54 protein-coding genes and 1 other annotated feature (2 of these 55 running past the window's edge) are annotated in these 57,671 nt (G+C 30.6%); of the genes, 18 read left to right on the top strand and 36 right to left on the bottom strand.

The features are described from left to right. Window positions 1-245: the 3' end of an amino acid ABC transporter permease gene (locus tag BV55_RS0106815; protein ID WP_029452076.1), read on the top strand. 412 nt of this gene lie to the left of the window's left edge; only the last 245 of its 657 coding nucleotides appear in the window; its start codon lies beyond the left edge, outside the window; it ends in the stop codon at window positions 243-245. Continuing rightward, the gene (locus BV55_RS0106810; RefSeq protein WP_029452075.1) at window positions 232-954 is read left to right on the top strand and encodes an amino acid ABC transporter ATP-binding protein; all 723 of its coding nucleotides are present in this window, start codon (window positions 232-234) and stop codon (window positions 952-954) included. The genes BV55_RS0106815 and BV55_RS0106810 overlap by 14 nt, the downstream gene beginning before the upstream one ends. Before the next feature lie 58 nt (window positions 955-1,012). On the opposite strand, the gene tyrS is transcribed toward BV55_RS0106810, so the two are convergent. Beyond that, window positions 1,013-2,212 carry a tyrosine--tRNA ligase gene (gene tyrS, locus BV55_RS0106805; RefSeq protein ID WP_029452073.1) on the bottom strand — a complete coding sequence of 400 codons (1,200 nt, stop codon included), beginning with the start codon at window positions 2,210-2,212 and terminating at the stop codon, window positions 1,013-1,015. A 158-nt stretch (window positions 2,213-2,370) separates the two neighbouring features. Then, window positions 2,371-2,629, bottom strand: a binding site (T-box leader). Between the two features lie 76 nt (window positions 2,630-2,705). Beyond that, the gene (locus BV55_RS0106800) at window positions 2,706-3,353 is read right to left on the bottom strand and encodes a PHP domain-containing protein (protein WP_029452072.1); all 648 of its coding nucleotides are present in this window, start codon (window positions 3,351-3,353) and stop codon (window positions 2,706-2,708) included. A 312-nt stretch (window positions 3,354-3,665) separates the two neighbouring features. On the opposite strand from BV55_RS0106800, the gene BV55_RS0106795 reads away from it, so the two are divergent. From BV55_RS0106795 to BV55_RS0106780, 4 genes are read left to right on the top strand one after another with little or no spacing between them, the layout of a single operon-like run. After that, complete coding sequence (locus tag BV55_RS0106795) at window positions 3,666-4,709, top strand: ABC transporter substrate-binding protein (protein WP_029452071.1); 1,044 nt, start codon at window positions 3,666-3,668, stop codon at window positions 4,707-4,709. After that, entirely contained in the window at window positions 4,709-6,400 is a 1,692-nt protein-coding gene (locus BV55_RS0106790; protein ID WP_029452070.1) for an ABC transporter permease, read from the top strand. The genes BV55_RS0106795 and BV55_RS0106790 overlap by 1 nt, the downstream gene beginning before the upstream one ends. Beyond that, window positions 6,372-7,385, top strand: a complete 1,014-nt coding sequence (locus BV55_RS0106785) for an ABC transporter ATP-binding protein (protein WP_051652429.1) — start codon at window positions 6,372-6,374, stop codon at window positions 7,383-7,385. The genes BV55_RS0106790 and BV55_RS0106785 overlap by 29 nt, the downstream gene beginning before the upstream one ends. 48 nt (window positions 7,386-7,433) lie before the next feature. Further along, window positions 7,434-8,471 (top strand): oxidoreductase, encoded by a 1,038-nt coding sequence (locus BV55_RS0106780; protein WP_029452068.1) that lies wholly within the window; start codon window positions 7,434-7,436, stop codon window positions 8,469-8,471. A 301-nt stretch (window positions 8,472-8,772) separates the two neighbouring features. Here the strand turns inward: BV55_RS0106780 and BV55_RS0106775 are convergent, their stop codons facing one another. Next, window positions 8,773-9,930 (bottom strand): L,D-transpeptidase, encoded by a 1,158-nt coding sequence (locus BV55_RS0106775; RefSeq protein WP_029452067.1) that lies wholly within the window; start codon window positions 9,928-9,930, stop codon window positions 8,773-8,775. A 314-nt stretch (window positions 9,931-10,244) separates the two neighbouring features. Here BV55_RS0106775 and BV55_RS0106770 point away from each other — a divergent pair, with 314 nt between their 5' ends. Beyond that, a complete protein-coding gene (locus BV55_RS0106770; RefSeq protein ID WP_029452066.1) occupies window positions 10,245-12,464 on the top strand; it encodes a methyl-accepting chemotaxis protein in 2,220 nt (739 codons plus the stop codon). Window positions 12,465-12,566: 102 nt separating this feature from the next. Here BV55_RS0106770 and dut read toward each other — a convergent pair whose 3' ends face one another. Continuing rightward, window positions 12,567-13,004 (bottom strand): dUTP diphosphatase, encoded by a 438-nt coding sequence (gene dut / locus BV55_RS0106765; protein ID WP_029452065.1) that lies wholly within the window; start codon window positions 13,002-13,004, stop codon window positions 12,567-12,569. Window positions 13,005-13,071: 67 nt separating this feature from the next. After that, the gene (locus BV55_RS0106760; protein WP_029452064.1) at window positions 13,072-13,470 is read right to left on the bottom strand and encodes a hypothetical protein; all 399 of its coding nucleotides are present in this window, start codon (window positions 13,468-13,470) and stop codon (window positions 13,072-13,074) included. Window positions 13,471-14,043: 573 nt separating this feature from the next. Between BV55_RS0106760 and recQ the strand changes: the two genes are divergently transcribed. Continuing rightward, complete coding sequence (recQ, locus tag BV55_RS0106755) at window positions 14,044-16,182, top strand: DNA helicase RecQ (protein WP_029452063.1); 2,139 nt, start codon at window positions 14,044-14,046, stop codon at window positions 16,180-16,182. Between the two features lie 142 nt (window positions 16,183-16,324). Here the strand turns inward: recQ and BV55_RS15560 are convergent, their stop codons facing one another. Both BV55_RS15560 and BV55_RS0106745 read right to left on the bottom strand, forming a co-directional pair. Further along, complete coding sequence (locus tag BV55_RS15560; protein ID WP_157469623.1) at window positions 16,325-16,468, bottom strand: hypothetical protein; 144 nt, start codon at window positions 16,466-16,468, stop codon at window positions 16,325-16,327. A gap of 57 nt (window positions 16,469-16,525) precedes the next feature. Next, complete coding sequence (locus BV55_RS0106745) at window positions 16,526-17,827, bottom strand: tetratricopeptide repeat protein (RefSeq protein ID WP_029452062.1); 1,302 nt, start codon at window positions 17,825-17,827, stop codon at window positions 16,526-16,528. A 257-nt stretch (window positions 17,828-18,084) separates the two neighbouring features. Here BV55_RS0106745 and BV55_RS0106740 point away from each other — a divergent pair, with 257 nt between their 5' ends. Further along, window positions 18,085-19,395 (top strand): IS30 family transposase, encoded by a 1,311-nt coding sequence (locus tag BV55_RS0106740; protein ID WP_029452061.1) that lies wholly within the window; start codon window positions 18,085-18,087, stop codon window positions 19,393-19,395. A 485-nt stretch (window positions 19,396-19,880) separates the two neighbouring features. Here BV55_RS0106740 and BV55_RS15555 read toward each other — a convergent pair whose 3' ends face one another. The 8 genes from BV55_RS15555 to BV55_RS0106700 all read right to left on the bottom strand — a co-directional run bounded on the left by BV55_RS15555 (window position 19,881) and on the right by BV55_RS0106700 (window position 26,882). Beyond that, window positions 19,881-20,030, bottom strand: a complete 150-nt coding sequence (locus BV55_RS15555; protein ID WP_157469621.1) for a hypothetical protein — start codon at window positions 20,028-20,030, stop codon at window positions 19,881-19,883. Window positions 20,031-20,087: 57 nt separating this feature from the next. Further along, window positions 20,088-21,389 (bottom strand): helix-turn-helix transcriptional regulator, encoded by a 1,302-nt coding sequence (locus BV55_RS0106730; RefSeq protein ID WP_029452060.1) that lies wholly within the window; start codon window positions 21,387-21,389, stop codon window positions 20,088-20,090. 343 nt (window positions 21,390-21,732) lie between these two features. Next, the gene (locus BV55_RS0106725; protein ID WP_029452059.1) at window positions 21,733-22,845 is read right to left on the bottom strand and encodes a metal ABC transporter permease; all 1,113 of its coding nucleotides are present in this window, start codon (window positions 22,843-22,845) and stop codon (window positions 21,733-21,735) included. After that, window positions 22,846-23,811 (bottom strand): metal ABC transporter permease, encoded by a 966-nt coding sequence (locus tag BV55_RS0106720; RefSeq protein WP_029452058.1) that lies wholly within the window; start codon window positions 23,809-23,811, stop codon window positions 22,846-22,848. A gap of 9 nt (window positions 23,812-23,820) precedes the next feature. Beyond that, window positions 23,821-24,573, bottom strand: coding sequence for a metal ABC transporter ATP-binding protein (locus BV55_RS0106715; RefSeq protein WP_029452057.1), 753 nt, complete (start codon window positions 24,571-24,573; stop codon window positions 23,821-23,823). Window positions 24,574-24,655: 82 nt separating this feature from the next. Beyond that, on the bottom strand, window positions 24,656-25,597 hold the full coding sequence (locus tag BV55_RS0106710) for a metal ABC transporter solute-binding protein, Zn/Mn family (RefSeq protein WP_029452056.1): 942 nt from the start codon (window positions 25,595-25,597) through the stop codon (window positions 24,656-24,658). Window positions 25,598-25,611: 14 nt separating this feature from the next. Then, window positions 25,612-26,247, bottom strand: a complete 636-nt coding sequence (locus tag BV55_RS0106705; protein ID WP_029452055.1) for a metal-dependent transcriptional regulator — start codon at window positions 26,245-26,247, stop codon at window positions 25,612-25,614. A gap of 452 nt (window positions 26,248-26,699) precedes the next feature. Further along, on the bottom strand, window positions 26,700-26,882 hold the full coding sequence (locus BV55_RS0106700) for a hypothetical protein (RefSeq protein WP_029452054.1): 183 nt from the start codon (window positions 26,880-26,882) through the stop codon (window positions 26,700-26,702). A 235-nt stretch (window positions 26,883-27,117) separates the two neighbouring features. On the opposite strand from BV55_RS0106700, the gene BV55_RS0106695 reads away from it, so the two are divergent. Further along, entirely contained in the window at window positions 27,118-27,561 is a 444-nt protein-coding gene (locus tag BV55_RS0106695) for a hypothetical protein (protein WP_029452053.1), read from the top strand. 78 nt (window positions 27,562-27,639) lie between these two features. On the opposite strand, the gene BV55_RS15550 is transcribed toward BV55_RS0106695, so the two are convergent. Then, window positions 27,640-27,798: a hypothetical protein gene (locus tag BV55_RS15550; protein ID WP_157469619.1), complete on the bottom strand. Its 159-nt coding sequence runs from the start codon at window positions 27,796-27,798 to the stop codon at window positions 27,640-27,642. A gap of 226 nt (window positions 27,799-28,024) precedes the next feature. Here BV55_RS15550 and BV55_RS0106685 point away from each other — a divergent pair, with 226 nt between their 5' ends. Together BV55_RS0106685 and BV55_RS0106680 are read left to right on the top strand one after the other, a co-directional pair. Next, the gene (locus BV55_RS0106685) at window positions 28,025-28,978 is read left to right on the top strand and encodes a 2-hydroxyacid dehydrogenase (RefSeq protein WP_029452052.1); all 954 of its coding nucleotides are present in this window, start codon (window positions 28,025-28,027) and stop codon (window positions 28,976-28,978) included. A gap of 159 nt (window positions 28,979-29,137) precedes the next feature. Continuing rightward, window positions 29,138-30,700 carry an FAD-dependent oxidoreductase gene (locus tag BV55_RS0106680; RefSeq protein ID WP_029452051.1) on the top strand — a complete coding sequence of 521 codons (1,563 nt, stop codon included), beginning with the start codon at window positions 29,138-29,140 and terminating at the stop codon, window positions 30,698-30,700. A gap of 93 nt (window positions 30,701-30,793) precedes the next feature. On the opposite strand, the gene BV55_RS0106675 is transcribed toward BV55_RS0106680, so the two are convergent. The 5 genes from BV55_RS0106675 to BV55_RS0106655 form a co-directional block, all read right to left on the bottom strand. Then, window positions 30,794-31,576 (bottom strand): Cof-type HAD-IIB family hydrolase, encoded by a 783-nt coding sequence (locus tag BV55_RS0106675; RefSeq protein WP_029452049.1) that lies wholly within the window; start codon window positions 31,574-31,576, stop codon window positions 30,794-30,796. A 136-nt stretch (window positions 31,577-31,712) separates the two neighbouring features. Then, window positions 31,713-34,094, bottom strand: coding sequence for an HAD-IC family P-type ATPase (locus BV55_RS0106670; protein WP_051652538.1), 2,382 nt, complete (start codon window positions 34,092-34,094; stop codon window positions 31,713-31,715). 343 nt (window positions 34,095-34,437) lie between these two features. Continuing rightward, window positions 34,438-34,890 carry a YtxH domain-containing protein gene (locus tag BV55_RS0106665; RefSeq protein ID WP_029452046.1) on the bottom strand — a complete coding sequence of 151 codons (453 nt, stop codon included), beginning with the start codon at window positions 34,888-34,890 and terminating at the stop codon, window positions 34,438-34,440. 56 nt (window positions 34,891-34,946) lie between these two features. Next, the gene (locus BV55_RS0106660) at window positions 34,947-35,201 is read right to left on the bottom strand and encodes a GlsB/YeaQ/YmgE family stress response membrane protein (protein ID WP_029452044.1); all 255 of its coding nucleotides are present in this window, start codon (window positions 35,199-35,201) and stop codon (window positions 34,947-34,949) included. A 321-nt stretch (window positions 35,202-35,522) separates the two neighbouring features. Further along, window positions 35,523-36,131: a histidine phosphatase family protein gene (locus BV55_RS0106655; RefSeq protein WP_051652428.1), complete on the bottom strand. Its 609-nt coding sequence runs from the start codon at window positions 36,129-36,131 to the stop codon at window positions 35,523-35,525. 246 nt (window positions 36,132-36,377) lie between these two features. Here BV55_RS0106655 and gltS point away from each other — a divergent pair, with 246 nt between their 5' ends. Further along, on the top strand, window positions 36,378-37,562 hold the full coding sequence (gltS, locus tag BV55_RS0106650; RefSeq protein ID WP_029452041.1) for a sodium/glutamate symporter: 1,185 nt from the start codon (window positions 36,378-36,380) through the stop codon (window positions 37,560-37,562). Between the two features lie 36 nt (window positions 37,563-37,598). Here the strand turns inward: gltS and BV55_RS0106645 are convergent, their stop codons facing one another. Then, complete coding sequence (locus BV55_RS0106645) at window positions 37,599-38,408, bottom strand: ABC transporter permease (protein WP_029452040.1); 810 nt, start codon at window positions 38,406-38,408, stop codon at window positions 37,599-37,601. Beyond that, window positions 38,405-39,298, bottom strand: a complete 894-nt coding sequence (locus BV55_RS0106640; RefSeq protein ID WP_029452039.1) for an ABC transporter ATP-binding protein — start codon at window positions 39,296-39,298, stop codon at window positions 38,405-38,407. Before BV55_RS0106640 ends, BV55_RS0106645 begins: the two co-directional genes overlap by 4 nt. A 472-nt stretch (window positions 39,299-39,770) precedes the next feature. Here BV55_RS0106640 and BV55_RS0106635 point away from each other — a divergent pair, with 472 nt between their 5' ends. The 3 genes from BV55_RS0106635 to BV55_RS0106625 all read left to right on the top strand — a co-directional run bounded on the left by BV55_RS0106635 (window position 39,771) and on the right by BV55_RS0106625 (window position 43,752). After that, window positions 39,771-41,996, top strand: a complete 2,226-nt coding sequence (locus tag BV55_RS0106635) for a ribonucleoside-diphosphate reductase subunit alpha (protein ID WP_029452038.1) — start codon at window positions 39,771-39,773, stop codon at window positions 41,994-41,996. Window positions 41,997-42,207: 211 nt separating this feature from the next. Further along, window positions 42,208-43,242 (top strand): ribonucleotide-diphosphate reductase subunit beta, encoded by a 1,035-nt coding sequence (locus BV55_RS0106630; protein ID WP_029452037.1) that lies wholly within the window; start codon window positions 42,208-42,210, stop codon window positions 43,240-43,242. Between the two features lie 153 nt (window positions 43,243-43,395). Then, a complete protein-coding gene (locus BV55_RS0106625; RefSeq protein WP_029452036.1) occupies window positions 43,396-43,752 on the top strand; it encodes a YmaF family protein in 357 nt (118 codons plus the stop codon). A 235-nt stretch (window positions 43,753-43,987) separates the two neighbouring features. Here BV55_RS0106625 and BV55_RS0106620 read toward each other — a convergent pair whose 3' ends face one another. The 7 genes from BV55_RS0106620 to BV55_RS0106590 form a co-directional block, all read right to left on the bottom strand. Beyond that, window positions 43,988-45,442 (bottom strand): Mur ligase family protein, encoded by a 1,455-nt coding sequence (locus tag BV55_RS0106620; protein ID WP_051652426.1) that lies wholly within the window; start codon window positions 45,440-45,442, stop codon window positions 43,988-43,990. A gap of 184 nt (window positions 45,443-45,626) precedes the next feature. Beyond that, window positions 45,627-45,833, bottom strand: coding sequence for a DUF1657 domain-containing protein (locus BV55_RS0106615; protein WP_029452034.1), 207 nt, complete (start codon window positions 45,831-45,833; stop codon window positions 45,627-45,629). A gap of 111 nt (window positions 45,834-45,944) precedes the next feature. Continuing rightward, complete coding sequence (gene spoVAE / locus BV55_RS0106610) at window positions 45,945-46,298, bottom strand: stage V sporulation protein AE (RefSeq protein ID WP_029452033.1); 354 nt, start codon at window positions 46,296-46,298, stop codon at window positions 45,945-45,947. A 20-nt stretch (window positions 46,299-46,318) separates the two neighbouring features. Then, entirely contained in the window at window positions 46,319-47,320 is a 1,002-nt protein-coding gene (spoVAD, locus tag BV55_RS0106605; RefSeq protein WP_029452032.1) for a stage V sporulation protein AD, read from the bottom strand. Next, window positions 47,321-47,800, bottom strand: coding sequence for a stage V sporulation protein AC (gene spoVAC, locus BV55_RS0106600; protein WP_029452031.1), 480 nt, complete (start codon window positions 47,798-47,800; stop codon window positions 47,321-47,323). A gap of 11 nt (window positions 47,801-47,811) precedes the next feature. Beyond that, window positions 47,812-48,672: a DUF421 domain-containing protein gene (locus BV55_RS0106595; RefSeq protein WP_029452030.1), complete on the bottom strand. Its 861-nt coding sequence runs from the start codon at window positions 48,670-48,672 to the stop codon at window positions 47,812-47,814. Between the two features lie 13 nt (window positions 48,673-48,685). Next, window positions 48,686-48,892: a DUF1657 domain-containing protein gene (locus tag BV55_RS0106590; RefSeq protein ID WP_029452029.1), complete on the bottom strand. Its 207-nt coding sequence runs from the start codon at window positions 48,890-48,892 to the stop codon at window positions 48,686-48,688. A gap of 254 nt (window positions 48,893-49,146) precedes the next feature. On the opposite strand from BV55_RS0106590, the gene BV55_RS0106585 reads away from it, so the two are divergent. Then, complete coding sequence (locus BV55_RS0106585; RefSeq protein WP_029452028.1) at window positions 49,147-49,857, top strand: DUF421 domain-containing protein; 711 nt, start codon at window positions 49,147-49,149, stop codon at window positions 49,855-49,857. 15 nt (window positions 49,858-49,872) lie between these two features. After that, window positions 49,873-50,238, top strand: a complete 366-nt coding sequence (locus BV55_RS0106580; RefSeq protein WP_029452027.1) for a DUF4363 family protein — start codon at window positions 49,873-49,875, stop codon at window positions 50,236-50,238. 361 nt (window positions 50,239-50,599) lie between these two features. Here BV55_RS0106580 and hydA read toward each other — a convergent pair whose 3' ends face one another. The 6 genes from hydA to opp4C all read right to left on the bottom strand — a co-directional run. Beyond that, window positions 50,600-52,030, bottom strand: a complete 1,431-nt coding sequence (hydA, locus tag BV55_RS0106575) for a dihydropyrimidinase (RefSeq protein ID WP_051652425.1) — start codon at window positions 52,028-52,030, stop codon at window positions 50,600-50,602. Window positions 52,031-52,119: 89 nt separating this feature from the next. Next, a complete protein-coding gene (locus BV55_RS0106570; RefSeq protein ID WP_029452025.1) occupies window positions 52,120-52,833 on the bottom strand; it encodes an isochorismatase family protein in 714 nt (237 codons plus the stop codon). A 289-nt stretch (window positions 52,834-53,122) separates the two neighbouring features. Beyond that, window positions 53,123-54,538 carry a sigma-54 interaction domain-containing protein gene (locus BV55_RS0106565; RefSeq protein ID WP_051652424.1) on the bottom strand — a complete coding sequence of 472 codons (1,416 nt, stop codon included), beginning with the start codon at window positions 54,536-54,538 and terminating at the stop codon, window positions 53,123-53,125. A gap of 549 nt (window positions 54,539-55,087) precedes the next feature. Next, window positions 55,088-55,570, bottom strand: a complete 483-nt coding sequence (locus BV55_RS0106560; protein ID WP_029452023.1) for a helix-turn-helix domain-containing protein — start codon at window positions 55,568-55,570, stop codon at window positions 55,088-55,090. Window positions 55,571-55,789: 219 nt separating this feature from the next. Beyond that, window positions 55,790-56,461 (bottom strand): hypothetical protein, encoded by a 672-nt coding sequence (locus BV55_RS0106555; protein ID WP_029452022.1) that lies wholly within the window; start codon window positions 56,459-56,461, stop codon window positions 55,790-55,792. A 602-nt stretch (window positions 56,462-57,063) separates the two neighbouring features. Next, window positions 57,064-57,671, bottom strand: partial view of an oligopeptide ABC transporter permease gene (gene opp4C, locus BV55_RS0106550; protein ID WP_029452020.1) — the 3' portion only. The gene runs 232 nt beyond the window's last position; 608 of the gene's 840 nt are visible here — the last part of the coding sequence; its start codon lies beyond the right edge, outside the window; it ends in the stop codon at window positions 57,064-57,066.

The raw sequence follows: 57,671 nt of genomic DNA, 5'->3' as shown, positions 1-57,671 counted from the left end.
AAGCTTTTAAGAATATCTTGCCTGCCTTAGGTAATGAATTTATTGTAGTTGTAAAGGAATCTTCAATAGTTTCCGTTATAGGAATTCATGAACTTATGTATAATGCAAATACTGTTAGGGGTACAACCTTCCAACCATTTGAGCCTCTAATAGTTGCAGCTTTATTTTATTTTGTAATTACATTCACCCTTTCAAAATTACTTGGAATAGCTGAAAGGAGGATGAAAATAAGTGATACAAATTAAAGATTTAACTAAAGACTTTGGTGATAATAAAGTTTTAAAAGGTGTTAATGAAGAGATTAAAAAAGGTGAGGTAGTGGTTGTTATAGGCCCTTCCGGATCTGGAAAGAGTACTTTTTTAAGATGCCTTAACCTTTTAGAAATTCCTACCTCTGGACAGATAATATTTGAGGGTGAGAATATTACAGACAAGAAAGTAGATATAAATAAATTAAGAGAAAAAATGGGTATGGTATTCCAACAGTTTAACCTATTCCCACATAAAACAATTTTAGACAACATAACCTTAGCTCCTGTAAAGGTTAAAGGTAAATCAAAGGAAGAAGCTGAATCTATAGCTTTTAAATTACTTGATAAAATAGGACTTAGAGAAAAGGCGAAAAGTTATCCTTCTCAGTTATCAGGTGGACAAAAACAAAGAATAGCTATAGCTCGTGCTCTTGCAATGGAGCCTACTGTTATGCTTTTTGATGAACCCACTTCAGCACTTGACCCTGAAATGGTTGGGGAAGTTTTAGCTGTTATGAAGGATCTAGCAAAAGAAGGCATGACCATGGTTGTTGTTACCCATGAAATGGGCTTTGCAAAAGAAGTTGGAGATAGAGTTTTATTTATGGATGATGGAAATATTGTAGAAGAAGGCAAGCCTTTAGATATATTTTCAAATCCTAAAAACTCTAGAACAAAAGATTTCCTAAGTAAGGTACTTTAAATAAAGATAACCAGTAAATACTCTAATATATTTACTGGTTATCTTTTATTTTGAGTTATTATAACTTAATCTTAGCAAACTTTTTCTTTCCTACTTGTATTATATCCTCATCCTTTAATTTTACATCATTAAAGTCGTTAACCTTTTCTCCATTTATCCTAACTCCACCTTGAGTTATAAGCCTTCTAGCTTCACTGTTAGATGATGCAAGCTTTGCATACACTATAACTTCTATAAAGTTCATAGTATCAGTTATTTTTACAGGTTCTAGATCTTCTGGCATTTGATTTTTCTGAAACACATGTACAAAGTGATGTTCAGCTTTTAAGGAATCCTCTTCACTATGATATAATCTTACTATTTCTTTAGCTAAACTCATTTTTACATCTCTTGGGTTTACGCTGTCTGACGCAAGATTAGCCTTCATTTCATTTATCTTATCTGGATGTATATCTGTTGCAAGTTCAAAGTACTTTATTATAAGATCATCTGGAATTTCCATAGTCTTTGTGTACATAAGCTCTGGACTATCATAAATTCCAATGTAGTTTCCAAGACTTTTACTCATTTTTTCCTTACCATCAAGTCCTTCTAATATAGGCATAAATAAAGCAATTTGGCACTCCTTGCCGTATTCCTTTTGCATAGTTCTACCCATTAATATGTTAAACCTTTGATCTGTTCCACCAAGTTCTATGTCTGCATTTATTGCTATAGAATCGTAAGCTTGCATTAAAGGATAGAAAAACTCATGGATCCCTATACTTATTTCATTTTTAAATCTATTTTTAAAGTCTTCTCTCTCAAGCATCCTCGCTACACTGTATTTTGCCGAAAGCTCTATAACATCTCTAAAATTAAGCTTTTCAAGCCACTCACTATTAAATCTTAAGTCTGTCTTTTCTTTATCTAATATTTTAAAAATTTGCTTTTCATAAGTTCTTGCATTTTCCATAACCTGCTCTTTTGTAAGTTGTTTTCTCGCCTTTGACTTACCTGTTGGATCTCCTATCATTCCAGTAAAATCACCTATGATTATTACCGCTCTATGACCTAAATCTTGAAGTTGCTTTATCTTTCTTAAAACCACTGCATGACCTATATGAATATCAGGAGCACTTGGATCAAGTCCGAGCTTTACTACAAGAGGTCTATTTTCTTTTTCTGCTTTTACAAGCTTCTCTTTTAATTCCTCTTCATTTATAATTTCTGCTGCACCTTTTTTAATAATCTTTAATTGTTCATCTACACTTATCATAATAATTCTCCTCTCTAATTTTGCATGGTATGCTATAGGTGTTTTGGCTACTTATAAGCCTATAATAATCTTTAATGCTAATTGAAAACTTTTCTCTAAAATAAAAATTATCATCTATAATCTTTTAAATAAAAAAACCCCCGTCCCTATAGCTAAGCTATAAGGACGAGAGTGTATAATCTCGCGGTACCACCTTAATTTATTTATATGTCACCATATAAACCTTTTCGAGTACAATATAATACTCTATCCCTATAACGTGGGAAGGATCCGTCAACAGCCTACTTACTTAAATAAATTAAGCTTTAAGTGTGATACTCCAAGACGTATTCAGCATACTATTCTTCTCTCCTTTACACCAAACAGGAGCTCTCTTTGGAAGATTAATATCTTACTCTTTCTTTTCATAGTATTTAAAATGAATTGTTTCATTAAATTCACCTTATGGTATCAGATATAAAATAAAATGTCAATATTATAAAATAATTATTACTTACGCTGTCTTTAAAGTATCATAAACATTTATAGTTTCAAATCCCTTATCCTTTTTTCTAACTGGGCAAAAGTTCCCTTGTTTAATTGCTTCTATAAAATCTTTTTCATCTCTTATATTGTCAGCAAATTTTGTAGCATATGTACCTATTTTATTTACCACATGAGCGTCACTAGCCCCAAAGCATCCCAGATTTAATTCTGTGGCTAAGGCGTAGGCATAAAGATTTGCAAAGGGATATGTACTCCCATTGAAGGCTTCTACCCCTGTAAGTGTGGACTTTACATCTCTTATGTGATCTCCAAGTCCTCTATTATTATTTCTATAAGGATGTGCACTTATGGTAACTCCATTAACCTTATTTACCATTTCTATAAGCTCTTTTGCGTGAATCATTGTTTCTGGCAACTTTTCAAGTCCAAATACTAGGATATCCCCTTCAAAGGTTAAAATTTCTGCCCCTACAATAACCAAAACTCCATCTTTATAAAATGAAGGTGCTATATCTCTTCTCAATCCGTTGCTTTCGTGATCTGTTATGCAAACTCCATTAAGACCTATTTCCTTTGCTCTTTTTGTTATCTCATCAAGACTCATGTTGCTATCATCTGAATATATATTTTCATGCATATGTGTATCTATAATCATCTAAAACCCCTTACATACATTTACTAAAGTTATTAAAATCAATTTATCATAGCCTATCTAACTATTAATTTTAGTAACTTACAATGAATAATATATAAGGGTTTTCACCCTCTTTCTTTTATATAGTGGTTTAATGTATCTTTTGTTATATTTATATTCTAATACAAAAGCTTAAGTTTTATTATTTTAATTACAAATGATAGATACCTTACCTATAGTATTTATCTATACTGATGAAATAAATGTAGAATCGTGTTAAAATTTAATTAAATTTGCAAACTAAAATTTTTCTCTTTGAAAGGAGTATTTATTATGAAAAGATCTTCTAATATTCTTGCGCTTTTATTGTCTGGTGTTTTAACCTTAGGTCTTTTTGGTTGTGGTAAAAAGCCTTCTTCAGATGTTCCAAATACTGATGAAACTAAGAAGGAGTCTACGTTAAATATAGTAGCTACCTCAGAGGATTATAAACCACTGTTTGAAAAATTTACCAAGGAAACTGGAACAAAGGTTGAATTTTTATCCATGTCTTCTGGAGAGGTAATCTCGAAAGTAAAGGCTGAAAATGGAAAACCTATGGCTGATGTTTGGTTTGGTGGAGGAATAGATGCATTCATGCAAGCTAAGGATGATAATTTACTTAAAAAATGTGAGTTTGAAGGATCAAATGACCTTTCTCCTAATTTTAAAGATGAAGATAACTATTGGTTTAGCAAGGGCTTAACTGTGGTTGGCTTTATTGTGAATAATGATGTATTAAAAGAAAAGAATCTTCCAGAGCCAAAATCTTGGAAAGACTTAACTAATCCTGTCTATAAAGATGAAATACTTATGTCGAATCCTGCAATTTCTGGTACTAACTACGCTGTACTTAATTCATTAATACAAACTTTAGGTGAAGAAGCTGGCTGGAAGTACTTTGAAGAATTAAATAAAAACATACCTTATTACTCAAAAAGAGGTAAGGATCCAAATGTCAAAACAGTTGCTGGTGAAGTTGCAATAGGTATAACTTATATAGACAAGTCCCTTGAAAATTTAGAAAAAGAAAAAAATGCTAAGTTAATTTATCCTGAAGATGGAATTCCATGGGTTCCAGAAGGAGTTGCAGTATTTAAAAATGCTAAAAACCCTGAGGCTGCAAAGGAATTTATGACTTGGGTGTTTAAAGATGAAAACTTAAAAGAAATAGCAAAGATAGATAATAAAGACACTGTAAAAATAATAAAACCAAATCTCCAAGGTGTTGAATTAACCTTCCCAGAGGATAAGCTACTAAAACAAGACATTTCTTTATTCGGAAAACAAAGAAAAGAAATGTTAGAAAAATGGAGTGCCCTTGTAGGGGACAAATAATGAAAAGTTTAAAATCCAGGGTATCTAACAATAGATTAGATACCCATTTTTATAATATAATCGATAAAATGCTTATCCTTCTAATATTTCTTTTAGTATTTACATTTATACTTTATCCTATACTTGCAGTTATATATAAAAGCTTTTTCCCAAATGGAAGCTTTTCTTTAGAGCTTTATAACGACATATTAGTTAACAACAAAAAACTTCTTAAAAATAGTTTGTTTGTAGCTAGCTTATCTACTGTCTTTTCTACCTTAATAGCTTTATGTATATCGATTTATACAAGCTTTTCTAAACATAAAATTAAAAACTTAGTTATGTTTGTATTAATATTATCCATGATATCTCCTCCCTTTATTTCTTCTTTAGCATACATTCAGCTTTTTGGGAAAAGGGGATTTATAACTCATACATTATTAAAATTAACCCTTAACCCTTATGGATGGAAGGGAATTGTTATAATGCAAAGCTTGTCTATGGCATCTTTAAGTTCCTTAATGCTAATAGGAAGTATAAATTCTATAGATAAAAATCTTTTAAATGCCTCTAGAGATCTAGGGTCTGATAGTAATTTTGCTTTAATAAACATATTACTACCACTTATGAGACCTTCACTAATAGTATGTGCATTATTATCCTTTGTAAAATCTTTGTCGGATTTTGGGACTCCTATGGTGATTGGAGGATCTTTTAATGTGCTAGCTACTGAAATTTATATGAGGATAATAGCATATTCCGCCTTAGAATACGCATCAGCTCTTAATGTTCTTATTTTAGTTCCTTCTTTGCTACTTTTTATAGCCTATAGATTTTATATGAAAAGATCTTCTAACCTGACTAAAGCTTCTGGAAGATCAAGCTATGAAGATTTAGATATAAAGATTAAAGGTATTCCCTATTACTTTATAACCTTAGTAACTTTTATGTTTTTAATAATGACCTTGCTTCAATATACTAGTATATTTTTATCTAGTATATCTAAGTTTAGCTATGGTAAGTTTCAGTGGACTTTGGATCATATAAAATATTTAAGGGTGTATAATAGTTCAAGCTTTATAAGGAGTATTGTTTATTCTCTTATAGCAGGTATCTTTGGAACACTTCTTGGTATATTAATAGCTTATTATGTAGAAAGAAGAAATATTATAGGTACAAAGTCTTTAGATTTTATATCAACCCTACCTTATATAATACCAGGTACCTTTTTTGGAATAGGCTATATTTTGGCCTTTAATAATTATCCCTTAGAGCTTACAGGTACCGCTGCAATAGTTGTTCTAAATTGTATCTTTAAGCAGTTACCTATGACCACAAAAACTAGTAGTTCTTCACTATCTTTGATTAATCCTGATATAGAAAGGTCGGCAAAGGATTTAGGTGCTAGTAACTTTCATGTGCTAAAAGATGTGATCTTTCCTAATATGAAATCTGCCTTTGCTATAGGTTTTATGAATAATTTTACTAGTACCATGACCACCATAGGAGCCATAATATTTCTAATATATCCAGGTCAAAAGGTGGCTACTGTAGACTTATTTGATGCAATTAACAGTGGAAATATGGGAGTTGCTTCCGTAATATCTAGCATAATAATTCTTATAACCTTAAGCATAAATATAGTAGTTTCAAAATTCATTTTAGGAAGGAGTGTGGTTAAAAGTGTATCTTCAATTAAAGGGGCTAACTAAAGAATTTGATAAGAAAAAAGCAGTAGATAACTTGTCTTTAACCATTGAAAAGGGTGAAATTTTATGTCTTTTAGGTCCATCTGGCTGTGGTAAAACTACTACCTTAAAGATGATAGGAGGATTTTTAAAACCAGACTTTGGAAGTATTATAATTGAAGATGAAGATATAACAAAACTTCCACCAGAATTAAGGCCTGTGTCCACAGTATTTCAGTCCTATGCCCTCTTCCCTCATCTAACGGTTATTGAAAATATTATATACGGTCTTAAATTTAAGGGCTACAAGAGAAAAGATGCACTAAAAAAAGGTAATGAATATTTAGATCTAGTAGGTCTTTTAGAATATAAAACCCGTAAGATACATGAGTTAAGTGGTGGTCAACAACAAAGAGTTGCATTAGCTCGTTCCTTAATAGTAAATCCAAAAGTGTTATTGTTAGATGAACCCTTAAGCAATTTAGATGCAAAGCTCAGGATACGTATGCGTGAAGAAATAAAAGAGATTCAAAAAAAGTTCGATACTACCATGGTATTTGTAACCCATGATCAAGAAGAGGCATTAAATATAGCTGACAAAATAGCTGTAATGAATGAAGGGCTCCTTCAACAAATAGGTACCCCTGAAGAAATATATAACAATCCTAAAAATGATTTTGTATTAAATTTCATAGGTACAGCCAACATTATTTATGAAAATGGTATAAAAAGGTTTATAAGGCCAGAAAATATAAGAATAATAAAAAGTATCAGTGGTAGTCAAAGCTCTACAAATAATGTAAATTCACCAAAAATATTAGATTCTGTACAATCTATAGAAGCTGTAATTTTAAACAAGACCTTTTCTGGCTCATTTTATATGTACACAGTTAAAACTAAAGACAACACCTTTGAAGTAAAATCAGATACCCTCACATCTTATAACATAGGAGAAAGAGTTTATATAGAAATGCTAGAAATTGGTAGCACCCCAGAGGTGCTACCATAATGTGGGTGCACCTCTGGGGTGCATCCAAAATAAGGGAGGTCATTTTATATGAAACTTAATATGGCTATTTTAGGCTTTGGTAAGAGTGCTACTAGATATCACCTACCTTATATACTGCTTAGAAAAGATATAAATGTTAAATGGATTTATAATAGAAATAGGAAATTTGAACTTGAAAAACACTACGAGAATCACAATATAAGTTTTACTGATAATATATCTGATGTGTTGAATGATGACGAGGTTAAACTCGTAACTATTTGTACTCCACCTAGCACACATTATAATCTTGCAAATCTTTGCCTTTTAAATAATAAAAATGTATTAGTAGAAAAGCCTTTTGCAACAACACTTAGTGAAACAAAGAAGTTACTTGATTTAGCTAATTCTAAAGGACTTACTATAATGCCTTACCAAAATAGACGATTTGATTCTGACTTTTTGGTGTTAAAAAGTGTTATAGACCATGGTAATTTAGGGGATATTATAGAACTAGAATCACATATTGATTATTATAGACCTGAAGATACTAGTAATAATCTAGACTATTACAATGGAGCTGTTTTTAGTTTAGGTGTGCATATATTAGACCAAGCTATTTCCTTATTCGGTAGACCAGAAAAGGTATTTTATGATGTTAAATCCATAAGGAATACAGCTAATGCTGATGACTATTATGAAATACAATTATTTTATAATAGTTTCAAGGTTAAGTTAAAAACTAGTCATTTAGTAAAGCTTCCTTATTCTAGATTCACTATCCATGGTAAAAAAGGAAGCTTTATAAAAAGGTCAATAGATAGACAAGAGGAATTCCTAAAAAAAGGTATCATGCCTGAAACGGAAGGCTTTGGATTGGATACACCAAGTGATTATGCGATTATGAATTATATTAGCACCACTGGAGAAGAAATAACTAAGTTTATTGAAACTCCAAGTGGAGATTATGGAAGAGTCTATGATAACATTTACTCAGCCATTATGCACCATGAACCCAAACTAGTTAAGGATGATGAATTGCTAACAGTTATAGAAATTTTAGAAAAAGCTTTTAAGGGCCATAACCCAAAGATTATAACCCTGTGAATATTGAAGCATTTAAGTATTTAAATCATCATCAAGTGATTCTTAGACTCAGGTGGAGTTTGCTTATAAGGAATACATCTCTCCATCTGAGTCTTAGAAGAACTTATCCAGGGGCGTAGCAGCCGTCATCCCCCACCTTGAAGAGGATAGGGGTGTTACGGATGGTAGCATCGGATAACCGTATCCTGTAAACAGACTTCTAAGCTTCAGAGGGTCTTTTTACTGCGCTGCAGCTTAGAAGTTCTTACTTGTAGTCATGAGATAAACATAACATTAGCTTTCGCATCTTTTCATTAATAGTTTACTTAACAATAACCTTTGATCCAATAGGTACATTATCATATATCCATTTAGATTCCTCAACTTTTAATCTTATGCAACCATGAGAGGCTGGTTTCCCTAAAGTAGTATCTACTATATTTTTCTGTTCTTTATCAAAGGGTAGGGAGTGAAAAAGATAGTTTCCCTTAAATCCTACCCAGTATTTCCCCCCTTGATCATACTTATCCGTATAAAACCAATCTCCCTTGTTTTGTACGGTAAAGGTTCCTTTAGGTGTTTCTTTTCCATTTATTCCTGTAGAGCATAAAAATTCTTTAGTAAGTGACCATTTATTTTTACTACCCTTATATATGTAGGTCTTTTGCTCTTTTATATTTACAAGAATTAGATAATTAGTACCACTTGCTATATCAAAGGAATTTATATTCTGCTTTTCGGAAATTTTCTGTTTCTTAAATACAGCTTGAACTTGCTCCTTCTCTTTTAGTAAAAGATATTTATCTTTTTCATCTTCATACTCTTTAACTTTAGCTAGCAATTCTTTATCCTCTTTAAATAAGCTTAGGTTATCTTCAATTAATAATATAGCCTTAGAGTAATATTTATCCTTTGCCAATTTATCAGCTTTATCTAAGGTGTCTTCTTTTATTGCTAAGTAGCACTTTCTTTTCATATCTAAAGCCTCTAAATATTCAAAGGAAAATGAGCTTACTTCATTAAGACTTTTCATAGCATCCACATAATCTTTATCATTAAATAAATTACTTGCCCTTTCAAAACTATCTTTTGAACTAGAAAATACGGGAAGGGATTCTTGTATTTCTTTAACCTTATAATTAACTACATCATATCTTTCAATTTCCTTTAATATATATAATACATATTCTTCGGACTTAGCCTTATCATTTTCATTAGCCTCTAATTCTTCTATATAATTCAAGAAATAAGTATTTAAGTCTTTTCCAATTTTAATCTTTTTTATAATGTTGAAGTTCCCTTTATTTAAAATAATTGAGTTAGCCTTTATATAATCTCCATTATCAAAGCATTCCTTAAATGTTGATAAATCCTTACTATAAAGTTTTAAGCAAAGAGCAGCATATGACAAAATAATTAAAGTTAAAAGTATAATAATTAAATTTCTAATTAATCTTCTTTTATTAAAATATTTAAGCATCTGTTCTCTCCTTTCTTAACTTTGTTACCCCCCTTTAATAGTTCTTTAAATTATTGACATAACTATAAAAATATATTCACCCATGATATACCATTAAATGGGTGCACCTCTGGGGTGCTTACATTAACTGGAATCATGTCGGATATGATTCCAAATTATCCAGTACTATTTTGTATTGTTATACGAAAATATAATTATATGTACGCCTACTTAGTATAATCTGTTATAATTTTCATGTGCTTAAAATATAACAATGATGTCAAATTTCACAGAATCATTTTAAGTATTATTGATTAATCATAGGAGGACAGATCATGAAGAACACACGTAAAAACCATAGTATATTTAAAAGCTTTTCTTCTAGTATAAAAAATAAAAATTATTTTAAAAAAGACAAACTTCATACACTAACAAGCTCTAAAAATAATAAACTCAATACATTAGCAGACTCCAAAAAGGACAAGCCTAAAAACTCAATTTTGAAACCCTTGAAACCCTTAAAGGCACTAAATTCCAACACTTTGTATAGAAAGCTTGTAACATCTACTTTAATTGTGTTGTTTATAAGTTTATTATCTTATACGGTGGTAGTGCATCTTTTAACTCGTTACCAAACTGTAGAAGATTTTAAATCCTCTACTAATCAAATATTGGATCAAACTACTAATTATATAAATCTTATTACTAAAAACATTGAAACCGTCTCAATGCAACTCTTTTTAGATAAAGATTTCACTAACGCTCTTACTAAAACTTATGATACACCCTTTGAAAAATTTAATATTAAAAATGAGCTTGAATCAAAAATGAAAAATATAACTTCTAATTCTAATGACTCTCAAATAAATAGCATTTATCTTATAAGGGAAGATGACCTTTCTTTAAGTTCTGGTGGAACTTCTATTACACTAGATAAAAGTAAGAAAGCTTTAAATGAATCTTGGTATAAGTCTATTATAAATGCCACAGGTAAATCCTTATGGATTCCTTCTCATGTAGATAACTTAGGGAGTGAGTCAAAGCCTGTGTTGAGCCAGGCAAGAGTTATTAAAGATCTTGCCTCTAATACTAATGTTGGAGTACTAAAGATAAATTTGGACTCCGATGCATTTAATTCTTCTCTAGAAAATATTAAGCTAGGTAAAAGTGGTTATATATTCATAGTAGACAAGGATGGCTACATAATCTCTCATAAAAACAAGGAGCTTATTGGAACTAAAATGGAGGGTGACCACATAAATAAAATTTTAAGTGAAGATAGTGGTTCTTCAAACTTTAAAGATAACAATGTGAAAATGTTCAGTGTGTACTCAACAATAAAATCCACTGGATGGAAGGTAGTTGCAGCCATACCTAGTAGAGAACTATCTAAGACCTCTGAAATTATAGGATATTATAGTTTAGGATTACTAGTACTATTTTTATTTATAGGATTTATGATTTCCATGAAAAATGCAAAAAATATAGTGAATCCTCTAAATGAAATAATTGAAGTTACTAAAGAAATTTCAAAGGGTAATTTAGATGCAACATGTACTGATTATGATATTAATGAAATGAATGAGCTTTCTTATAACTTTAATAATATGATAGATAATCTAAAAAACCTATTTACTACCACTTCAAACCTTGCTTATGAAACAGATATCTCAGCTAAAAACCTTCTTAATATTTCAAATGAGATCAATCTTAATTCAAAAGATATAGGTGCTGCTTCATCTCAAATAGCTATTGGTTCTTCTAATCAAAGCGATACTTCCATGATTTGCGTCGATATCTCTAATAGCTTTAATTATGAAATAAGTAATACTGTAAAAATTCTTAGTGAAGCTAACAATGCCACAAAAATATCTAGTACTTATATAGAAGAAAGCAAAAGTATAATAGCAACCCTAAATGAAACTTCAAAGAAGAATTCATCTTCTATGAAAAAGGTAAGTAACACTATAGAGGTTTTAAATTCTAATGCTAAAGATATATTAATTATCCTAAATAAAATCACTGACATTTCATCACAAACCAATCTTCTTGCTCTAAATGCATCCATTGAAGCTGCTAGAGCTGGAGAAGCTGGTAGAGGATTTTCGGTAGTTGCTGAAGAGGTAAGAAAATTGGCAGAGGAATCTCAAAACGCTTCAAAGGATATTAAATCCATAATGGATAATATAGATAGGTCCATTAGAGAGTCTTTAAGTATTTCTAAGGAAACAGAAGGAGCCTTTAAAGAAGAATTAAATCAAGTTGAAAAAACTATCAATACCTTTGTGGAAATCAAAAAGTCTATTGAAAACATAACAGAGGCTATGGATAACGCAACTGATTCCATAAAGCTCATTGATAAAGGCAAGGATATTTTAAATAAATATATAAATGAGATTTCTGAAATATCCTCAGAAAATACCGCCTCTACAGAAGAGGTTACAGCTTCCATAGAAGCCCAAACAACTTCTAATGAAGATCTTTATAATTTAGCTAAAGTTCTTAGCAAAAATGCCGAAGACTTAAAATTCTCCCTATCAAATATAGTTAAATAGAACCAAAATATGGGAGCACCTCTGGGGTGCTGACAGTAAGTGTCAGTACCCCAGAGGTGCTCCCAATATATTCCATTCAATATATTCCATTAAGTTATAACTTTATGAAAGTCCGCTTGACCCAAAGCCACCTTGTCCTCTTTCACTTTCGGTGGTTAATTCAGTTACTTCTTCCACATTCACTAAGATGGTTGGCTTTATTACCATTTGAGCTATTTTCATAGCCTTTTCTACCTTAAATACTTCTTTGCCATGATTAATTAAGATTATTGCTATTTCTCCTCTATATCCTTCATCAATAGTTCCTGGGGTGTTTAGTACTGTAATCCCATTTTTTAAAGCAAGTCCACTTCTTGGCCTGATTTGTGCTTCTGTATTTTCAGGAAGTTCTATTATTATCCCAGTATGTATTAACTTAGATTCACCAGGTTTTATCTCCATCTCTTCTACAGAAAATAAGTCTAATCCAGCATCACCTTTATGAGCTGACACTGGAAGTCTTGCTTCTTTGTGTATTAATTTAACCTTTAAATTGTACATCTATAAATACCTCTTTCAATTTTAAGCATGCTACACTATTATTTTTTTAAATTATTTTTTAGATATGTTAATTAACCTTTTTTAACTGGATTTCTTCACTTTTATCTTCCCAGTTTATTGTAAGTGTTAAATTATCTTCATCAATATTTTCATGAAAATACTGTTCTAATTTTTTGGTATTTTTAAATATTACGCTAAAAGCCTTTAAACTTTCAGAGTAATCTGAGCTTCCACTAAAATCATAACCCGATAAATTTTCCGAATTAAATTTTATACTTTTAGGTATGGTGTTATTATCTTTATATTGTATTAATAACTTATTATCCATCTCTTTATTAAGCTCTAAACTGCCTATAAAGTTTTCACTTTTTCCTTCATACCTAATTTTATTTGCGTTTGCAGCAACACATCCTGATAGAACAAAAATACTTAAAAACATAAAAATAATGCCTACTGTCCTTTTCAAAATAACACCTCCTTAAAAATTTTTTCCTATAATTATAGCATATCATATCTGGCAATTAAATTGTACAAAAAGTTCATTAAAAATTCAATTTTCACAAAAAACTTTTAAATGAATTATGCTACAAATAAATAAAGCTTTGTCATAATAAAAGTCTAGATCCTATCATCTGAATCTTTATGATTTTTTATTATTTTTATAAATTCATATCTTTCCATTATTAAACTACGGTTTCTAATCCTAAGCTTTTTTAAAATACTAACTGTGTTAAAATATATGTATTGATGTATTTATATACTGATATATTAAATATGATAAGCTTATGACTTAAACCCTTTCTTTAAAATAAATTTAAACACCTAAATAAATTTTACTTAACTTTGTTGATTATCTTTATTAAAATCTGTCAATAATTAAAAGAGTTTCATTGTGATTATTAAATTACCTAAACAATATTTCTCTTAATATAAGTTAGCGCTTGATTGGTTCATAAAGAATGTGGTGATAAATGCCTATAAGTTCCTATTAATATAAGTTATTGCTTAAGCTAAATATAAATTAAAATGAGGCGTGTAAATGTATAAAAATGAAACATTAAATTTATTAAAAACCTACTTTGGTTATGAAAATTTTAAAAAGGGCCAAGGCGAGGCCATAGATAGTATCATAAATGGGAAAGATAGCTTTGTTGTTATGCCTACAGGCGCTGGTAAGTCTTTATGTTATCAGATACCTGCCTTAGTTTTAGATGGAATAACCTTGGTTATATCCCCTTTGATTTCACTTATGAAAGACCAAGTTGATGGACTCAATAGTTTAGGCATTGGGGCTACCTACATAAATAGCACCCTGTCTAAAGCCCAGGTAGAAGAAAGAGTTTTAGATATATCTAAAGACAAGTATAAATTAGTTTATCTAGCACCAGAAGGCCTTGATAATATTAATTACCTTTTTAGAAATATAAACATAAAAATACCCTTAATTGCTGTAGATGAAGCCCACTGTGTATCAAAATGGGGTCATGACTTTAGACCAAGCTATAGAAATGTTAATAGTTTCATAAGTACAATTAATCCAAGACCTACAGTACTTGCATGTACAGCTACTGCAACAGACGTAGTTCAAAAAGATGTAATAGGCTTATTAGATTTACATGATCCTAATATGTTTTTTACCGGTTTTGATAGACCTAATTTAAACTTCAAAGTATTCAGGGGTGAAAATAAGGAAACCTTTATTTTAAACTATCTATCTAATAAAAGAGATGAAAGTGGAATAATCTACACATCTACAAGAAAAGAAACAGAGCAATTATATAATTTACTGAATAAAAATGGATACAAGACAGGTATGTATCATGCTGGTTTATCTGAAAATATTAGAAAAGAAATGCAAGAAAGCTTTATGTATGAAAACTTAAATTTAATGATAGCCACCAATGCCTTTGGTATGGGTATAGATAAATCTAATGTACGTTTTGTAATACATTATTCTATTCCTAAAAACTTAGAAGCCTATTACCAAGAAGCTGGTCGTGCTGGTCGTGACGGTGAACCTAGTGAGTGTGTACTTTTATTTAACAACAAAGATATCCAAACTCAAAAGTACTTTATAGACACCTCTCCTATGGATGAGGATAAAAAGTTTCAAGATTATAATAACCTTAGAACAATGGTTGACTACTCTTACACTCAAAAGTGTCTTAGACAATTTATATTAGAATACTTTGGTGAAAAGGATGTCCCTGATAGTTGCAATAATTGTAGCAGTTGTACTAATGAAATTGAATTAAAGGATATAACTACAGAAGCTCAAATGATTTTTTCTTGTGTATATAGAGCAGGCGAACGTTATGGAGTTAATCTTATTATAGATATATTAAAAGGATCTCAAAATCAAAAAGTATTAAGATTTGGTTTAGATAAACTATCTACCTATGGACTTATGAAAAAATATGACAGGAAGTTTTTAGATGAAGTTATAAATAAGTTAATAGCTGATGGATACCTTCTTATGACTAGTGAGCAATATCCATTATTAAAATTAACCGCTAAATCAAAACTAGCATTAAAAAATAAAGAAAATATATTCATTCAAATAGTAAAATTAGAAAAGTCTATACAAAAGGATGATACACTATTTGAGTTATTAAGAGCTTTAAGAAAATCTATATCAGTAGAGCTTAGTATTCCGCCTTATGTAGTGTTCCCAGACTTTACCTTAAAGGAATTAAGTTCAAAGCTCCCATTAACCCAAGCTGAATTTGGGGAAATTAAAGGTGTTGGTAAGAGCAAGCTTGAAAAGTATGGTGATAGGTTCTTAAATTTAATAAAAGAATATGTGGAAGAAAATCAAATAGTTCGAGATAATACAACCGTTTCATCACAAATAACTTCTAACACTGTAATCATAAAAGATAAGGCTAAAAGTCATCACGAAAGTTACAATCTATATAAAGAAGGACTTAACTTAAATGATATTGCAGCTACAAGAAACTTAAGCTCTGTAACTATTCAAAAACATATTATGGATTGCTTTTTAGAAGGCATGGACGTGGACCTAGATGATTTTATACCAAAGGACAGCGAAGGATATATATTAGAAGCCATAAATAAAGTAGGTGCTGAAAAATTAAAACCAATTAAGGATGAACTCTCCCCTGACATAAATTATATGGCTATAAAAGCAGTTATTTTAAAGCATAAAATGGCTTAACCCTCTAGTTAATGTACAGGCTGTTTTAAAATAAATAATTTTAAAAACAATCTTAGCCCTACACCTAAATCTGCCCACTATTATATTAAATTCAACAAAAGACCCGATAATTAAATATCAGGTCTTTTTTATTATGCTAAACTTAAATGTTTATGTTATATTCTATTGCTGCCATTTCAGGTTCTGGCTGCTCCCCAGCTCTAGTAACTGGTATAATAGCGCTCGTTGTAATTATAACTCCTAGAATCATGGTCATAACAGATTTAATTAATACATTTTTTTTCATAATATTACCTCCCATAACATATTATCTTATATTAATAAAGAAGCTTCTATCACCATATTACAATATTTTTGCAATTAAGTCAATACTTTCATTGATCATATCCATATATTCACCAATAACTTCATAATTCTTCAAACTAATCTCAAGCTTTATAAGCCCACTTAAACCGTGTATCCTTTCTTTTGTGTTATTATTAATTTCAGCATGATATAAAATATTATTATATGTCTCTTTTAACTTATTATAGTCCTTTTGTGCTTTATAAATATATTCTAGATATTTATAACCTTTATTTAAATATTTATAATCATTATATTCATTACATAAGCTTAATCCATGATCAATTATATCTATAGCTTCACTGTACTCTTTTAAATATGTATATACGATGGATTTATCTATAATAGTATGAGATAAACAAGGCCTATCGTGTATGATTCTTAATTCTTCAGATTTATTAAAATAAGTTTTACTTGACTCATAATCCTTATTTTTAAATAATGCTATACCTAAGTTATTATATATATTCCCTAAGATAATATTATCCTCTATATTTAAATTATCTTTTAAATCCCTATATATCTCTATGGATTTATTATAATCATCTATATCTTCATAACAAAGCGCTTCAATTATTCTTATTTTTATAAATATATTCTTTTCATCCTTAATATCTTTTCTTTCTTTAGCTTCTTTTATATACTGTAATGCTTTGTATACATTTTTCATATTAGAATACACTAAGGACATGTTATATAAGATTTTGTTATAGATTTTGTAATCATTCATGATATGAGATAATTCAATAGACTTATTAAAATAATATATGGCTTCATTATATTGTAATAACCTTAGTTTACATATACCCATATTATTTAAAATCAAAATCTTATATTCCATGATATTTTTTTGATCTATTATTTCCATGGCCTTATCATAATTTATAAACGCCTCAACAGCCTTAGCTTCATTTAAAAGTTTATCTCCAATCTTTTTATATACCATAATCATTACATTGTATATTTCATACTTGTTACAAATCCTTAAAATATCTAAATATTCTTCCATAGTAGAAAATTTCTCTAATGACAATTTACAATACATTTCAGCATCCTCTTTAATGGTCCTTGAAAGATATTCTTCGTCAAAGCTTAAATCCATATCTATAGATTTAATTTTTGCGTATTCTATTATATTTTGCATAAAACAAATAGCTGTAGCTTTACTGAAATGACGTTTTTCTTTTTCCACCATGCAAATAAACTCTCTTGTGACACCTTCAATAACTAGATCCTTTTGAGTTAAATTTAGCTTAGTTCTTAAGTTTTTAAGCTTTTGTCCTTGACTTAGAAGTTTCAATGATATCATCCTTCCACCAATGAAGTTTTAGAATATAGATATCTTATAATACCCTCATCCATTATAATACATATTATCATATTACATCATATTATTCAAAATATTATTCAAATAGTTCTATATTTATCAAGTGATTCTTAGACTCACGTAAATTGAAAAGTTAAGTTCCGTTTTTATTGATAAACAGAAGTTAGTATTACAAAGTGTTTGATATAATTAATTTGATATTTGTCCTAAGCATATTAGGAGGATTAATTATGTCAAATAAAGAGTTATGCAAAGGAAAACACCTTATAATAGAAGATCGCCTTATAATTGAGTATGGTTTAGATCAAAATTATACATTAAAAGAAATTGCTGAAAGAGTTAAGAAAGACCCAACTACTATCTCCAAAGAGATTAGAAGAAATAGATTTCTTAGAGTAAGTAAGAGAAAAGAAAATGATGTGCAACCATGCCAACATCGGAGAAGTTGCACTAAGACAAACTTGTGTAATAATAGGTGTGGTAAGCAATGTAAGAAGTGTAGCTTTATAAATTGTTATCGAACTTGCAATGAATATTCCACTAAGAAATGTACCAAGATTAACCGTTACCCATATGTTTGTAATGGTTGCAGCACAGTAACTACGTGTATGGCTGAAAAAAGCTACTATAAAGCTAAAGTTGCAGATTCAAAGTATAGAGATTTATTAACATCATCTAGAGAAGGTTTGAATATAACCTCAGAGGATTTGAAAAAGATAGATGATATAATTTCACCACTTATTTCTAAAGGACAATCACTATCCCATATTTTGACCCATCATAAGAATGAAATAAACTGCTGTGAAAGAACTTTATATTATTATTTTGATAAAAATGCTTTTACTGCTAGAAGCATTGATTTGCCTAGGAAAGTTAAATATAAACCTAGAAAAAAACATAAACAACCTGTGACTAAAGAATCTACAGATAGAGTTGGAAGAACATTTGATGACTTTGTTAAATTTGTTGAAGATAATCCTAATATTCCTGTAGTAGAGATGGATACTGTCCACGGCACACGAAGTGGTAAAGTTCTTCTAACATTTCTTTTTAGGAATTGCTCATTAATGCTAGCTTTCATTATTGAAAGCTGTAGCCAGGTAGATGTAAAGGAAGTTATAGATAAGCTATATGCGTTATTAGGACATGAAGTATTTAATAAATGCTTTCCTGTTATTTTAACAGACAACGGCTCAGAATTTAAAAAACCTGAAGCTTTAGAATTAGATGCTGAAGGAAATCAAAGAACTAAGATATTCTACTGCAATCCTATGGCTTCTTATCAGAAGCCACATGTGGAAAAAAACCATGAATACATAAGGTATGTAATACCTAAAGGAATATCATTTAATAATCGTACTCAAGAAGATATAACCTTAATGATAAATCATATTAATAGTACAGCAAGAGCTAGTTTAAATGGGAATACACCATTTAAACTGGCCCAAATGTTATTAGATAACTCACTGTTAGAGAAACTGTCATTAAAACATATCTCAGCAGATGAAGTACATCTAAAACCTGCACTTTTTAAAAAATAAGATATCAAAAATTTAGGGCAATTATCAGCGGAACTTAATCATGCAAAAATAAAGCAAACGGAAGTTAGTTTTGCAAGCCAATTCCGTAGGCTTAATAAGCATACTTAAAAACCCCTAAAAAATGATTATCTTATATAAATTATAGCCTATTTTAGGTATTTTAACTACTAAATTTAACTCAAAAAACTGACTTAACCCTTGCAGTTCCAATTGCTTATGCTAAAACGGAAGTTAGTTTTTCATTCAACCATTCTTAGACTCAGGTGGAGTTTGCTTATAAGGAATACATCTCTCCATCTGAGTCTTAGAAGAACTTATCCAGAGGCGTAGCAGCCGTCATCCCCCACCTTGAAGAGGATAGGGGTGTTACGGATGGTAGCCATCGGATAAACTAAATTTTATCTTATAACTAAGCTTTACTTTAAAAGAGACTATTAAGATGATTGTTATATCATTTTAATAGCCTCTTTTTTATTATGCTAAGTTTAAATATTTATGTTATATTCTATTGCTGCCATTTCAGGATCTGGTGGTTCTCCTCCACCCGGTCCCCCAAATGGTTTTAAAACGCTAGTTGTAATTATAGTTCCTAGAACCATAGTTAGAATAAATTTAACTACTAGATTCTTTTTCAACAAAACACCTCCCATAACATATTATCTTATATTAATAAAGAAGCTTCTATTACTATATTACAATTTATTTGAAATTAAGTCAATGCTTTCATTAAGTCTATCCATATATCCACCAATAACTTCATAATTCTTCAAACTAATCTCTAATTTTATAAGGCTACTCAATCCATAGATCTCTTCTTTTATATTATTATTAATTTTAGCATGATGTAAAACATTGTTATATGTCTCTTTTAACTTATTATAATCCTTTTGTGCTTTATAAATATCTTCTAAATATTTATATCCTTTATTTAAATATTCATAGTCATTATACTCATTACATAAATTTAGACCCTTATTAAGGGTATCTATAGCATCATTATATTGCTCTAAGTTTATATATATAATAGATTCATGTATAAATGTCCGTGCTAAATGAGATCTATCATATACACTTCTTAGTTCCTTAGATCTACCAAAGTAAGCCTTACTTTCTTCATATTCTTTATTTTCAAATAAAGCTATAGCTAAATTATTATATATGTTACCTAATATAACCTTATCCTCTATATTAAAGTTATCCGTTAAATTCCTGTATATTTCTATACATTTACTATAATTACCTATATCTTTATAACAAATTGCTTCAATTATTAATACTTTTATAAATATATCTCTTGAATTATTGATATTTATTATATCTTTAGATTCTTTTATATACTTTAATGACTTACTTATATCTTCCATACTAAAACATGCTAATAACCTATTATATAAAGCTTTATTATAAATCTTATAGTCATTCGTACTATGGCATAGCTCAATAGACTTATTAAAATAATATATGGCTTCATTATATTGTAATAACCTTAGTTTACATATACCCATATTATTTAAAATCAAAATCTTATATTCCATGATATTTTTTTGATCTATTATTTCCATGGCCTTATCATAATTTATAAACGCCTCAACAGCCTTAGCTTCATTTAAAAGTTTATCTCCAATCTTTTTATATACCATAATCATCACATTGGATATTTCATACTTATTACAAATACTTAAAATATCTAAATATTCTTCCATAGTAGAAGATTCCTCTAGTGACAATTTACAATACATTTCAGCATCTTCTTTAATGGTCCTTGAAAGATATTCTTCGTCAAAGCTTAAATCCATATCTATAGATTTAATTTTTGCGTATTCTATTATATTTTGCATAAAACAAATAGCTGTGGCTTTACTAAAATGCCGTTTTTCTTTTTCCACCATGCTAATAAATTCTCTTGTAACTCCTTCAATAACTAAATCCTTTTGAGTTAATTTTAGCTTAGTTCTCAAGTTTTTAAGCTTTTGTCCTTGACTTGGAATTTCCAATGATATCATCCTTCCAACAATGAAATATAAATATACAGTTATATATATTTTACAATACTATTTGTGTAAAATATTAAATTTAATACATTTAACCCGTGGTAATATATTCCTATGTCAAAGACCTTCATACCTGGATAATTTTATCATTGAAAGTCCTTATTGTATTATTTGCATCCATTTATTAATGTTATACTCTTTAAATTAATATTATACTTTCTAAAATAACATTATAGATGTTGATACATTATAATACAATTTACCCTATTATTAAAGTTGTGTAATGCGAAAATAGGACTATTTTTATAAATAATCCTATTTTCATATAATAAATATATTAAGTCTTTTAAGCAATTTCTTTATAACTCATTATAGCATAAGATCTTCCCTCATCTGTTAATTTAATTATATCATCTTCTATAAATATCTTATCTTGCTCTTTAAGTCCCTTTATTATTGATTTTAAAAAGCCTTGTTCCCAGTGAAGATGTTCATGGATGCTATTAACTCCACATTCACGCTTTTCGTTTTCTTCTCCTTCATGGTTATATAAATGAAATAACATGGACTTTTCTGCAAATTCTATTCTTTGGGACTTACGTCTTCTTATAATAGTTAAAAGCCCTGTGTTTGGTGCAAATATAAATACTAATAAAAATGTTATTCCAGTAAGAACAGCCATAGATCCTGCTATGGATACATCTAATCTTTGTGCAAATTGGTATCCTAATATAGCATTTATAGATCCTATTAAAGCACTTAATATAATCATCTTTTTTAAATCATTCGTTAATAAATATGCTGTTACAGGGGGTCCTATCATAAATGCAATTACTAAGATAGATCCTACAGCTTCAAAGGCTCCCACTGCTGTTATTGATACTATAGTCATTAAACTATAATGCAAAAGTGCTGGTGCAAATCCCAAAACTGCTGCTAAGGCTGGATCAAAGGTTACTACCTTAAGTTCTTTGAAAAATACTATTATGAACAGTAAATTTATAATAAGAATAGCTCCCATGGAATACATACCCTTAGCTCCTATATCCATCCCACCTATTTTCATACGGTTAAATGGCGCAAATGCAAGCTCTCCTAGTAATACTGAATCTGTATCTAAATGAACTGAACCTGCATATTTAGAAATCATTATTATTGCTATACTGAAAAGTAGTGGAAATACAATTCCTATAGCTGAATCCTCCGATACAAGTTTAGTGCTATTAAGCATTTCAGTTAAAAATACAGTTAGAATACCTACAAGAGCTGCTCCTACTATTAAAAGTGGAGATGTTAAGCTATGAGTTATGAAAAATGCTATTACAATTCCAAGTAATATAGTATGAGTTATAGCATCTGACATCATAGACATCTTTCTTAATACTAAGAATACTCCTGGGAGGGAACAAGCTACCGCCACCATTACTGCTATAATTTGAATTTCTAATTGTGGTGTCATTTACTTCCCCTCCTTAATAACATTTATTTTTATAGGACTTACAGGATTTTCACCTTTTTGCCTTTTAAGAAAGTAATCTTTTATTTCTTTTTCATTTTTCTTGTTTCTAAAATACTTCCATATAAGACCTCTATTCGGTGCAAAAGTTAAGCTTATAATTACAATTACACTTATAACTATTACTATAGTGGGCCCTGTTGGTAATTTAGGAACAACTGAACTTATTATAGTTCCAATAACTCCCGATATAGCACCAAAGATTGCTGATAATACTACCATTAAAGAAAGTTTATCTGTCCACTGCCTTGCAGCTACTGCTGGTGCTATTAACATGGCACTCATTAATATAACTCCTACAGTTTGAAGTCCTACAATAATTGAAGTTACTATCATAGCTGAAAGTAATATATTAATCTTTTTAGTAGGGAATCCAAGACTTTCAGCAAACTCCTCATCAAAGGATATTATTTTAAATTCTTTCCAGAAAATTATAACTAATGATATTAATATAATTCCTAAAATAGCTATTACTCTAACATCTCTTTTTAATAAGGTGGATGCTTGCCCAAATATAAATTTATCAAGACCTGCTTGATTGGCATTTGGAATTTTTTGAATGTAAGTTAAAAGTACAATTCCTGCTCCAAAGAACACTGATAATACAAGAGCTAGTGCGCTATCGAATTTAATTTTAGAGTATTTAACTATAGACATAATTAAATATGTAGATATAAATCCAGCGATAAGTGCTCCTAAAAGTAGTACTTCAATTTTTTTACTTTGTGTAAATAAGAAGGCTAAAGCAATTCCAGGAAGGGCTGAGTGAGAAACTGCATCACCTAAAAGACTCTGCTTTTTTATAACGGCAAAGCTTCCAAGTACGCCACTTATTACTCCTAAAAGTGCTGCCCCTAGTGACACTGTTTGTAATGTATAATCTGTTAAAATAAGTTGTAATATATCCAAGTTTCTCACCTACCTTTTTAAAATTTCACCCTTGCTCTTATATGTCTTATTTATATTTTCCTCTGTAAATACTTCTTCTACAGGTCCACTTGCTATAATTTGAGTGCTTAATAATGTGACCCAGTCAAAATATTCTTTAACTGTTTGAAGATCATGGTGAACAACTATTACAGTCTTACCCTTATCCTTTAGTTCTTTTAAAAGAGAAATTATAGCTTTTTCTGTCATGGCATCTACCCCTTGAAAGGGTTCATCCATAAAGTATATATCTGCTTCTTGAACTAAAGCCCTTGCAAGAAATACTCTTTGTTTTTGACCACCTGATAACTGACTTATTTGCCTATTTATAAAATCTTTCATTCCTACCTTTTCTAATGCTTCCACTGCTTTTTCTTTATCTTTTTTGGTTGGGCGCTTCACCCATCCTAACGACCCATATCTCCCCATAAGTACTACATCTAATACATCTGTTGGAAAGTCCCAATCTACGCTACCACTTTGAGGCACATAACCTATACTCTTCCTTTGCTCTTTATAAGACTTACCGTTAAATGTAACCTTGCCTGAGATTGGTTTTATTAAATTTAACATAGCCTTAATTAAGGTGGACTTACCTGCTCCATTAGGTCCTACTATTGCCATTAAAATCCCCTTAGGTATTTTAAGATCAACGTCCCATAAAACTGGTACAACCTGGTATGCTACTGTCATATCTTCTACTTTTATTATATAATCATTTGTGTCTATTTTATTTTTTAACATTTCTGACCTACTATTTTGTATTCCTAATTTATTATTTGATCTATCTATTTTGCTCTCTGACATCTTTAAATCCCCCTACCCTTTATTTTAAGGCATCTACAATGGTATCAATGTTGCTCTTAAATGTTCCTATATAAGTTTCTGCTTTACTTCCTTTATCTCCTATAGAGTCTGAATAAAGTTCTCCACCTATTTCCACGTCAAACCCTTGAGCTTTAACTGCTTCTTGAAGAGCCTCGATATTTTTCTTAGGCACTGAGGATTCTATAAATACAGCTTTAATTTTACGTTCTACTATAAAGTTTGCAAGCTCTCTTACATCTGAAGTCCCAGCTTCTGAAGCTGTACTTATACCTTGGAGTCCTCTTACATCATATCCATAAGCTTTTCCAAAATAATTAAATGCATCATGTGCTGTTATAAGAACCCTATTTTCTTCTGGAAGTTCTAAAGTTCTTTTCTTTATATATGCATCCAATTCATCTAGTTCTACCAAATAACTTTTTAAATTTTCATCATATTCTTTTTCATGTTCTTTATCTAATTCTTTAAGTCCCTTTGCAAGCTCTTTAGATGCATCCTTCCAGATGTTAACATCAAACCAGATGTGAGGGTCATGTGAAATAGAAGCGTCTTGTGATTTTAATAAATCTTCTTCCTTTACTCCATCAGCTACTGATACAATAAGCTTTCCTCCGCCATCTAACTTCTCGAATACCTCTCCCATCTTACCTTCCAAATGAAGTCCATTGTATACTACCATGTCGGCTTTTTGCATAAGACTTACATCTCCAGCACTAGCCTTATATAAATGGGGATCCACTCCTGGTCCCATAAGTCCCTTAACCTCTACATAATCCCCACCGATGGATTTTGTCATATCACTAAGCATTGTAGTTGTTGTAACAATGTTATATTTTCCCTTTTTTCCCCCAGAATTATTATCACCTTTTGATGGTGCACATCCTGAAATAAAGATTGCAATAATAGATAAAACTAATATAGAACTTAATACCTTTTTCATGGTTATTCCTCCTTTTAATCTACAAAAATGTTGTTTGCAGCTTCTTTTCCTATAATTATATCTTTTTCATTTTTTCTTAAAGTAATAGGTCCATTATAGGGTGCTAAATCTACCACCTTAATTTCATCTCCAATATTTAAACCTAGACTATCTACATATTGTAAAAGCTGTCTTTCGTCAAATACACGTCTTATTGTAGTTTCTTCTCCTACATCTAAAGTATCTAGAGTTCTGTATTTTGATAGACCTATTTCATTTTGAAATATAGGACTACCATGAGGACAAGCCTTTGGATAATTAAGATATTTATCTAATCGCTTTTCTAACTTTAAGTTAGTTACATGTTCAAGCTTTTCTGCCTCTTCATTTACCTCATGCCAACTATATCCAAGATGTTCAACAAGCAAAACCTCCCATAGCCTATGCCTTCTTATAACACTTATGGCTTCCTTTTTCCCATATTCAGTAAGTCTTATACCCTTGTATGGAGTATATTCAAGATATCCTTCATCTAAAAGTTTTTTGATCATCTCACTTACAGAAGGTGCCGAAACCCCTAATACTTTAGCTATCTCTTTATTATTAACTTGCTTTCTATGTCCCCCAAGGTTATAAACAGCCTTTAAATAATCTTCTTTATTATCCGTCATAAATTATTCCACCTTTATGTATTTAAAAGTTTAGGTATACCTAACTTAATATTATAATACCACCTAATCCTTCAACTGTGAATAGTAATTAATAATAATTATTATTATTCATCATTTATTCACATCCTTATCTATTAGAAGAGACCTTTTTTATTAAAATAGCTGTTGATTATTATAAATCACATCTGCCGCTGAATTTTACGTACATTTAAGTCTTATGTACATTTGCATTTTATAATACAAAAGATTTATATTATCTTAAAATCATCCACTAAATTAAGTTACCTAAAGTTTTTTATAAAACTCGAAAAAATATACCCTATAGCCAAGGCTATTTAAAGTCCTTGCTATAGGGTATATCTTCATATTAAAGTAGGATATCTAGAAACCATACTTTAATATATTATTTATTATAGGCAACTTGTGTTTTGTTACCCAAACTATTAATTGCGCTATATTTTAACTATCTTACTTATTATAGCATCTTCAATTAATTCACTTTTACTAAATCCTTTTTTAAAAAATCTTATTTGTTTATATTTAATTCCATTCATCTCAAAATCCAAAACATCTATTCTATCGCCTTTATAAATAACCGGTTCTTTCTCATCCTTTAAAAAAACTTGAACTTCCATTTAGCCACCTTCTTCATTGTAGTTTAAATACATTATATTACTAATTTCATGAAAATACAAAACACTAATTTAACTCTTCTATAATATTGCAAACAATTTATATTTTATATTGAAAATAAAATAACTTTTAACTTAGATATATCCTGTAATTCCATAAAATAAAGTAAATTCAAACTGAATTTTAAAATATATTGAATAGTTTAAGGAAACACTATATCTAAGGTAGGTGATTTAAATGTTAAAAAAGATGGTTATTATTTTAGTTCTTATACTTTCTTTTCCTATAAAAGCCTTCTCTATTGAAACTATAAACATTGAAATTTTTAGTGTAGATAATGGCTCTGTTATAATCAATACTTGCTCTAATGTAAGTATTCAAAATCAAGTTAAAACATATCTAAAAAAGATAACTGGAGTTTATGCTAAATTAAATCCTGTTCCAGATGATGGATATATGATTAAAATTCCCTTAGAATATCCCTTAGAAATAAAAAATCAATGGGTACATTCCTTTGTAGATGAAGTTGTAATTATATTGCCAAAAGGTGAGTCTCCTTATCTTTTAATTTTTGATAATAAGGATAATCCTCTTTTCTTTACTTTTAAGGGAAATATAAATAAACTTTTGGAAAGTTTAAACTTTGAAATAAGCTCCAACAAAGACATTTTTATCAAGTGATTTAAATTTTGGTGTTTTAAAAAATATATATTGAAATCAACTTAAAGTTAACTTAAAGTAAATCTATCAACTACTAACTTATCTTTTATTTTTAACAGGCTTTTTTATTCCATAAATATTCATAAATAAATTTTCGAATGATTCTTTATCCCCTAAAAGTTTAAAGAAAAAATATGCTAAAGTTATTAAAATACTATTTGTGATTCTCTCTAATGAATTATATTCTTTTCTTCTCATAATAATCCTCCTACTTTCAACATAAATTATAATCTTATTACATAAACCTTTCTATGTTGTATAATTATAAGCATACAGTAAGATTGTATAAAATGTAATACTTATATCCTATATTTTACGAAATGTTAATAATAGATTTTTAATTATTACACTTTAGAGTTATAATATTCATAGTTACAACCTATATACTGTTAATTTAAAGAAATTTTATAAGGGGGATTTTTAAATGAGAATAGTAGTATTAGAGCCTTTAGGTCTTACAGGCGAGGAACTTTTAGAAATTGGAGGTTCTTTAATAGATCTTGGACACGAAATAACTTCTTATGGAAATAGACCAGAAAATGAAGAGGAACTTATTGAACGAATTGAAGGAGCTGATGTATTAATTGTTGCAAATATGCCCCTTAGTTCAAAGGCTATAGCTTCAAATCCTAATATAAAGATGATTTCCGTAGCCTTTACTGGCGTGGATCATATAGACATGGAAACTTGCAGAAAAAATAATATAATGGTATGTAATGCCGCTGGCTATAGTACATATTCTGTAGCTGAACTTACCTTTGGGCTTATACTTTCTGTACTTAGAAATATAGTTCCTTTAAATAAAGTTACAAGAGAAGGTAAAAACAAAGATGGATTTAGTCAAAATGAGCTTTATGGGAAAACCTTAGGTATTATAGGCACTGGTTCTATTGGCACTCGGGTAGCTGAAATAGCTAAGGCTTTTGGCTGTAATATCTTAGCTTATAGCCGTAGTGAAAAGAAATCTTTAATAGATTCAGGAATTAAATATGTATCTCTTGAAACCTTACTTTCAGATAGTGATATTGTATCTATTCATGTTCCATTAAACGAAGAAACCAAGGGACTAATAGGCAGGGATGAAATTTCTATTATGAAGCCTTCTGCCATACTCATAAATACAGCTAGAGGACCTATTGTAGACGAAGATGTTCTAGCAGAAGCCCTTGAAAATGACATAATTGCTGGTGCTGGAATTGATGTATTTAAAGTAGAACCACCCCTACCACAAAACCATCCATTATTAGGCTGTTCAAAGGCTATAGTTACTCCTCATATAGCTTTCGCAACAGAGGAAGCCATTACAAGAAGAGCACATATAACCTTTGAAAATATAACAAAATATCTTAAAGGAAATCCACAAAACATAATGAAATAGGCCCTATAGGGCCTTATTTTTTTATCCCTTAATAAATAATCATTCACACCTTACCTTGTTAGTTATCAATAAACATTCCACCTGTTTCTCCTTACAAACTGAATAATTTTATACAAATATCAAATACTAACTACCACTAAATATAAAAGGAGAACCTTTATGAATGAACTAAATAATTCATCCCCAAATATTGAAAAATATTTAAAGTCTTACTGGATACAATCAACAAAAGAAACAAACTATCCTTCATTAAATGAGGACATAAAAGTAGATTTAGCAATTATAGGCGGAGGAATTGTTGGTATAACTGCAGCACATCTTTTGAAGAAAAAAGGAGCAAAGGTGGCTATTATTGAAGCTAGTAGAATTGTTCAAGGTGCCACTGGTTTTACCACTGCTAAAATAACTTCCCAGCATAATTTGATTTATGATAATATAATAAATTCCATGGGAATGGATTTTGCAAAACAGTACGCCCATGCTAATGAATCTTCCATAGGATTTATTGAAAATATAGCTAATGAACTTAATATAGATTGTGACTTTAAAAGGCTTCCAGCCTATGTATACACAAGAAAAGATGAATATATAAAAAAAATCGAAGAAGAAACTAAAGTAGCCTTGGATTTAGGAATAAAGGCAAGGTGTATAGATAAATTACCATTTAATCTAGATATTAAGTCGGCTATAGTTTTTGAAAATCAAGCTCAATTTCATCCAAGAAAATATTTGCTACCAATAGCTAAAATGATACCTGGAGATGGAAGTCATATATTTGAAAACACAACAGTAACTGACATAGAAAAAAGCAATTTAGTTACGCTTATTACTAAAGGTGGCAAAAAAGTAATAGCCTCAAAGGTTATTATTGCATCCCAGTATCCATGTTATGATGGTATGGGTCTATATTTAACAAGGCTTAGACCTGAAAGATCCTATGTTATTGCCACAACTATAAAAGAAAAGTTTCCAGAAGGAATGTTTATTAGTGCAGAAAAACCTGGACGTTCTTTAAGATCTCAATATGATGGAGAGAATCAATTAATACTTATAGGTGGTGAAGGTCACAAAACTGCTCATGGTGACAATTTTAATGAGCATTATCATAATCTAAAAGACTTTGCAGAGTCAACCTTTAATGTTAAGAATGTTCTATATAGATGGTCCACCCAAGATTATATAACCTTAGACAATATTCCTTATGTAGGAAATTTAACTTCTGGATCAGAAAACATTTATGTTGCTACGGGCTTTGGGAAATGGGGCATGACTAATGGAACTGCCGCTGCTAGATTGCTTACTGATAAAGTTTTAGGTGAAAAAAGTCCTTTTGAAGAAGTATTCAACCCTTCAAGGCCCTTCACAGCAACTGCCTATAAACAACTATTTACTGAAAACTTCGATGTAGCAAAAGAACTTATAATAGGCAAAATTAAGTCTGGTGAAAATCAAATTAATATTCAATCTGGAGAGGGTAAAATAGTTGAATTAGATGGTGGTAAATATGGAGCCTATAAAGATGATAACGGTATACTACATATAGTTGATATTACCTGTACCCATGTGGGCTGTGAATTAAAGTGGAATGATGCAGAAAAGTCATGGGATTGTCCCTGCCACGGTTCAAGGTTTACCTATTATGGTGAAATTTTAAATGGACCAGCAACTCAAAGTTTAAATTATTATAAGGAAGGTAAAAATAAAATAGATCCTAACTTATAAATAAACAACATATCAATATACTAGTTTATTTAAAACCTTAAACTATTACTTTTTCATAAAACTAAAGGATGTCATTTAAGACATCCTTTAGTTTTATATTATTTCTTTTATCTTTTCTAATACTCCATTTTCCTTGTTACTTTTAGCTATAAATCTAGCATGTTTTTTTACTTCCTCTGGTGCATTTTCCATAGCATAGCTATAATAACCAGCTCCAAGCATTTCTATGTCATTAAAATAATCACCAAATACTGCAGTTTCTTTTTCATCTATATTAAACTTCTTTTGAATAAGCCTTATAGCCTCACCTTTATTTGCATCTAGGTTATATAAATCTAACCACTCAAAACTAGATACAGTAACCTTAAGTCTATCCTTCCATTTAGGGAAAATTATTTTATTAATATTTTCTGCAGCTCCACCTAAATCTAATATAGCAATCTTTAATATTTCATCTTTTATATTATTAAATTTTTTTACAATAGCCAGTTCTCTATAATACTTTTTAGCATGTTTTATGATATCTTCGCTATCTGTATTTATATATGCTGACTTTTTTCCACAAAGCACAGGGAAAACATCTTTGATTCCCTCTATATCTCTTAAGATTTCCTTAATATAATCCTTATCTATTGTATTAGCATAAAGCTCCTCACCTTCATACATTACAAGGGCTCCATTTTCAGCTACATATACTAAATCTTGTTTAATATCTTTAAATGCATGTTTTAATGTATAATACTGCCTTCCACTAGCAACCCCAAATCTTATGTCTTTATCTATAATACTTTTGAAAACTTCATTAAAATCTTTAGGCATATCACCCTTATCATCTAATAATGTTCCATCCATATCTGTTACTATAAGCTTTATCATATATTTACTTCCTTCCCATTCCATATTATGGGTGCACCTCTGAGGTGCATCCTTTTTCTGGATGTACCTCAGAGGTGCACCCTTTTTTTGTATAGTATAATTCTATCATGGATTCATGTTAAACATAATGTAATCATTATCCAAAGCGTCTTTGTAAAGGTTTCTCTACTAAAACCTTTGTGAATTTCATGATTAGTGGAGATATGCTTACTAATATTAATGCTAAGATTAGATAATAGAAATTTACACTATAAATCATGAAGAATTTTCTTGAAATAGGAACTATTAAACTAAATATGAACACTAATATAGTAACTAAATTTAAGCCAAGCTTCACCTTTGTAAATGGCCTAGAAGCTTTAAATAATACGATAAGGCTAACTCCTCCCATAACTATAACTGCAAGTGTTCTACACTGTTCCATTGGAAGTTTATTATAGTACGATACAAGAAATACCACTATGGTTGTTACAGCTACAGCTACTCCATTAGGTATAGACTCTTTTAGTACCCTTTTAAAGAAACCTTGTTTTACCACATCACAGTTAGGCTCTAAGGCTAAGAAAAATGAAGGTATTCCTATGGTTATACTTCCAATTAGGGTAAGTTGTATTGGCATTATAGGATAAGGAATAAATAGTATGCAAAATACTATTGACATAATAATTGAATATATCATCTTACTCAAAAAAAGATTTGAAGCCTTTTCTATGTTATTAATTATCCGTCTTCCTTCTGCAACTACATGGGGAAGTGCATTAAAATTAGAATCTAAAAGAACTAATTGAGCTACAGCCTTAGATGCATCACTTCCAGATGCCATGGCAATACCGCAGTCTGCTTGCTTTAATGCTAATACATCATTTACTCCATCTCCAGTCATAGCTACAGTCTTTTTGTCTCTTTGAAGAGCTTTTATTATAGCCTTTTTTTGGTGAGGAGTGGTTCTACCAAATACAGTAGTCCTATTTACTACCTTTGCTAATTCCTCTTCATTTTCAGGGAGTTCTCTTGAATCTATATAGTTTTCTGCACTTTTCAATCCTGCCTTTTTAGAAACACAAGATACTGTAACAGGGTTATCTCCTGAAATTATCTTTATGTCTACCTTTTGTTTTTCAAAATAGTTTAAAGTTTCCTTTGCATCTTCCCTTATTATGTCCTCAAATAATATAAGAGATACAGCCTCTACGTCTTTAGACAATTCATCAGTTAAATCCCCGCTATTTATTTTAGCTAATATTAAAACTCTCCTGCCATTTTTAGCTTCAGTTTCTACAACTTCTCTAAACTCTTCATACTTTTCGCCAAGAATAATTTCAGGAGCTCCTATTAACCACTTTTCACCTGTAGCAAATTCAACTCCACTCCACTTTTTAGCTGAATTAAAAGGAATGCATTTATTTATCTTAACTTCTTTATTTTTGCTATACTTTTCTTTTATTGCCCCTAAAGTTGCATTAGAGCTGCCAAAAGATGTAGATATAACACTTAAAACCTCTTCTATAAACTTTACATCATTATTATTTAACGGTACTATTTCCTCTAGCTTTAATTTCCCTTCAGTTATAGTTCCAGTCTTATCTAAACATAAGGTATCAACCCTTGCTAATATTTCTGTAGCAGGTAATTCCTGAACTAATGTCTTCCACTTAGATAACCTTACTATAGATACTATAAACGCTGTAGTTATAAGAAGTACTAGTCCCTCTGGAATCATTCCTACAACTCCTGATACAGCACTTATAACAGCTTGTTTCCAATCTCTATCTGTATTTATAAGCTGAGTTAATATAAGCAAAGTCCCTATAGGTAATATGATCTTTATTGTAACTTTTAGTATCTTATCCATCATTAATTGTAATTCTGATTTAGCAAGTTTAAATTTCTTTGCTTCTCTTGCAAGTTTTGCTGCATAGGTGTTTGGACCTACATGAGTAGCTCTAACAAGGCCAGTTCCTCCAAGCACTAAACTTCCTGCAAGTACAGTATCCCCCTTGCACTTTTTAATAGATTCCGACTCACCTGTAAGAAGTGATTCATCAACTTCTAGGCACTGTTCAGTTAAAACCTTTGAGTCTACAACTATTTGCTCACCCTCGCTTAAAGATATTACATCATCTAAAACTACGTGTTCTACAGCTATATTATCTTTAACACCATTTCTTATAACTGTTACGGTAATGGCATTAAGCATAGAAAGCCTTTCGACTACCTTTTTTGCATTAAGTTCTTGGATTATACCTACAAGGGAATTAGTTATTATTACACCTGCAAAAAGCCCATTTTTAGGGGATCCTGCTGCAATTACAATTATTAAAAGGATTAAATTTATTCCATTAAATAATGTAAATAAATTTCCTCTTATTATATTCCATACACTCTTTGAGGAGGTATTCGTGTTTTTATTAACCTTTCCCTCCCTAACTCTCTTCTTTACATCATAATCAGTTAAACCTAAATACTCATCATTATTTTTAATATCTCTTTTAGACCTTTTTCTTCCTATTCTTCTCATATATAAACTACCATTATTAATCATTAGTTTCCTCCTAATTAAATCCATTCAAAACCTCTATTCTAATTATATTTAATCTCTATTTATCTTGTGTAAAAATATTTATTTTAAAGTTTTAATTTTAATTTCATGTGAAAATTCATGCTTTAATATTATACTATGATATACAGGTAGCTTTTCAAGTGTTTTTGGAATATTTAAGGAATATTTTAGATATCCTATTTACTTACAATTTCTTTTATTTACTAAAAAAAAATTATATATTAGTTAAAATATAACAAAAAAAAGATTCTGGAATTAACCAGAATCTTTTTAAATATCTTAAAATCATGAATGTCTTATATTACTTCTTTTCTTCTACATGATCTTTTATTTTGGCTTTTGCTTCATTATAATTTTTCTTAGCATCATCTTTTGTATCTTCTACAGCTTTTTTTGTTTCCTCTGAAGCTTCTTTTGTAACATCTTTAATTTCTTCAACTGTATCTTTTGCTATATCTTTAGTTTGCTTTGCCTTGTCTTTTACTATCTCTTTTGTTTCTTCCGCTTTATCTTTAAAATCATTAGTTTTAGTTTTTATATCAGTTCTTAATTCTTCAGCTCTATCTTTAACTCCATCATTTAAATCTTTACCTACCTTTTTTATATCCTTCCTAGTATCTTTACCAGACTTTGGAGCTAGTAGCACTCCTGCTGCTATTCCAGCTACGGTACCTGCTAATATATTTGTGGTAGTTTTCATTGCCTTTTTTCTCTTTTGTTTTTTTATTGTTTTATCTATCATTGATTTTAACATAGTATAAAACCTCCTAAAATCTTGTTAATGTTATAACCTTAAAGTAAACTCAATACCTACTTCTTTCTTCTTAAAGCATTAATTATAAATAATAGAATAACGGCTCCAACTATTGCTACTAATAAACTCCATATGTTAAATCCTGTGACGCCTTGTCCTCCTATCAATCCAAATACGAAACCACCTATAGAAGCTCCTACAATACCCACAAGAATGTTTGCTAATGCTCCCATTTCACCATCGTTACCTGTAATCATACTTGCTATCCATCCTGATAATGCTCCTAGTATAATCCATGAAAGAATACTCATAATTAATACCTCCTTAGTAAAAGTTTATTGAAACAGTTATTAATTCTTAGTATAATGGCTTGTAATTAATAACTATTATATTATCAGAATATTACATATTACCGCAATAGTCAAGCATACCAAATACCTCTATGATTAATCATATTCTATTAAATTCAATATACTTCCTTATGCTCCTTCCTCCTAAATAGTATAGTTTACTCCATTTTTATACATATTATATGTATATATTTATACAAAGCTTTTATTAATAAATTTTATCTGATTAATAAGCTTCAACGATAATAAATAAATCATCTGAAGTTTAAAACTCTGTCCATATCACTGCTTTAGATGAGAAACATCGGCTTCTAATAATACCTTTATTTCTTTATTTATTACCTCTAAAATTGTAAGGCTTGTATTATTAATAAATGGAAGATTCCAAAAATCCTTTACATCATTTCCCTTAACAATTATGGAAATGGCTTTTATAACACAAGTGTGTGTAACTATTAAAATATTTTCATGATTTTCATCTTTAATAATATTATTTAAGCCCTTTTCTACCCTTTTGATTAATTCTAAAAAGCTTTCTCCCCCTTGAGATTCAAATGATTCAGGATGCTCTCTAAAATTATTATATTGAAGAGGGTATTTTTCTTTTATATCTTTATGTGTCATACCTTCCCAAAACCCTAAATTCAATTCCTTTAATGAATCATCTGGAATTATTTTTATATTATCATCTTGCCGAATATATTTTGCTGTGTCTAGAGCTCTTCCCAGGGGACTACTATAAATACAATCAAAATCTATATCTTTTAAACTCTCTCCAAGACTTCTAGCATCACTTACTCCTTTTTGTGTTAAGTCAGAATCTTTGAATCCCTGCATCCTCCCTTCTATATTCCATTTTGTTTCCCCATGTCTAGCTATGTATATATTCACTGCTCTCTTCATCTCCTTAAATCATTATTAATACTTCAATTATAGTTCAAATTTAAAATTTATGTGAGAAAACTTGCATGGGAGGTTTTACCTCATATTCTCTTATAATTCATACATTATATCTAGAATATTGCAAAAACTATATAATAGTTGAAATAAATAATTATCTTGTAATATATTCTTATTTATCTTTTGCAAGTTTTAATATATAATCTTGCATATGTGGAAATAGAAAGGTGGCTCGTTATGAACATAAAATTAGATATGATACAAACTGTTGCACTAGCTATTGGTGTTTACTATTTAGGACTATGGCTAAAAAATAAGATTTCATTATTAGAAAGATTTTGTATCCCTGTACCCTTAATTGGTGGAATTATTTTTGCCTTACTCAATTTTGTTTTAAGACAAAATAACCTTGTTGTATTAACCTTAGATACAACCCTTCAAAATGTATTTATGACTATGTTCTTTACCACCATAGGCCTTGGTGCCAGCTTAAAACTTATAAAAAAGGGTGGTGTAAAAGTAATAATATTTTTCCTTTTGGCACTTACCTTAGTAATACTCCAAGACGTAGTAGGTATTACAATTGCTAAAATTCTTAATGAAAGTCCCCTTTTAGGACTTATTGCAGGCTCTGTTACTATGACAGGTGGTCATGGTACTGGCGCTACCTTTGGAGCCTTATTTGAAAAAAACTCTGGTTTTACTGGAGGCACAACTATAGCTATGGCTTCTGCTACCTTTGGGATAATTATGGGTAGCTTAATTGGTGGACCTATAGCAAGACGCCTTATAACTAAAAATAATTTAACCCCTACAAATCATGACTTTATAGGTCACCATGAATCTTCAAATGATCCTATTGATTATAATGAATTATTTAAAACCACTGCTATAATTATAATTTCCATGGCTCTAGGATCTGTATTAGAAGGGCTCCTTAAAAAGATTAATATAACATTACCTTCTTATATTAATGCCATGATAATTGCAGCTATAATTTTAAACGTCGGAAAAGGTACTGGGAAATTGCATATTAACGAGGAATGTTCAGAAATCATCGGTAATATATCTTTAAACATATTTTTATCTATGGTTTTAATAAATCTTGAAATATGGCAATTAAAGGGTATGGTAGGTTCTTTACTTATAATATTAATTGCCCAATCCATACTTATGATTGTTTTTTCATATTTTATTACCTTTAGATTCATGGGAAGGGATTACGATGCTGCTGTTATTGCTGCTGGTCACTGTGGGTTTGGAATGGGTTCTACACCAAATGGTATAGCTAATATGGAAGCTATCACCGAAAAATATGGCCTGTCACCAAAAGCATTTTTCATACTTCCTATAGTGGGCGCTTTTCTAATAGATTTTTCTAATTCTATTGTTATAACTGTATTTGTAAATTTATTAACATAAGCACTTATATCCATACTAATAATATATTTTCTATTGTTATATAAATAAGGTTCCTAAAATCACTGGAATTAAAGCTATTAATGCTAAAAATCTACTTTTAGATTTAGATGAATTATTGTTATCTAGCCTAAAAAGATATAAAGACAATATATAGCTCAGTATTCCTGTCAATACTAGTATACCAATAGAATATATTGGGTCGAAAAGACCTTTTTCATGAACCGCTAGAACCTTAAATGCATCCATGGCATAAGTACTTGGAAGCAACCTTGCAAACACTTTAATAGATTTTGGTAACGCATCTGATGGAAACATAAGCCCACCAATAAGCATAGAGGGCAAAAATAATACTTGTGCATAAATTACTGTAACCGATGTATTGTCAGATATTATTCCTATAAGAATGGCTAATCCAGAGCAGGCAATGGACATTACAATAAATATTAATATTAAAGCGCCAATATCTTCCAGATGCCTTACATTGAATAAGACAGGAGCACTTATTAGTATAATTATAGTAACTATAGCCGCATGAAAAATAGTTGAGATCACTTGTGTTGCTAATACTGAAAACTTAGATATGCCATTAATTTTATAACTTCTTAGTATACCATTATTTCTAAATGTAACTAAAGTATTTGGCATGCCTAAAATAGTACTTACCAGTATAGTGAACATCACCATAGATGGGATTAGGATATCTTTATATTGAGGATTTAATTTAGGCATTATTCCCCCAATCATCAAATAAAACCCAAGTGGAAATATATAATTCATAATTAATAAAGTCTTGTCCCTAAGGCCTGCCTTAAAATCAAATAAAAGATGTATTGCAAAAGTCTTCATACTCCACCTCCAAGTGAAGTTATTTCTAGGAATCGTTCCTCTAATGATGGTCTTTCTACTCTAAGGTCTATTAGTACATCCTCTTTTGACTCAATTAAATTTATTATTTCCATTACCTTATATCCAGGCTTATCCGTATAAAAAATATGATACTCATCCATTGCTTTGCTAAAACTCCTCTCTAAACTATTGCCTAGAGTCCTAACAGATATCTTAGTTAAAGCTGACCCTTTAGCTGTTATCTCCTTTGGAGTACCTATAACCATTATCTTCCCTTTTAATAAAATTGCTATTCTATCAGCCATCTTTTCAGCTTCTGCCATATCATGAGTTGCAAGTATTATAGTAGTTCCAGAATCCTTTAGCTCTTTTATAATCTTATGAAGCTCAAATCTTGCTTTAACATCCAAGGCTGCGGTTGGTTCATCTAATATTAAAACTTTAGGATTATGGGCTACTGCTAAGGCTATAGCAAGTCGTCTTTGTTCTCCTCCTGAAAGAATATGATACTGTGTTTTTAACTTATCCTCAAGTCCCAATCTACTTAATAAATCATATCTCGGTTTAACATTATGATATGATGAAAATAACTTCATAGATTCCTTAACTGTTATAGTATTTGGAAGTGATGAAGATTGAAGTTGCACACCTATAAGGTTTTTTATCTTCCTAGGCTCTTTCCATGGATTTAGTCCTAAAACTTCTATGGTTCCAGAATCAATCATTCTTAGACCTTCAAGACATTCTAGCGTAGTAGTTTTACCTGCACCATTTGGACCAATTATCCCAAATATCTCACCACTCTTAACTTCAAAGCTAATTCCATCTACAGCTTTAAAGTCCCCATAACATTTACCGAAGTTATCTACCTTTATAATTATCTCACTCATAAATACCTCCTAATTATGTAATATTGTCCACAATATATATTATAATCTATTCTTGTAATATATTCTATCAAGTGATTCTTAGACTCAGGTGGAGTTTGCTTATAAGGAATACATCTCTCCATCTGAGTCTTAGAAGAACTTATCCAGGGGCGTAGCAGCCGTCATATCCCACCTTGAAGAGGAGAGGAGTGTTACGGATGGTAGCCATCGGATAAACTCTTATATAACCTGTAACCTTCGTTGATAATTATTACTTCATAATTACCATTATATATAGAGCCTGATATAAAGATTTAAAGCTAACCTACTATATTTAGCTTTTTCATGACTTTTCTAAGTTTACAAAAGTGTAGTTATTAATCTATAATAGCAATTGCATCTATATCTTGTGTTTTATTATTGTAATCCCACTAGATATAGTATATGTTTAGAGAGGGGCCTTACACACATGAAATATAAAATAAATTTTGAAATAGATAAATTAAATGAAATATGTGAATTTGCTTGTGAAGATATTTATAAAGAGAATGAAATTTATAATCCAAAAATACTTTTAAAATCCTTAGATAATGTTATCAGAGAAGGAATTAGTGACAAAGATTTGTTAAAATCCATAATTCAATGTGCTTTAGAGCTTACAAGTGCCTTAGAACCTAAGTGGGAATTTGCAGCTACAAAGCTTTATATGCATAATTTATATACAAAGGTTGCTAATAACAGAGGTATCGCAAATAACGATACAGGATACAATAATTTGTATGACTTAATAAATAGCCTTACAGACATGGGCTTATATGGAAAGTATATATTAGAAAATTACAATAAAGAGGAAATTGATGAATTAGAAAAATATATAGTACCTAGTCGCGATTATTTATTTACCTATAGTGGGATAAATTTATTATACAAAAGGTATCTAATACAAAATGGAGACAAAAAGGTTCTAGAGCTTCCTCAAGAAATGTTCATGGGGATATCTATGCACCTGGCTATGAAAGAAAAAAATAAATTATACTGGGCTAAAAGATTTTATGATGTTCTTAGTACCTTAAAAGCCACTATGGCAACACCTACTATGTCTAATGCTAGAAAGCCTTATCATCAGCTTAGTTCATGCTTTATAGATACAGTTTCTGATAGTCTTCAAGGTATCTATAAAAGCCTTGATAACTTTGCTAAAGTATCAAAGTTTGGCGGGGGCATGGGCATATACATGGGAAAGGTTAGAGCACTAGGTTCAGACATAAGAAATTATAAGGGAGCCTCTGGTGGTGTTATTCCTTGGATTAAACTTTTTAACGATACAGCTATTGCCGTAGATCAACTAGGTATGAGAACTGGCAGTGTATCTATCTGGTTAGATGCATGGCATAGAGATCTTCCAGAATTTTTGCAGCTTAAAACCAATAATGGAGACGATAGAAAAAAGGCTCACGATGTATTCCCTGGTATAGCTTATCCAGATTTATTTTGGAAGCTAGCTGAAAATGATATAAATGCTACTTGGTATATGATGTGCCCACATGAAATAAAAAAGGCAAAGGGATATGAACTTTGTGATTTTTATGGAGAAGAGTGGAAAAAAAGATATTATGAATGTATAGAAGATCCTAATATAGAAAAACGGGAGATCATAGTTAAAGATCTAGTAAAGCTTATAATAAAAAGTGCTTCAGAAACCGGAACACCTTTTACCTTTAATAGAGATATTGCAAATAAGTTAAACCCAAATAAACATAAGGGTATGATCTACTCCTCAAACCTTTGTACTGAAATAATGCAAAATATGAGTGCATTAGAATTCATTCAAGAAGAAATACAAGATGAAAACGGTGATACAATAATAATAGAAAAAAATAAGCCTGGTGACTTTGTTGTATGTAACCTGTCCTCCATAGTGCTTGGCCGTATTGATATAACTGATGTTAAAGAGCTTGAACACATAGTAGAGACCCAAATTAGAGCCATGGACAACGTAATAGACTTAAACTACTACTCTGTACCCTACGCTAAAGTTACTAACGCGTCTTATAGGTCCATTGGCCTTGGAACTAGTGGGTATCACCATATGCTTGTTAACAATAATATAGCTTTTGAAAGTGATGAGCATATAGCCTTTGTTGATACACTTTATGAAAACATAAATTATTTTGCCATAAAGGCAAGTATGAACATAGCAAAAGAAAAAGGTGGATATAAATATTTTAAAGGATCCGACTTTGAAACTGGAGAGTATTTTGATTTAAGAAGCTATAACTCAGACCGTTGGAATGATCTTAGATCTTTAGTAAGTAAAAATTCTATAAGAAATGCCTATCTTTTAGCTGTAGCACCTAATGGTTCTACAGCAGCCATTGCAGGTACAACAGAAGGTATAGATCCTATAATGAATAGATTTTACTTTGAAGAAAAGAAAGGTATAATAACCCCAAAGGTAGCACCAGATATAAACGAGGAGAACTTTCATCTTTATAAATCTGCCTATGAAATAGACCAACATTGGTCTATAAAAGCTAATGCTACAAGGCAAAAACATATAGATCAAAGCCAGTCCTTTAATCTTTATATAACAACAAGCTACACCATGAGACAAATACTAAACCTTTATATAGATGCCTTTAAACAAGGAATTAAAAGTATATATTACGTTAGATCAAAATCCTTGGTTGTAGAAAGCTGCGAGAGTTGTTCTGTATAAACAGAGTTCTTTTCTTCAGAGGGGGTTTCTACTCCCTCTGAAGGTTAGAAATCATTATCCATGGACGTAGCCGCTCTTTACTCTATATTTGGTGATAGTCACTTTCACAGAGTGTGATGAGAGTATTAGAGATGGTAGTCATCGGATAAAATAAGTAAATACAATACGTATAGCCTGTGCTACAGGAGATATTAAAAGGAGATTATATATTATGGAAAAATTAAATAGAAAGCCTTTATTTAATGAATTTGGAGATACTGAAGTATCTAAAAAGAAGCTTATAAATGGTAATACTACAAATTTAAATGATTTTAACAATATGAAATATACCTGGGCCTCAGATTGGTATAGGCAGGCTATGAACAATTTTTGGATACCAGAAGAAATAAATATGTCACAAGATCTTAAGGATTATAAAATCCTTACAAAAGACGAAAGAACAGCTTACGATAAGATACTTTCATTCTTAATATTCTTAGATAGCCTTCAAATGGAGAACCTAGGTAATGTAAACAACTATATAACAGCTAGCGAAGTCAATCTTTGCCTAACTATACAAGCCTTTCAAGAGGCCATACACTCTCAATCCTATAGTTATATACTAGATACTATATGTCCACCAAACAAGAGAAATGAAATATTATACCAGTGGAAAGATGATCCTATACTCTTAAGTAGAAATAAGTTTATTGGAGACCTTTATAATGAATTCTTAGAAAATCCAATTCCACAAAACCTACTAAAAACCTTAATGGCTAATTATATATTAGAAGGCATATATTTTTATTCTGGATTTATGTTCTTTTATAACCTTGAAAGAAACTCTAAGATGCCTGGAAGTGTCCAAGAGATAAGATATATAAATAGAGATGAAAACACCCATCTTTGGTTATTTAGAAATATAATAAATGAGCTAAAAAAAGAAGAGCCTCAATTATTTACAGATACTGTAGTAGAAGAATTAAGGGATATGCTTCGAATTGGAGTTGAAAATGAAATTGCATGGGGTATTTATGTAATAGGTGATAAAATCCAAGGATTAAATAAAAAAGTTATATCTGAATATATTAAATATCTAGGAGACCTTAGATTAAAAGATTTAGGTATGAAGCCTCTATATAATATAAAAGAAAATCCACTTCCTTGGGTAGACTTATATGCAGATGCAAACTCAGTTAAAACTGACTTTTTTGAAGCAAAGTCCACAGCCTATGCAAAGTCTGCAGCAATTGAAGATGACCTTTAAGAAAGTAGATAATCTATAAGTATTAAATTACTTTCTTCCCTTTGTTATTTCATTTTTAATCCTTAAACTTATTACTCAACTTTTAGATAGTCCATCATATACTATCTAAGGAGAGAGATAAAACTCTTTTGTAAATAAAAGGAGGATTATAAAATGGATAACAACAAAACGTCACGCTTCCAATGTCCAGACCCTCAAACCCAAAGTCACGTACACGAGTTTGAACAAAGCACAAAACTTGCTGAAGAAGGGGATGATAGGCATAATCCTCGTCTAGCTGGTGTAACAAGTGAAGTTATACCGATAGAAAATGGAAGACACGTTCACAGTATACTCTCTAATACAGACTTTTTTAACCACCATCATGAGATAGGAGTAACAACTGGACCTGATATCCCTATTCCTAACAGTAATAAACACGTTCATCTTGTAAATGGAGTAACTACACTTGATGATGGGCATTTCCATGAATTTCTTTTTACCACACAAATTAATAGCCCTCTTGTGTAAATAAGGGATTAATATAATGAGAGAAGGCACTTATGCCTTCTCTTTATTCATTACCTATATAATAGTAACTTATCCGATGGCTACCATCCGTAACACCCCTATCCTCTTCAAGGTGGGGGATGACGACTGCTACGCCCCTGAATAAGTTCTTCTAAGAATCACTTGATGTGAATAACCATTTGTAATTTCCATTACTTTAACCTAAAGCAATAAAAATACAAAAACACATATCTTACTATTTATATAACTTTTCTTTTCCTATGCTTTCTAGAAATTCATTAACTACAGGTATTACACAATCAAGGCATTGAGTAAATAATACTATAAATTCTCCTTGCCTGGCATCTTTCATACAATTAGCTAATGCTTCTTCCTCTTTATATATGACTTTAACCTTAGTTATATCAAAATCTTTATTATCCATAACTCCTTTCATAAGAAGTCTTGCGGTCTCTCCTATATTCCTCTCCCTTAAGTCTTTCTGTTCCCTTATTATTATATTATCACTATATTTTGTAGCTATATAACCAAGTTCCCTTATATATTTATCTTGCCTATCTCCAGCTGCTCCTATTATTGCCGTTATAACTTTAGGATTTAGGGATTTAACTATATTAAATACCTCAATAAAAGATTCTGAGTTATGCCCATAATCTAATACTAAATTAAACTTACCCATGTCTATTATGTTTTGTCGTCCTGCATTGATACTTAAATCACATTTAATTGTTTTAATCACATCTATAATACCAGTTAAATTAGGATAAATCTCAATTACAGCCATTATTGTAGCCATTACATTTTTAATATTACTTTTAGAAATACCATTGTGGGTAAAAGGTAATTCTCTAATATCTGCTATTGGTGTAAGTTTATTATTATTAAAATATATAATATAGTTATTCTCTACAAACATGCCTTCATAGCCCATATCTTTGTGTTTTTTCATACTATCATCAAAATCTATACCAAATAAACAAACTCTTTTTCTACCTTTTAAAGATTCCATTAACAAAGGATTGTTGCAGCAAACTATCTTGCCATCAGGATGAATTTCATCAAATATTACAGTCTTTATCTTAATAATATCCTCTATACTATTTACTCCTCCCATACCTATATGATCATCTGATATAGATGTAAACACTGCTACCCTAGCTTTTTTGTAACCAATCCCCCTTTTAATTATTCCCCCTCTTGCAGTTTCAAGTACAGCCACCTCAACTTCACTACTACTTAAAACCTTTCTTGCACTATAAAATCCTGTGGTGTCCCCATTCATGACCTTATTATTTCCTATAAATATTCCTCCTGTAGAAGCTAACCCAGAAATATATCCAAGTCTCCTTAATACAGTATGAATTAGCCTTACAGTTGTAGTCTTACCGTTAGTTCCTGTAACAGATATAATTGGAATATCCCAAATCCTTTCACTATTAATTTCATTTATAACCTTATCAATATTATTGTCATATCTCTTTTCAAACATTTCTTCATTAAGATAAATAGAATTTTTACCATAGCCAATGGTTAAAAGTCCACACTCATCTTTAATTATTGGTATATCATTAAATTCACATTCCCTTTCTATTTTACAGTTATAACTCTTTTTAACTTCATCACTAAAATGATTTAATTTCTTCTTTCTATTTATAGTGTTTAATTCAAAAGATTCTATAGACTTCATCATATACGCACCTTCTTTGCAATATATATAAATCCCCTTTGAAGGATATAATAAAAACAAAAAGGCCCTAACATTTTTTGCTAGAGCCTTTTTTTTGAAACTACTCAATACATAATTGTTGGTAAAGATTAGTTTTATCATACCTATTATGATAAAACATAAAATATTGCCTAAAATGTATTAAAGCTTATTGTTGTTTATATTGTGGTTCTTCTTGTTCTATATATTTTTGTCTTCCTTTTAACACATCAACAGCACTGTCAAGTTGCTGAGAGATTCTATTAAAGTCCTTTTTTGCTTCCTGATTTTCAGTTTCTAAAGCAAATGTCTTAATTGTAGCTGCTGCTCCTTGTAATCCTGCAACTGCTTGTTGCATTTGAGTTCCTACTGTCATATTATCACCTCCTTTACATGATTTTCACTTTTCAAAGTTTAATTTAAAACTAAAAATTTAAAATTTATTTTTTCATAGATTAGTTAACACTATTACATGATTTTCATTAAATTATCCTTTAGGTTTAAATATTAAGGCTGCAATGAAACCAAAGATTATTGCAGTAGAAACACCTGATCCAGTTATCTCAAAGATACCAGTAATCACCCCAATAATACCATCACGCTCTGCTTCCATTAATGCTCCCTTTACTAAGGAGTTCCCGAAGCTACTTATGGGTATAGATGCACCTGCACCTGCAAACTTTATTAGCTTATCATATATACCAAGTCCACCTAAAATACTTCCTACCACAACTAAGGTGCACATAGTGTGAGCTGGAGTAAGTTTTAATAAATCCATCATAAGTTGACCAATAACACATATTGCACCACCAACTAGGAAGGCATAAACAAATTTTATCATCATAATATTTCAACCTCTTTTTATATTTCTATAGATACTGCATGCGCTACAGAAGGTATACTTTCTTTTTGTTGGTATGACATAGGTGACATCAATGCTCCTGTTGCAATAATTAATATCTTTTTAAGGTTTCCCTTTTTCATTTCATTTAAAAAGTGTCCATAAGTTACAGTAGCAGCACATCCACATCCACTAGCTCCAGAAAATACTGGCTGATCATCTTTATATATTAACATTCCGCAATCTGTGAACTTTTCTTTTGGCATTTCTAAACCATGCTCCTTTAATAAAATTGATGCAAGTTCATGGCCTACCTTACCTAAATCACCAGTAGCTATGATATCATAATAAGAAGGATCAATCTGCAAGTCTCTAAAGTGAGCTTCAATAGTATCTACAGCTGCGGGAGCCATAGCTGATCCCATATTAAATGGATCAGAAATACCCATATCTACTACTCTTCCTATAGTCGCAGAAGTAACCTTTGGTCCATTCCCTTCTGATGCTACCAATGCTGCCCCCGCCCCTGTAACACTCCACTGAGCAGTAGGTGGTTTTTGTCCACCATACTCTGTAGGATATCTAAATTGTTTTTCTGCCGCTGCATTATGACTAGAGGCAGCTGTTAATATGTGTTTAGCAGATTTACTGTCTACAATTAAAGATGCTAAAGCTAGACCCTCCATAGCACTAGAACAAGCCCCGAATATGCCAAGGTATGGTATTCCAAGAGTCCTAGCCGCAAAGCTACTAGAAATAATTTGATTCATAAGGTCTCCACTTATAAAAAAATCAATGTCTTCTTTTCTCATGTTTGCCTTTTTTATTGCCCTTTCACAGGCATGTTCTAATAAAACCTTTTCTGCCTTTTCAAAGCTATCCTGTCCTAACCATATATCTTCATGAAGTATATCAAAATCTTCAGCTAAAGCCCCTTTTGCTTCAAAGGGTCCACCTACAGCCGCAGATGAAATTATTGTAGGTTTAGATTCAAAAATCCATGATTGATGTCCTTTTATCATTTACATTCCACCTAACCACATTATAGTAATTTTAATAATTGAAACTACAAAGGCTGAAAAAACTCCAAAGGCAATAACAGAACCAGCTATTTTAAACATATTTCCACCCGTTCCAAGCACATAACCTTCACTTCTATGCTCAATGGCAGCTGATGCTATTGAGTTAGCGAAGCCAGTTATAGGTACAGCTGTTCCAGCTCCAGCCCACTGAGCAATTTGATCATAAACTCCAAACCCTGTAAGAAAAACTGAAATAATAATCAATACTGCTGAAGTGGGGCTACCTACTGTATTTTCGTTAAAGTTAAAGTAATTTATAAATATTAGCTCTAGCCCTTGACCTACTGCGCATATAAAACCACCTGCAAGAAAAGCTCTAATGCAATTAAGCAAAACAGGTCTTTTAGGTTCTATACTTGTTGAAAGTTCTTGGTATTTTTGCTGATTAGGAGTTAACTTTTTGTTTTTTTTATTAGACATTTTTCCACCTTCTAACGTAATAAATATGGTTTTAACTTTTTAATAACTTGTTTTAATTTTTCTGCATTTTTAATATACATATCCTTTGCCTCTTTATCCTCTGTTTCTAAAGCAAAAGACATGAAATCAGTTTCACTCTTTTCTAAATCAGCATAAAGCAATTGTTTAGCATTTGACTTTGGGGATTCTATGCTATCATCAAAAAGATCTAAATATAAGTCACCTGAAGAATCTACCTGACCTATAAAGACATTTTCTAAAGTAACTCCCATACCTTCTAACTTAGTTTTAAGCCATCCTTGATTCAATCCCATATTGGTAAGTCCTCTATCTAAAACATTCCCATCTAATATTACTGTTTGAGTCTGAGATTTTGGGGGAATCTTTATTCCTAAATCATAAGGTGTAATGGGACTTTTATCAGATTTTAGACCTACATTTATATCTCCTGTGGTTTCCATTATTGCAAACTCAACATCAGCTAAATTAAATGCACCTTTACTACGCAACTCTTTTAAAAGCTCCTCACCAGTAAATCTTGCTTTACTTAAACTCTCTTCCATGACCTTACCATCTTTTATAAGTATTCTTTCTTTACCATTAACCATGTCATGTACCCACTTGCTTTTCATACATGCATAGTCTAGTGCAATAGAAAATAGGCTCCAGGTTAATAAAATAATCATGCCTAAAAAGAAATTTGTAATTATATTTAATGACATTAAGGAAACTATAATGGCTATAACCACATAACTTATGAAATTAAAGGGCGTTGTATTAGACATACTTCCTCTTCCTAAAATCCTCGTTAAAATTAAAGTTACAAATAATAAAATTATTGTCCTTAGTAATATCATCAATTCAATGCTCATAATGTTACCTCTTTCAATTGCTTTTATATTGTGGTTCCTGAAGCTCTAAAACCTTGATTCTATTTTCTAAGTCTTCTATAATTTCTTTTGTTTCTAATAGTGACTCTTCATATATATCTTTTGATTCCTTCTTTTGTTCTTGAATAGAGTAGATCTTTAAAGTACTTTTAATCCCTTTTAAACTTGCTAATGTCTGATTTACTTTAGATGCTACAGTCATTAAAAACCAACTTCCTTTCTTTAATATTTACCTTGAACATTTTATATAACTATAGTTTAACAATTAAGTTCCTTTTTATTCATTAAGATTATGCTTAACAATTAAGTTCCCTTTTATTCATTAAGATTATGCTTAACAATTAAGTTCCCTTTTATTCATTCACTTATAAGTATTAAGATTATTATATTTATATTGTATAATATTTTAAGATTAACCTAATACTAATTTCAAATATATTTTAGATGGTGATAAAATTGAATGAAGCATTAGTAGTTTTTGTAAGAGGGCTAATAGCCTTTTTTACACTTCTTATTTTTACGCGATTTCTTGGTAAAGAACAAATAGCTCAATTAACCTTTTTTGACTATATAGTGGGAATTACAATTGGATCTATTGCCTCATCGCTTACAGTAGATCTTGCTAGCTCTGCTTGGCCTCACTGGGTAGGTCTTTTCACTTGGGCTGCTTTTTCTTCCATATTACAACTTATTACTTTACATTCTAAAAAGGTTACTAAGTTCGTTAATGATAAACCGGCAATTATAATTCATGACGGCGTAATCCTTGGAGATAACCTAAAAAAATCTAAATTTACTCTTGTGGATATTTTAGGATTACTTAGATTAAAGGATATATTCGACTTAAACCAAGTAAAGTTCGCAATACTTGAAACAAATGGACAGCTTTCAGTTTTAACAAAAGATGAATTTTCAAACATAGTTTACAGCATGGATATAAAGTTAAAAAATCAAGATGTAAACAACGAATTAATATTTAACGGCATGATAATTGAAGATAATTTACCTAAGTATAAAATAGACCGAAAGTGGCTTTTAAAAGAATTAAATAAACAAGGTTTTGAAAGTCCTCTAGAAATATTTTATGCTTATCTTGATTCTTCTAAAAAGTTAAAAGTTGATACTTATAAGAATAAGATTATTGATATAAAAGACATATATAAATAGGTGGTTGTGGTTATTATGAGTAGAAATAAATCATATATAATGGTAGTGTTTGCATTAGTAGTTTTTATAGCAATAATGACTACAGGTGGCTTGTTAAAAAAGCCATTTAGCGAAAAAGACAATGTTAAAAGTTGTATAGAGAGTGTAAAAAGAGATGTTGAATCAGAAAATTGGATTGAAGCAAAAGAGAATTTAACTAAACTTAAAACTGCGTGGAAAATAGTTGGTAATAGGGTTCAATTTAGCGTTGAAAGGAATGAAATGATTGCAATAGATAGAAATATTGCAAGATTAAATGGATCCTTAGAGGCAGAAGATAAGGTTTCAGCACTTATTGAATTAAGTGAGTTATCATTAAACTGGGATGACCTACAAAGATAGATTAATTAATCTATCTTTGTACATCTTATGTTTTCAATCTCTACTTTAGGATGGGTTAATTAAAATACATTAAAAATTGTTATCAAGTGATTCTAAGACTCAGGTGGAGTTTGCTTATAAGGAATACATCTCTCCATCTGAGTCTTAGAAGAACTTATTCAGGGGCGTAGCAGCCGTCATCCCCCACCTTGAAGAGGATAGGGGTGTTACGGATGGTAGCCATCGGATAAATAGTTTTTATAATAATTACCATGATACATAAAAGGTTCTAGATAGTGATACAAAAGTATCCTTCTCTACAACCTTTTACTTTTAAATTAAAATATAACTACTCTTTAATAAGTGTTTCACACAAACTCAATTATTCTGCTATAACCTTAGGTTGTATTTTAGTATTAGAATTCTTAAAGTTCTCATAACATAAACCAAAAGGTTTAGCCTTTATATATTTTCCTTGACCAATGTTACCTAGGAATTTACCATTCTCAGCTGTTAACTTTCCTCTTAGAAAGACCTTTTCTGCTCTTCCTATTTGTTCAAGCCCTTCAAAAGGATTATAATCCGAACCATATAAACTATCCTTTACGCTTATGACACCCTTAAAGTCAGGGTCAAATATAACTATATCTGCATCTGATCCAATAGCAATCTGTCCCTTTTGTGGAAATAAACCAACCACCTTTGCTGGAGTTGTAGCGAAAAGATCTACAAATCTTTGACGGCTAATCCTTCCCTTTTCTACCCCATAGGTCCACATCAAAGCTAAACGATCTTGGACTCCCGGGCATCCATTTGGTATTGTACTAAAATCCCCCATGCCCTTACGTTTTCCTTTTTCAAATCCACCCTTAACTGCGCAATGGTCAGAACCCACCGCTAAAAGCCAACCTTTATTTACTGCCTCCCATAGTGAATCTAAATGTTCTTGTTTTCTAAGAGGTGGCGAGCATACATATTTTGCTCCTTCAAAATTGGGTTTTGCTAAACATTCTTCTGTCAATGTAAGGTAATGTGTACATGTCTCACCATAGACAGGTGTACCTTGAATGTTAGCATCTCTAATAGCTTCCATAGCCTCTTTACAGGATACATGCACAATAAATATAGGAGCATCTGCCATTCGTGAAAGGTAGATAGCCCTTTTAGTAGCTTCTACTTCAACTAATGGAGGTCTAGAATCTGCATGATATTTGGGATCAGTTTTTCCTTCTGATATAAGTTGTTTTTGAAGTGTATCAACTATATCGCCATTTTCAGCATGAACCATTATAGTAACACCTGAATCTTTGGCTACCTGAAGCGCCTTAAAGATAGTAGAGTCGTCAACCATTAAAGGTGTCCCTTTATATGCCATAAAAAACTTTAATGTAGAAATCCCCTCCTTAGCTAATGTAGGTATTTCTTCAAAAATCTTATCAGAGGGATCTGTTACTACACAATGAAATGAATAATCTGCAACTGATACACCCTTTGCTAATGTTTCATTGTGAAGTTTTACTGATTCTTTAATGCTTAGTCCTTTTTGCTGTGGTGCAAAGTCTACAATTGTTGTAGTTCCACCTACTATAGCCGCATCAGAAGTTTCAAAAGTCATAGATCCAAAAGATCCATAATGAACATGCTCATCTACACCACCAGGTAAAATATACTTACCAGTAGCATCAATTATATTATCAGCCCTATTATCTAAACCAATACCTATAGCTACAATTTTTTCATCTTCTATAAGAATATCAGCCTTGTACTCATCTATGGCAGATACAATAACACCATTTTTAATTAAAATATTCATTATTTCCCTCCTTAAAAATTTAAGGGGCAACCTCTCTATTATTTTGCATAGTAGGGGCGCCCCATTAAGTATTGAAATCTTTTATTTAATTATTTGTTATACACCTTTGAATCTATACCTTCAAGGTATTTAACTACATTTTCTAGAGGCTCAACATCAGCAAATTTAGCATCCATATCAAATAAGTTCCAAGCAATAACACCTGGCACTCTATCTCCTATAGTTCCTTCAGGAATTATAGTCTTAAATCCATATCCTGTTGAATCCATAACTGTATGTCTAACACAGGCACAAGCAGTAGCTCCCATTACTATTAAAGTATCAACACCTAGATAGTTTAAAGTTTGAGCTAAATGTGTACCAAAAAAATTACTTGCATATTTTTTGTGAATAACTGGCTCTTCTGGTCTTGGCTTAAGCTTAGGATCAATTTGCATCCACTCTGAGTCAATATCTAATGTATGCATAGGTATCTTTTCATCCCATCTAGGCAAGTCCCATTGTTTTTCTCCTGTATATCCAGTAGTTGTATGGAATATAGGAACCCCTGACTTTCTTGCAGCTTCTAGCACTTTAAGTGCATTTTCACAAACCTCATCACAGTTTTCACAGGTAAATGGATGACCTTCTGACATCCAAGCTTTTGCCATATCAACTGTTGTTATTGCAGGCGCTTTACCATATCCCATTCTAGTTTGGAATCCTCTTTGCTTATATATCTTTCTTGCCTCAGTAAAAGCCCTATCTAACAATTCTTGATCAAATTCATACTTTCCACCATTATCTTTGTACTTTTCTTCCATTAATCTCCCATCCCTTCATATTTAGTTTTTATTTTGTCTTTCACTTATCTATATTAGCAATATCTATGCCAACTTTTTATATACGCACTCTAAAGGGATTGGATGGATTTCACAAAAGATGGTTGTTGCAAATATGCATCATTAAATATTAATATACCTTCTACTATTGGTATTTTCTATATTCAAGGTGTCATCTATTGGTATTTTCTAATGTTGCAATAATGCAATGATATTATCCACTGTTGTTTTATTACAATTTATACCTAAAATTAAATAATTTTTTTAATACCTATTTAATATAAAAGGTATCAATTCCATACCTTTTTATCTTTCGTGATAAGGTTGAAACATCCACCCCAAGGTCATTTGCGGCCTTTCTCATAGATGAATGATTCTTTAATGTTGATATAATTATATTCTTTTCAATTAGCTCCATCATGTGTTTAAGCTTTGAAGAATCGCTCTTATTATTTAAAACTAATTGTTCTGCTAATAATTTTGTTGGTAGTTGTTCAATACAAATTTCATCATTAGGATTAATAATAAATAAGTATTCTATTAGATTTTGTAATTCTCTTATATTGCCTTTCCAAGAATAACTCATCATAATATTAATAACCTCATCTGAAATAGTAATATTTTTCTTGTATTTTCTATTAAGCTTTTCTAAAAAGTATGATATTAAACCTGGTATATCCTCTTTTCTTTCTCTTAATGGTGGTACTGTTATAGGAATAACATTTAATCTGAAAAATAAATCTTCTCTAAAATTTCCTTTTTTAATTTCTTCTAACAAATTTCTATTAGTAGCAGCTAGTATGCGCACATTTAATTCTATTCCCTTACAACCTCCTACTCTAAATACCTCTCTCTCTTGTATAACCCGTAATAATTTACATTGAACCGATAGAGGTAACTCGCCAACTTCATCTAATAAAATTGTACCTTCATTAGCAAGCTCAAATAATCCTGGTTTACCTTTTTGGGATGCCCCTGTAAAAGCTCCATACTCATATCCAAATAATTCAGATTCAAACAATTCATAAGGAATTGCTGCACAATTTACCTTTATAAATGGTCCACTGCGTCTATTGCTTTCCTTGTGTATAAACTTTGCTAAAACCTCTTTTCCAGTACCTGACTCACCATAAATTAAAATAGTGCTATCAAATAAAGCTACTTTAGATAATAGTTCTAACATTTCCTTCATAACCTTACTTTTAAAAATAATCCCCTCATATTCCATATGTATCTCACGAAGTCTTTGGAGTTCACTCGAATATCGTTCAGTAAGTTTCCTTGTTTCTACCAATTCATTTCGTAAGGTTATAAGCTCTGAAATATTTCTAGTATTACAAATTACTCCTACTATATTATTACTCACATCATATATTGGACTTGCTGTAGTTAATGCACTTTTCCCTGTAACGTACTTATGAATTGTTGATACTACCTCGCCTTTCTCCAATACTACTAAAGATGCAGCTATATTGAAAACCTTTTCTTCCAGTAGTTTATTAAGATTTTTACCTGTAACTTCATCCTTTTTTAAGCCTGTAATATTTTCATAAGCATTATTAACATAAATTATATTACCTTTATTATCCGAAATTAAAATTCCATCAGAAGATGCATCAAGTGCCGCATCTATAATATTTCTGTCACCTGTATTATCAATATGGGATACTGAATCTAAAAAGTCCATCTTAAATTCCTCCTTACCCTTATTAGTTAAATTATACCACAGGTTCAATTAAATAATTTTATTATACCCTTCTACACTAGATAATTAATCAATTAATATATAGATTTTATAGTAATATTGTTATCTTTTTAATTCTTTATCTTTTATTTATTAGGTAGCTTCTAATGTCTTATAACAAATTCAATGCATGTCACATCTAATACGACATGTATTTAATAATTAGCATATATTAATAAAATTTGGGGACAGTTCAGCATTATTGATATTTAAGTGGGGGACGGCTTAGCATTATTTATATTTAAATAAGCATAACAAAAAAAGATCATTAAGCTCTTAAGATACTTTAATGATCTTTTTAAGATATATTCAAATTTATCAAAACATATTTGCTACTTATAATTATAGATGCTCAAGACAAATAAGCCTTCTTTTTTTGAAGGCGGTGGGTTCTTTTGAAGAATTGAAATTAGTATATTGAAGTGGTTGAGGCCTTGCTAAATTTTGTAAACTTGGGCGGCCAATAGACGCCACTTTTAACTAGGCTATCCACTATTTATATAGTTTATTTACATCATATTTATCATGTCCTAGAAGCATATTTTCTAAGTTTTTAAAATCATAGTTTCTGCCTTCTAAGTCCCAGTTGCTTCCTTTCTTATTATAAGATTCTTTAGTATTCCTATTTAATTCATGTATATTATCTTCATCTTTCTTTTCAGCTCTCTTTTTAATTTCTTTTACAGAGTCTACCATAGTCTTAGCTTTTTGAGACACTATTTTTAAAACCATAGTATAAATATTAGATATACTCCCTCTTCTTTTCTTTTCTATAAGCTTTTCTGTTATCAGTTCCTCTAAGTATCTTTGGATAGTTCTAACAGACTTATTAAGCTTTTTAGCTAAATAATCTTGAGATGGGAAACACTGAACCTTTTGATCATAGCACATACTTTGCAACAAAAAGTATAGCTTAAATGCCCCTCCTGATATATTATAATTCATTATATCATTATCTATGTTAGTATATCCCATTAAAAACGCCCCCTACAGTACTTAATTAAACTTTTGTACATTGAAAGAATATGCAAAAGTTACTCTTCTATCATTAAGTATGCAAGTTGTTTAAAAGTTACCCTAAAGTAAAAAAAGATTTATGACAAAATAAATGCCATAAACCTTTTTAATTTCATTATAACTTTTTAGTGGTTTTTTAAAATAACAGTATAGCGTTGAAAATAGATTCAATACTTACTATTTTTCAGTTGTCTGTTCTTCTTCTTTAGCTTTAACCTTTAAATTAACTTTTCTATTGTCTAATGTATTAAGGTTTATATTTTCAACATTTGTGTCTGCATCACACTTCATTATAAATTTATTTAAAAATATTCTTCCTTCTGGTGTGTTTGCTACTGCATGAGGTTGTGTTCCAACCTTGTAATAAACCCAAGTCATATCACTATTAATAGCTCTTTTTAGGTCTTCTTTGTCAACTATAGCTCTTGCTCTTTCTATTCCGTCTTTATCTCTAAGTATTATAGCTGAGGTAGTCTCATCTAATTCCTTAAAATCATTAGGTGTAGTTTGATCGTATACTTGTAAATTTTCTTTTCTATTATCTAATGTATCTCCGTTTATGTGTATAATTGGAGCCTTAGGATGTAGTCCTAATATAAGTGAATGCATGGATTGCTTTCTGCTATAAACCTTATCTCCTACAGTTACGTCTCCTATACTTTGAGCTAAATAGTTATTAAAATGACTGTTCCACTCTGGAAACCAAGTTCCTTTAACTAGTACCTTTTGTAAATCTTCTGCATCTATTTTAGTTTCAACTATGGTCCCTTTTCTTTTGACTAATTTTATATGAGCTACATTTCCTATTATCTCATATTCATTAGTTCCGTCTTTGTATTCTTTTTTCATAATAGCACCTCTTAACTTTATTTTAGGCACCTTCAAAATATACATAGCTTTTTAAGCTCTTATCTTCTTCGGTGCTTTATCACTTCTTTATAATTCCAATATAGAGTTTATCACATAATTCATTTTAAGTATAAGTAATTTTAAAAAATGAATAACTAATTCACTGATGTTAATCCAAATCAACTAATATTAATACAGCTTTCCAATCAACTAATATCAATCCATGTTTTCTATAAATTCTTGCCTAAATCTATAAAAATAATCATACTTTTGAGTTCCCTTGGTAATTCTCTCTAAAAAAGCTTTCCATCAACCTAAACTACTTAAATTTAATAATCTATCCACAAATTATACTTCTTTTAAAGGTTTTGTCCACAAAAACATCTTATTTAAATAATCTATCCACAAAAATATATATTAAACAAAAATAGTCCACAGAGCCTTCATATAAATGGCCACAACTGTGGATTCTTTCATGCTTATTATATTTTATTTTTAAGGTTATGTAAACCACTAAGTTTAATTTCATCAAGTCGCTTACAATAAATGGCTGCACCTCAGAGGTCCTCCCAGTAAAAGGGAGGACCTCTGAGGTGCTTCCTTTAACTTACATTTGGATCTAAAAAATCTCTCATTCCATCGCCTATAAAGTTTATTGACATAACAGTTAAAAATACACACAATCCTGGGGGTATCCAAAGCCACCATTCACTTTGAAGTGTTCTCATATTTTGAGCTGCCGCCAGCATATTTCCCCAGCTTGGCTGTGGTGGCTTTACTCCCATACCTAAAAAGCTTAGGGATGCTTCTGTTAATATACCGCTAGCTATGGATAATGTAGACGCCACAATTACAGATGGAATAATATTAGGCAAAAGATGTTTTAATAATATTCTTATGTTTTTAATTCCTAGAGCATGAGCTGCTTCAATGTATTCAGATTTTTTTAGTTTTAATATTTCTGCCCTTACTATCCTTGCTATGCCTGTCCAAGATAATACTCCTATTATTATAATTACATTCCATATATTTGGACCTAGAATTGCTGCCATAGCTATTGCAATAACAAAAAACGGAAAGCACATAAATACATCAACTATACGCATTATTATACTATCCACAACTCCACCATAAAATCCTGCTATGATGCCTAAGGTTGTTCCTATAAATATTTGAATTAGCATACCTAACATTCCAACTGTTAAAGATA

Origin of the sequence: Clostridium algidicarnis (assembly GCF_000703125.1) — a bacterium.
Classification (GTDB): Bacteria; Bacillota; Clostridia; order Clostridiales; family Clostridiaceae; genus Clostridium_L; species Clostridium_L algidicarnis.
This window is presented reverse-complemented; position numbering and strand designations above follow the sequence as displayed.

Bases quoted from the DNA above. Each gene is read 5' to 3' on its own strand.
- dut (WP_029452065.1), bottom strand. From the start codon at position 13,004: ATGTACAATTTAAAGGTTAAATTAATACACAAAGAAGCAAGACTTCCA.
- spoVAD (WP_029452032.1), bottom strand. From the start codon at position 47,320: ATGATAAAAGGACATCAATCATGGATTTTTGAATCTAAACCTACAATA.
- BV55_RS0106685 (WP_029452052.1), top strand. From the start codon at position 28,025: ATGAGAATAGTAGTATTAGAGCCTTTAGGTCTTACAGGCGAGGAACTT.
- BV55_RS0106800 (WP_029452072.1), bottom strand. From the start codon at position 3,353: ATGATTATAGATACACATATGCATGAAAATATATATTCAGATGATAGC.
- spoVAE (WP_029452033.1), bottom strand. From the start codon at position 46,298: ATGATAAAATTTGTTTATGCCTTCCTAGTTGGTGGTGCAATATGTGTT.
- BV55_RS0106670 (WP_051652538.1), bottom strand. From the start codon at position 34,094: ATGAGAAGAATAGGAAGAAAAAGGTCTAAAAGAGATATTAAAAATAAT.
- BV55_RS0106700 (WP_029452054.1), bottom strand. From the start codon at position 26,882: ATGGAAGTTCAAGTTTTTTTAAAGGATGAGAAAGAACCGGTTATTTAT.
- BV55_RS0106705 (WP_029452055.1), bottom strand. From the start codon at position 26,247: ATGACGGATAATAAAGAAGATTATTTAAAGGCTGTTTATAACCTTGGG.
- BV55_RS0106770 (WP_029452066.1), top strand. From the start codon at position 10,245: ATGAAGAACACACGTAAAAACCATAGTATATTTAAAAGCTTTTCTTCT.
- BV55_RS0106780 (WP_029452068.1), top strand. From the start codon at position 7,434: ATGAAACTTAATATGGCTATTTTAGGCTTTGGTAAGAGTGCTACTAGA.
- recQ (WP_029452063.1), top strand. From the start codon at position 14,044: ATGTATAAAAATGAAACATTAAATTTATTAAAAACCTACTTTGGTTAT.
- BV55_RS0106580 (WP_029452027.1), top strand. From the start codon at position 49,873: ATGAGTAGAAATAAATCATATATAATGGTAGTGTTTGCATTAGTAGTT.
- BV55_RS0106695 (WP_029452053.1), top strand. From the start codon at position 27,118: ATGTTAAAAAAGATGGTTATTATTTTAGTTCTTATACTTTCTTTTCCT.
- BV55_RS0106595 (WP_029452030.1), bottom strand. From the start codon at position 48,672: ATGAGCATTGAATTGATGATATTACTAAGGACAATAATTTTATTATTT.
- BV55_RS0106615 (WP_029452034.1), bottom strand. From the start codon at position 45,833: ATGACAGTAGGAACTCAAATGCAACAAGCAGTTGCAGGATTACAAGGA.
- BV55_RS0106565 (WP_051652424.1), bottom strand. From the start codon at position 54,538: ATGGACTTTTTAGATTCAGTATCCCATATTGATAATACAGGTGACAGA.
- tyrS (WP_029452073.1), bottom strand. From the start codon at position 2,212: ATGATAAGTGTAGATGAACAATTAAAGATTATTAAAAAAGGTGCAGCA.
- BV55_RS0106665 (WP_029452046.1), bottom strand. From the start codon at position 34,890: ATGTTAAAATCAATGATAGATAAAACAATAAAAAAACAAAAGAGAAAA.
- BV55_RS0106795 (WP_029452071.1), top strand. From the start codon at position 3,666: ATGAAAAGATCTTCTAATATTCTTGCGCTTTTATTGTCTGGTGTTTTA.
- BV55_RS0106625 (WP_029452036.1), top strand. From the start codon at position 43,396: ATGGATAACAACAAAACGTCACGCTTCCAATGTCCAGACCCTCAAACC.
- BV55_RS0106680 (WP_029452051.1), top strand. From the start codon at position 29,138: ATGAATGAACTAAATAATTCATCCCCAAATATTGAAAAATATTTAAAG.
- gltS (WP_029452041.1), top strand. From the start codon at position 36,378: ATGAACATAAAATTAGATATGATACAAACTGTTGCACTAGCTATTGGT.
- BV55_RS0106560 (WP_029452023.1), bottom strand. From the start codon at position 55,570: ATGGGATATACTAACATAGATAATGATATAATGAATTATAATATATCA.
- BV55_RS0106710 (WP_029452056.1), bottom strand. From the start codon at position 25,597: ATGAAAAAGGTATTAAGTTCTATATTAGTTTTATCTATTATTGCAATC.
- BV55_RS0106675 (WP_029452049.1), bottom strand. From the start codon at position 31,576: ATGATAAAGCTTATAGTAACAGATATGGATGGAACATTATTAGATGAT.
- BV55_RS0106715 (WP_029452057.1), bottom strand. From the start codon at position 24,573: ATGTTAAAAAATAAAATAGACACAAATGATTATATAATAAAAGTAGAA.
- BV55_RS0106790 (WP_029452070.1), top strand. From the start codon at position 4,709: ATGAAAAGTTTAAAATCCAGGGTATCTAACAATAGATTAGATACCCAT.
- BV55_RS0106620 (WP_051652426.1), bottom strand. From the start codon at position 45,442: ATGATGAAGTCTATAGAATCTTTTGAATTAAACACTATAAATAGAAAG.
- BV55_RS0106645 (WP_029452040.1), bottom strand. From the start codon at position 38,408: ATGAAGACTTTTGCAATACATCTTTTATTTGATTTTAAGGCAGGCCTT.
- BV55_RS0106660 (WP_029452044.1), bottom strand. From the start codon at position 35,201: ATGAGTATTCTTTCATGGATTATACTAGGAGCATTATCAGGATGGATA.
- BV55_RS0106570 (WP_029452025.1), bottom strand. From the start codon at position 52,833: ATGGAAGAAAAGTACAAAGATAATGGTGGAAAGTATGAATTTGATCAA.
- BV55_RS15560 (WP_157469623.1), bottom strand. From the start codon at position 16,468: ATGAAAAAAAATGTATTAATTAAATCTGTTATGACCATGATTCTAGGA.
- BV55_RS0106775 (WP_029452067.1), bottom strand. From the start codon at position 9,930: ATGCTTAAATATTTTAATAAAAGAAGATTAATTAGAAATTTAATTATT.
- BV55_RS0106555 (WP_029452022.1), bottom strand. From the start codon at position 56,461: ATGAAAAAAGAATACAAAGACGGAACTAATGAATATGAGATAATAGGA.
- BV55_RS0106725 (WP_029452059.1), bottom strand. From the start codon at position 22,845: ATGACACCACAATTAGAAATTCAAATTATAGCAGTAATGGTGGCGGTA.
- spoVAC (WP_029452031.1), bottom strand. From the start codon at position 47,800: ATGTCTAATAAAAAAAACAAAAAGTTAACTCCTAATCAGCAAAAATAC.
- BV55_RS0106640 (WP_029452039.1), bottom strand. From the start codon at position 39,298: ATGAGTGAGATAATTATAAAGGTAGATAACTTCGGTAAATGTTATGGG.
- BV55_RS15550 (WP_157469619.1), bottom strand. From the start codon at position 27,798: ATGAGAAGAAAAGAATATAATTCATTAGAGAGAATCACAAATAGTATT.
- hydA (WP_051652425.1), bottom strand. From the start codon at position 52,030: ATGAATATTTTAATTAAAAATGGTGTTATTGTATCTGCCATAGATGAG.
- BV55_RS0106740 (WP_029452061.1), top strand. From the start codon at position 18,085: ATGTCAAATAAAGAGTTATGCAAAGGAAAACACCTTATAATAGAAGAT.
- BV55_RS0106590 (WP_029452029.1), bottom strand. From the start codon at position 48,892: ATGACTGTAGCATCTAAAGTAAATCAGACATTAGCAAGTTTAAAAGGG.
- BV55_RS0106630 (WP_029452037.1), top strand. From the start codon at position 42,208: ATGGAAAAATTAAATAGAAAGCCTTTATTTAATGAATTTGGAGATACT.